Source organism: Mycobacterium neumannii (assembly GCF_048452905.1).
GTDB lineage: Bacteria > Actinomycetota > Actinomycetes > Mycobacteriales > Mycobacteriaceae > Mycobacterium > Mycobacterium neumannii_B.
Genome location: NZ_JBCGVF010000008.1, coordinates 110,469 through 165,714, shown reverse-complemented (window position 1 = coordinate 165,714; position 55,246 = coordinate 110,469). Strand labels below are relative to the sequence as shown.

The window sequence follows — 55,246 nt, the reverse complement described above, 5'->3', positions numbered from 1 at the left end:
GAGGAGAACCCCCAGAGTGAGCCCGACGTGGAGGAGGTGCCCGACGAGCTGACGCCGCAGGTCGACATGATCTTCGAGATCCTCGACGCGTTCGGCATCCCGACCGCGGGCGCCGCCGAGTGTGAGGCTGACGACGTGCTGGGCACGCTGGCCGCGCGCGAGAAGCGCGATCCCGTCGTGGTGGTCAGCGGGGATCGCGATCTGCTGCAGTTGGTGCGCGACGAGCCGGTCCCGGTGCGGGTGCTCTACCTGGGCCGCGGCCTGGCCAAGGCCACCAAATGGGGGCCGAAGGAAGTGGCCGAGACGTACGGGGTGCCGGTGGACCGAGCGGGACCGGCGTATGCCGAACTGGCGCTGCTGCGCGGCGATCCGAGCGACGGCCTGCCCGGCGTGCCCGGCATCGGAGAGAAGACGGCGGCGACGCTGCTCGCACAGCACGGCTCGCTGGAGAACATCCTCGCCGCGGCGAACGACCCGAGGTCGAAGATGAGCAAGGCATACCGGACCAAGCTGCTCAAGGCCGCCGACTACATCGAGGCGGCGGCCCCGGTGGTCAAGGTCGCCACCGACGCCGAACTGGACTGGTCGACGACCAACGACACGCTGCCGCTGGCCGCCGAGCATCCACGCAAGGTCGTCACACTCGCAGAGACCTACGGCGTCACGTCGTCGATCGGGCGGCTGCAGAAGGCCCTCGACGGACTCGACGGCTAGCGGACAGGCTTACTTGGGCCTGCCGACCTCGTAGGTGCCCTCGTCGTCCTGGAAGGTCACCGTCACCTGGCGCTTGGTGCCGTCGATGCTGACCTCACAGTTGAAGGTGCCGCCCTTCTCGACGGTCGGATCCTGGCCGTCGTTGCACTTGACGTCCTTGACGTTGGTGGCGCCGTATCCATTGGCCTCGTCGGTGAGGATCTGCTGCACCCCGGACTGCGCGGCGTCGATGTCGAGCTTCGTGGTGACGAAGAATCCCGGCTTCCAGAAGCCCAGCACCAGAACGACCGCGACGATGACCGCCGCCAGCAGGCCGATCACGCCGCCGATCACGGCCAGCGAGCGCTTCGAACCCTCCTCCGAACCCGGTTGGCCGTACTGCGGGTACTGGCCGAATTGACCGGGCTGCTGGCCGTACTGGCCGGGTTGCTGTCCATATTGGCCGGTCTGGTCACCGAACTGGCCGGGTTGCTGCTGGTAGCCCGGTTGACCTGGTTGCGCGTATGGCTGCCCGTAGTGTGGCTGGCCGTACTGCCCCGGCTGTTGGTACGCCTGCGGGGCGTACTCGCTGGGCTGCTGTCCGTACTGCTCGCCACCCGGGTACTGCTGCGGCGGCTGATACGCCGGCTGCTGGTACTGCGGGTACTGCTGCTGGGCCTGCGACGGGTCGTAGGCAGGCGGCTGCCAACTGGGCGCCGCCTGGGTCGCGTCGCCGCCCTGGGGCTGCCACGGCTGGTTGGCCGATGGATCGCTGGACGGCTGGTCCGAAGGCTGTTCCGGCTGCTGGCCTGGCCACGACTGCGTCGGATCAGATCCCTGCGGTCCGCTCATATCACTCCTTGTTCACCCGCGGCCGAGCCGCGAATACCTCGGCGTCTTGCCCCCGACACATTACCCCGCATCAACAGCGACGACGCCGCGTCGAACGTCGTTTATCGCGCGTTTCGCAGCGCTCCGCAACGCGGCGCTGGGTGCGGCGTTGCGCACCTGGTCGAGCAGGTCGAGGACCTGTCGGCACCAGCGGACGAAATCACCCGCCGACAGCGGTGATCCGCTGCCCGTGGCATCTGAGGCGGCCAGGGCGCTGGTCAAGTCGCCGGTGGTGGCCCACCGGAAAATTGCGGCGACGAACCCGTCGTCGGGTTCGCGGCTGCCGGTGATGCGGTGGCGCTGTTCGTCGGCGCGCAGCTCGGTCCACAGCCGCCGCGTCTGGTTGAGGGCGCGGCGCAGTCTGCCGGTCGGGATGTCGAAGCCCTCGCGAGCGCCCGGCGTGTCGCCGCGCGCTTCGTAGAGCACCGCGGACACCACGCCCGCCAGCTCGGCGGCGTCGAGACCCTCCCAGATGCCGGTGCGCAGCGCCTCGGCCACCAGCAGGTCACTTTCGCTGTAAATGCGGGCCAGCAGGCGGCCGTCGTCGGTCACCTTGGGATCGTCCGCGGCGCCCCTGATGAATCCGCGCTCGGTCAGCAGCACCACGATCCGGTCGAACGTGCGGGCCAGCGAGTTGGTCGCCGCGGCCACCTTCTGCCGGATCTGTTCGTTGTCGCGTTCGATGCGCAGGTACCGCTCGGCCAGCCGGGCCTTCTCCTCCCGGTCGGGACGGTGATGAACCGGGTGCGAGCGCAATTGCTCGCGCAGCGAAACCAATTCGGGGTCGATGTCGCGTTCGGCCCCGGCGCCCCCGCTGCGCTTGCCTTTTCTCGACGGCACGTCGAGGCCCTCGGCCGCCGAGTTGAGCGCCGAGGCGAGGTCGCGCCGGGCTCGCGGATTGCGGTGCTCGACGCGTTTGGGCAACGGCATGGTGCCCAGCGGAGCCGATGTTCCCGCGTAGTCGGCCGACGAGATCCGCCCGGCCCAGCGGTGTTCGGTCAACACCAGCGGGCGGGGATCCTCGTCGTCGCGGGCCGGTTCGAGCACGACGGCCAAGCCTCCGCGGCGACCGTGGGTGATCGTGATGATGTCGCCGCGGCGCAGTGAGGCCAGCGCCTCGTTGGCGGCCCTGCGGCGCTGCAGCCGCGAGGCCCGCGACTGGGCGCGTTCGCGTTCAGAGATCTGCATTCGCAGCCGGACGTAGTCGAGGATCGCGTCGTCGCCCAGTTCGGCGCTGATCTCGGTGAGCATCCGCTCGCCGCGCTCGATACCGCGGCGCAGCCCTACCACCGAGCGGTCGGCCTGGTACTGCGCGAACGAACTCTCCAGCAGTTTGTGCGCCTGCGCCGGGCCCATCTGCCGGACGAGGTTGATGGTCATGTTGTACGACGGCGCAAAGGAACTGCGCAGCGGGAATGTTCGGGTGGACGCCAATCCGGCAACCTCGGCCGGTTCGACATCCGGGGTCCACAGCACCACGGCGTGGCCCTCGACGTCGATGCCCCGGCGGCCCGCCCGCCCGGTCAGCTGCGTGTACTCGCCGGGGGTCAACGGAACGTGTTGTTCGCCATTGAACTTCACCAGCCGCTCCAGCACCACCGTGCGCGCGGGCATGTTGATTCCCAAAGCCAATGTCTCGGTGGCGAATACCGCCTTCACGAGCCCTGCGGAGAACAGCTCCTCCACGGTGTGGCGGAACACCGGCAACATGCCGGCGTGGTGGGCGGCCAGCCCGCGCAGCAGGCCTTCGCGCCACTCGTGGTAGTCGAGGACGATCAGGTCGGACTCGGGCAGATCTCCGCAGCGACGGTCGACGACCTCGGCGATGCGGGCGCGTTCCTCGTCGGTGGTCAGCCGCAGCGACGACCGCAGGCACTGCTTGACCGCGGCGTCGCATCCCGCGCGCGAGAAGATGAAGGTGATTGCGGGCAGCAACTCTTCGCGGTCCAGGGTGGCGATCACCTCGGGCCGCGACGGAGGCCGGTACATGCTCGGCCTGCCCCGGTTGCGGCCGCGACCGCGTGGCTGCCAGTCGGCCAGCCGATCCGCTTCGCGCCGATGTGCGATGTGCCGCAACAACTCTGGATCGACCAGCAGCTCCCGGTTCGGCTTCGTGGTGCCGTGGGCCGCCCGGGTGGCGCGGTAGTCGAACAGGTCGAACAACCGCTTGCCGACCAGGACGTGCTGCCACAGCGGAACCGGACGGTGCTCGTCGACGATGACCGCGGTGTCCCCGCGCACGGTCTGGATCCAGCCGCCGAACTCCTCGGCGTTACTGACCGTCGCCGACAGGCTCACCAGCCGCACCTCGTCGGGCAGGTGCAGGATGACCTCTTCCCACACCGCGCCGCGCATGCGATCCGCCAGGAAGTGCACCTCGTCCATCACGACATACGAAAGACCCTGCAGCGTCGAGGAATTCGCATAGAGCATGTTGCGAAGAACCTCGGTCGTCATGACCACCACGTCGGCGTCACCGTTGACCGACTGATCACCGGTGAGCAGTCCGATCTTCTCCGGCCCGTAACGCAGCACCAGGTCGTTGTGCTTCTGGTTGCTCAGTGCCTTGATCGGCGTCGTGTAGAAGCACTTACCGCCCGCAGCCAGCGCGAGGTGCACGGCGAACTCCCCCACCACCGTCTTGCCCGCGCCGGTGGGTGCGCACACCAGCACACCGTGTCCGTTCTCCAGTGCCTCGCAGGATCGGCGTTGAAAGTCGTCAAGCGCAAACGTCAACTGTTCGGCGAAACGGGCCAGCTCGCAGCCCAATTCACTAGGTGGCATCGTCATCGACCACATGCCGTGCGGATGTCGGCACGCTGCTGGATGCTTCGACGGGCTCGGCGGGGTCGATCGGCGCGGCCGCATCGTCGGAGATATCTTCGAGCGCGGCCCGCCGCGCCTTACGCCGGTCGTGCAGCCGCGCGATCTGAATCGCGAACTCGAGCAGCACGGTCAGGGCGAGCGCCAGTGCCAGCATCGAGAACGGATCCGATCCCGGGGTGAACAGCGCGGCGAACACGAACAGCGCGAAGATCAGGCCGCGGCGCCACGCTTTGAGCCGCTCATAGGTCAGCACTCCGACGGCGTTGAGCATCACGATCAGCAGCGGGAACTCGAAGCTGAAACCGAACACCAGCAGCAGGTTGATCAAGAAGCCGAAGTACTGATCGCCGGACAGCGCGGTGATCTGCACGTCGCTGCCGACGGTCAGCAGGAAGCCCAACGCGGTGGCCAACACCACATAGGCCAGCACCGCGCCCGCCACGAACAGCGTAGCGCCAACGGTGACGAACGCGACCGCGAACCGGCGCTCCTTCTTGTACAGCCCGGGCGTGATGAACGCCCACATCTGATACAGCCACACCGGGCAGGCCAGCACGATGCCCGCGGTCAGCGCGACCTTCAGGCGCAGCATGAACTGGTCGAAGGGTGCGGTGGCGAGCAGGCGGCATTCGTCGTCGGGCGCGATCGTCGCCCGCGACGAGGCGGGCAGATCGCAGTACGGGCCGCGCAGCCAGTCCCCGAGGCTGGGCAGCCCGAACACGCCGTTGCTGTACCAGAGAAAGCCCAGGATCGTGGTGAGGACGACGGCGGCCGCCGAGATCAGCAGCCGGGTGCGCAGCTCATGCAGGTGCTCGACCAGCGACATCGTGCCATCGGGGTTGACCCGCGAGCGTCGTCGGCGAGGATCGAGCTTCTTGAAGAGTCCTGGGGTCTGCACGGCATGCCTACTGACGCGGCAGCGTGGCCGCGGTCAATCGATTCTCGGCGTTCAGGCCGGCCGTTTGTCCGATGGCTGCTCGGGCGCCGGAGCCGCTCCGGCGGCGAAATCCGACTCCGGAGTCGTTCCGGTCTCCGGAGCCGCAGCGTTGTCAACGCGCTCGGAGGCGATCGGAGTGGCCGGCGGCGTGTCCGACTTGGAATCGGCCTGCATCTCCTTGATCTCCGATTTGAAGATCCGCATCGACTTGCCGAGCGAGCGTGCCGCGTCCGGGAGCTTCTTGGCACCGAAGAGCAGCACGAATACGGCGATAACGATCACCCAGTGCCAGGGTTGTAGACCGCCCATTTAGGTCACCTCCAGACGTCGCGGCCAGTCTACCGTCACTCGCCCTCCGCGCCGTAGGCGCGCAGCGCGGCTTGCGCTGATTCCCGCACCCTCTCGGCCAGATGGGCGGGTTCGAGCACCCGCACCGCCGACCCGAATCCGAGCACGAACCGGGCCATCCAGTCGTCGGAGGCGTAGGTCATCGCGGCCTCCCAACCGGCGCCGTCGGGCAGTTCCCGGCTGACCCGCAGCGGGTAGTAGTCGAACATCCACGCCGCCGACCGGTCGATCAGCAGCGTTGCCGACGGGAGCGAGGGGTCCGCGTCGAACAGCGAGGTGTCCGGTTCGGCCTGCACCGCCGGTGGTGGCGGTGACGAGGGCTCGCCCAGCACCTGCGCGTCGACGATGCGGTCGAAGCGGAACAGCCGCACCCCCTCGGCGGTGCGGCACCACGCCTCCAGGTAGCTGTGGTCGCCGACCAGCACCACACGGATCGGGTCGACGATGCGGCTGGTCAACACGTCGTGCGACGCCGAGTAGTACTCGATGGACAAGGCATGTCCGTCGCGCACCGCCTCCCGCACCGCCGCGGCCGCCTCGCTCTCGATCGGCGCCGGCTCCTCGACCGCCGCGCCGTCCTGGCCCACCGTGCCCGCGGCGGACTCGATCTTCGCGATCGCGCTGCGCGCCGCCTCGGGGTCCACCATGCCGGGCACTTCGGCCAGCGCGCGCAGGGCCACCAGTACGCCCGTCGCCTCCGGCGACGTCAGCCGCAGCGGGTGGTCGATACCCGCGGTGAACGTCACTTCGATTGTGTCACCGGAGAACTCGAAGTCGATCAGGTCGCCGGGTCCGTAACCCGGCAGCCCGCACATCCACAGTTGGTTCAGGTCTTCGCGCAACTGCTTGACGCTGACGCCGAGATCGGAGGCCGCCTCGGCGTAGGTGATCTTCGGGTTGGCCTGGAAGTACGGCACCATGTTGAGCAGCCGGACCAGGCGCGTCGATACGGCGGTCACTGTTGTCCCGCCTGCGCCGTCAACCGGGCCACCACGTCGTCGCGCAACGAGTCGGGCTCCAGCGCCACCGCGTCGGGACCGTAGCTGGCGACCTCGCGGGCCAGCCGGTCGAACATTCCGATGTCGATGGTGATGACCTGGCCTGGCCGGCCGTTGTGCGTTTGCGGAGTCGCCGAGGCGGCCCGCCGACGCAACGCGGTCCCTTTGCCGTCGGCAATCCACACCCGCGCCTGGCCACCGGAGGGCCACTCACCAACGGCGCGTTCGACGACTTCGCGTAGGTCGGCGTCCTGTGGTCGCTTGACCGCACCGGGCGGTCCGACCGTGGTCACCTCGGCGCCGATGCGGGAGAGCCGGAACGTGCGTGTGGCGTCGCGGTCGCGGTCGTGTCCCACCAGATACCAGCGGCCCCGGTGCGTGATGACGCCCCAGGGTTCCACCGTGCGGGTGGTGTAGGGGTCGCTGCGCGACGGTCGGTGCGGGAACTGCACGGCCTGTCCGGAGTCGATGGCGGACAACAGGATTCCCAGCACCTCCTCGGAGCCGCGCAACCCGGGCAGGGCCGCGGTCGACGTGATCGCCGGTGCGGCCTCCACGGCGTCGATGTCGATGCCCGCCGCGCGCAGCTTCAGCAACGCGCCCTGGGTGGCGGTGATGAGCTCCGGCGATTCCCACAACTGGGTGGCCACGGCGACGGCGGCCGCCTCGTCGGGGGTCAGTTCGACCGTGGGCAGCGCGTAGGCCTCGCGGTTGATCCGGTAGCCCTCGGTCGGGTCGAACTGCGAAACCCTTCCGGTCTCCAGCGGAATGCCCAAGTCGCGCAACTCGTTCTTGTCGCGCTCGAACATGCGGGAGAAGGCCTCATCGCTGGCGCTGTCGGCGTATCCCGAAACCGTCTGACGGATCCGCTCGGCGGTGATGAAGTTCCGCGTCGACAGCAGCGCGATCACGAGGTTCATCAGCCGCTCGACTTTGGAGATCGCCACTCGACCCAGCTTAGAGCTTGCCGCCCACCGGCCGAGCGCCTACATGGAGGCGATGAGTCGCTTCACGCGCTCGTCGACCGACCGGAACGGGTCCTTGCACAGGACGGTGCGCTGCGCCTGATCGTTGAGCTTGAGGTGCACCCAGTCGACGGTGAAGTCGCGGCCGGCTTCCTGCGCGGCGCTGATGAACTCCCCGCGCAGTTTGGCCCTGGTGGTCTGCGGCGGCGTGTTGACGGCGGCTTCGATGTCCTCGTCGGTGGTGATCCGCGTGGCCAGTCCCTTGCGCTGCAGCAGATCGAACACGCCGCGACCGCGTTTGATGTCGTGATAGGCGAGGTCGAGCTGGCTGATCTTCGGGTCGGACAGCTCCATGTTGTAGCGGTCCTGATAGCGCTGGAACAGCTTTCGTTTGATGACCCAGTCGATCTCGGTGTCGACCTTGGCGAAGTCCTGGCGCTCCACTGCGTCGAGCTGGCGTCCCCACAGGTCGACGACCTGCTGGATCTGTGTGTTGGGCTCTCGACTCTGCAGGTACTCGACGGCGCGGGCGTAGTACTCGCGCTGGATGTCCAGGGCGCTGGCCTGCCTGCCGCCGGCCAGCCGCACCGGGCGCCGGCCGGTCAGGTCGTGGCTGACCTCCCGGATCGCGCGGATCGGGTTGTCCAGCGAGAAGTCGCGGAACGCGATTCCGGCCTCGATCATCTCGAGCACCAGCGACGCCGTGCCCACCTTGAGCATCGTGGTGGCCTCGCACATGTTCGAGTCGCCGACGATGACGTGCAGCCTGCGGTACTTCTCGGCGTCGGCGTGCGGTTCGTCGCGGGTGTTGATGATCGGGCGCGACCGCGTGGTGGCCGAGGACACGCCCTCCCAGATGTGCTCGGCGCGCTGGCTCAGGCAGAACGTCGCCGCCTTGGGGGTCTGCAGCACCTTGCCCGCGCCACAGATCAGCTGGCGGGTGACCAGGAACGGCAGCAGGACGTCGGAGATGCGCGAGAACTCTCCGGCCCGCACGATCAGGTAGTTCTCGTGGCAGCCGTAGGAGTTGCCCGCCGAGTCGGTGTTGTTCTTGAACAGGTAGATGTCGCCGCCGATGCCCTCGTCGGCCAACCGCTGTTCGGCGTCGATAAGCAGATCCTCGAGCACCCGCTCACCCGCCCGGTCGTGGGTGACCAACTGCGTGAGGCTGTCGCACTCGGCGGTCGCGTACTCGGGGTGGCTGCCCACATCGAGGTAGAGCCGGGCGCCGTTCCGGAGGAAGACGTTCGAACTGCGGCCCCACGACACGACTCGCCTGAACAGGTAGCGCGCCACCTCGTCTGGACTGAGCCGGCGATGACCGTGGAACGTGCAGGTGACACCGAATTCGGTCTCGATGCCCATGATTCGTCGCTGCACCTCATCGAGACTACTGGTTGCTCGCCGCCCGCGATGGGCAAGGCGCGCGGAACGTTGCGGTTGACAGTGCCGTTGCCCTCCGTCAAGGTCACCGCATTACGGTCGCGGCCGAGCGCAGCGGGGCGAACGGGGACGCCTCGCCGTGGCGCTCGGTCGGCTCTTCCTCGGGTTGACGAGCTGCCTGGGCAACCCGTTCTGGGTGCTGATCGGCTAATCATTCCCGTCGCCTAAGCCCGGTGGCCTCGCTGGGCATCTGGCTGCTGGGTTTCGGCGGCTCCCCGAACACCGAGTTCGTGCAGCAGACGCCGAGCAATTCAGCTTGGGCGGCACGCCGGACTGGGCGGTGACCGCGATGTTCGTCGTACTGACGGGCACCACCGGCATGTTGACGGGCGTGGCGGCGGCCGCCGGCGAGGAAATCGGCTGGCGCGGCTTCCTGGTGCCGGAGTTGGCACGTGCGCTGCCGGTCACCCGGGTCGCGGTGGTGGTCGCGGCCGTGTTCTGGGTCAAGCGTGGGGCACTGTTGAATTCACTTGAGGCTCAACGAACCTGTCGGCGCACCCAGAATTCGCTCGAATGCCTGCAGGTATGCCGCCAACACCGCTTGGATTCGTGGACCGCCGAGGTCGGCACCTACACCGCCGTCAGCCTCGATCGCGTCGACGAATGCGTCGGCAAGATGTATCCCCATGCCGGTGATGATCACCGCCGCCTCGTGCGGGTAGTCGGTGTCGAAAACGCCCTCCCCGCAGCCTTGCCGGATGATCTGCTCCAGCATGGGCGTGGTGGTCCGCATCGCGTCCCGGGTCACCTTGTGCCGCAACAAGGCGTTGTTCTCGTCCCGTAGTAGCCGCATGAGGGTGGACACCACCGTGACGTTCTCGGCCTTCCAGGTCTCTTCGGCCTGGAAGTAGGCGTGCAGTTTGTCGAGCGCCCCGAGGTCGGCATCGTCGACGACTGCCTGCAACTGCCGCGCGCCGCCCTCTCCCATCTCTTCGACGATGCCCTCCAGCAACGCCTGCTTCGAGGAAAAATAATGGTACAGCGCGCCTTTCGACATCCGCGTCTTCTCGAGCACGTCGTCGATGGTCATCCGCTCGTAACCCTTGGCCTCCATGAGACCCAGAGTCGCGTCGAGGATCTCGCGCCGCTTCGCAGCCCGCTCGTCGGGGTTGACCTGTCGCGCCACTGCCGTCCACCTCCTGCCGTTGACGTCGATCGGCGTCACCGCCTATGCTAATAATAGACCGACAGTCGGTTTATTAATTAGGAGTGGTGGCATGATCCAGTCCCGTCTCGAGGCCAAGCAGCGCACCAGGTTCTTCTGCCGGGTGCTCGGCCCGTATGAAGCCATCGTCACGCTGATCATTGCAATCCGGTTACCGGTCCTTGACCACGTGGCAGGCGACCTGTTCGAGAACGCTGCGCTGCCGTGGATGCTCGGCGCCATGATGCTGGCCATGGGCCTCGTCGTGATCGCGTTCCACCAGTATTGGTACAGCGTCACCGCCGTTCTGGTTTCGCTGTTCGGCTGGTTCGTCGCGCTACGCGGGTTGGGGCTGATGGCCTTCCCGTCGGCGATCCAGGAGGGGGCCACCGACGCCACGTCGAGCCCCGGCCTCCTGTTGGCATTCCGCATCTTCTTCCTCCTGCTGACCGCGATGGGACTGTGGCTGACCTATGTCGGATGGGTCGCGGCGAAGCCTGTGGATAACTCGAGCGGGCCGCCGGCGAAATCTGCCAGCATGAGCCATGGGGGAAATCACTGAAATCGACCTGACGCAGCTGCGCGCGGTCGCCGACCGGGTCATGACCGCCGCCGACCGGATCGCCGAGATGCGTTGGCCCGAATTGAATCCGGGTGAGCTGCCCGGCGCGGCCGTCGCCGACGTCGCCACGTCAGCGCCCGTCGCACCCGGGCTCGCCGAGGTCGTCGCCAACATGCGCGGATGGGCGCTCGCGGCCCGAATCTCTGCGGACGCGTTCGAGCGCGCGGAGCAACGCACCGCCGACCGCGTAGGGCGGTGACGCGGCCGACCATCGGCCAGGCCGAAGCCTGGTCTCCAGGCGCGCTGGTCCGGCTGGCCGACGGGTGGGACCGCAACGCCCGGTCCGTGTGCGTGCACGCCGACTCCCTGGCCGCCGAATTCAGCTTCTGGACCGGTGCTGCCGCGGACACGGCCCGCCACCGCGCGAAAAACATTGTGGCGACGGCCGATACGCTCTCGCGCGCACTCGTGCTCGCCGCCGCGGCGGCCCGCGACGGCGCCGCTCAGATCAGCGCCGCCCGAGCCGACGTGATGGCCGTGGTCACCACCGCGCGCGCCGAAGGTTTTTCTGTCGACGACGCCGGGGCGGTCGCGAAGCACGACCCGCCGTCGCCGCTGCTGGTCGCGCTGTCCGGAGGTGCCCCGCCGGTCGCCATCGAGATGCTCACCGTGCGTGCGGCCGAGCTGACCGGCCAACTCGCCGAGGCGCTGAACCGCCTGGACGCCGCGGACGCCGACGCTGCGGACGACATCGTCGAGGCCTTCGCGTTGCCTGCCGCCGGTCGTCAGCCCGCCGATGCCGACGTCGTCGCCGCATGGCCGGTCACCGGCCAGGACGGGATCGCCGATCAGATCGCGGCCATGACGCCCGAGCAGCAGCAGCGGTTGATCGACGGATTCCCATCACAGGTGGGCAATACCGACGGCGTGCCGTGGGAGATGCGGGTCGAGGCCAACCGCACCAACGTGGCACAGGCCGTGCTGCGCGAGCCCGACCCGCAACGGCTCGCGGTGTATCGGGAGCTGCTCGGAGAGATCGACGACCCCGCAGGCGGACGCGCCCGCCTGGATCGCCAGGTGCTGGCGTTCGACCCCGGCCGTTCGTCGCTGGTGGAACTGCACGGCAACGTCGCGACGGCCTCCAGCGTCGCCGTGCTCGTACCGGGGCTGAATACGACGATCACCGGATCGGCGGCCAACGTCGGGACCGCGCGCCGGTTCGTCTCGGCGACCCGCGGCGACGTCGCCGCCATCACCTATCTCGGCGGGCCGTTTCCGCGCGGCGACAACGTCGTGAGCGGTCTGGCGGCGGCGGCCGACCCGCGTTACGCGCTGGCCATGGCGCCGCGGCTGGTCGCCTTCACCGAAGATGTCGACCGCACGGTGGACTCGACGGGCCGGCGCATCCCGGTCACCGTCGTCGGCCACTCCTACGGCGGGTCGATCGTGGGCACCGCGGAGGCGTTGGGCATGATCTCGGACCGCACGATGTACGTGGCTGCCGCGGGGGCGGGTGTCGGAGTGCACGAGCCCGGTGACTGGCACAACCGGAACCCGCATGTGCTGCGCTTCTCCATGACACCGCCCGGCGACTTCATCGCCGCCGTGCAGGGCATCCCGGGCGGCCCGCACGGCGCCGACCCCGACGAGATGACCGGTGTGATCACGTTGCCCGCCGGCCGGTACGACGACGGGCGGCCGATGGCCGGGCCCAGCGCCCACTCCGACGTGCTCAACGCGCCCTCGGACGCATGGCGCGCGATCCTGGGGGTCATCACCGGCGATATCGGCAGGGATCGCGCAACCTCACAACAACCGGGATGACATCTGGCCAAAATAAGCCGGTGTGGTCGCGCAGCTCGCCCGTCGACGGGTTCCGGCTCGCCTACGACCGGTTCGGCGCCAGGGGCGCGCCGCCGGTGGTTCTGCTGCACGGCTGGCCCGGTAACCGCCACGACTATCGCCGGGTGGTGCCGCTGCTCGGGGATGCCGCCGATGTCGTCGTGCCGGACCTGCGGGGGTTCGGCGGCTCGGACAAACACGCGGTCGCGATCCGGCACTTCTACAGCGCCACCGCGCAGGCGGGCAGCATCATCGGCCTGATCAAGGAGCTCGAGCTGTCCGAGGTGGTGCTCGCCGGCTACGACGTGGGCAGCCGCGTCGCGCAGAGCGTCGCTCGTATGCAGCCGGATCTGGTGCGCTCGCTGGTGCTGTCCCCGCCGCTGCCCGGTGCCGGTGACCGCGTCCTGACCGCGAAGGCGCAGAGCGAGTTCTGGTATCAGTCCTTCCACCAATTGCCGCTGGCGGGTCAGCTGCTCGACGGGAACCCCGATCTGGTTCGCGACTACCTACGGCACTTCTGGACGCATTGGTCCGGGCCGAATTTCACCGCGTCCGATGACGATCTGGAACGGCTGGTGGCCGATTACGGTCTGCCCGGCGCGTTCACCGCGTCGATCGCGTGGTACCGCGCGGGTGCCGGGATGATCGCCCAGTCGCTCACCGAACTGCCACCCGAGCGCGCCATCAAGATCCACGTACCCACCGATGTGGTGTGGCCGCACCATGATCCGCTGTTCCCGGCCGCGTGGTCGGACCGACTCGGGCATTACTTCAGCGACGTGCAGGTGCACTTCGCTTACGACGCGGGACATTTCACGCCGCTGGAATGCCCTGAGCAGTTCGCCGAACTCATCCTCATCCGGGCTCGGCCGACCCCGGCCGCCGGCTGACCTACTCCCCGGCGGGTTCGGAGTCCTGCGGAGTCTCCTCCACCGCCGGCAGCAGCAGCTCCAGGGCGGAGCCGGTGATCCGACGGAACGCGCGCCGAGGCCGATTGGCGTCCAGGATCGCCACTTCGAGGGTCGAGGGTCCCAGCACGCGCTGTTCGGTGCCGCCGTTACCCGCGGCGTGCAGCGCGTCGATCGCGATCTTCACCGCGTCTTCCAGGCTGGCGTTCTCGGTGTAGGAGTCGTTGAGGGCGGCGATGATCGGTTCCGTCGTTCCGCCCATGACCACGAAGTGGGGCTCGTCGGCGATCGACCCGTCATAGGTGATGCGGTACATCTCCGGAGGTTTGGACTCGCCGTAGTGGGCGACCTCTGCGACACACAACTCGACCTCGTAGGGCTTGGCCTGTTCGGTGAAGATGGTGCCCAGCGTCTGGGCGTAGATGTTGGCCAGCTGACGTCCGGTGACGTCGCGGCGCGCGTAGGCATAACCCCTGGTGTCGGCGTACTGAATGCCGCCGCGGCGCAGGTTGTCGAACTCGTTGAACCGCCCGACGGCGGCGAACCCCACCCGGTCGTAGAGCTCGCTCACCTTCTGCAGCGAGCGGGACGGGTTCTCGGCGACGAACAGCACGCCGTCGGCATAGGCCAGCGCCACGACGCTGCGCCCCCTGGCGATACCCTTGCGCGCGAGCTCGGACCGCTCACGCATCGCCTGTTCGGGCGAGATGAAATAGGGAAAGCTCACGAATCTCCCCGCGCATCGGTCGAACGGTGGACAGCGTCCGGGCCGAATGTGTCAGCGCGCGAACGGTTTTCGATCACCAGACGGGCGAACTCGGCGATGCGCTCCTCGGTCACCTCTTCGGCGCCGTCGGCGTCGATGATCACCGCGGTCGGGTAGATACCGCGCACGAGGTCGGGCCCACCGGTCGCCGAATCGTCGTCGGCGGCGTCGTAGAGCGCCTCGATGGCCACCCGCAGCGCCGAATCGCCATCCGTCACTTGTGAATACAGTTTCTTCATCGACGACTTGGCGAAGATGGAGCCCGAGCCCACCGACTGGTAGCCCTCTTCTTCGAAGTTCCAGCCGCCCGCCGCGTCGAAGGACACGATGCGCCCTGCCGCTTGCGGGTTGGGGTCGTCGAGGTCGTAGCCGGCGAGCAGCGGCAACGCGACGAAACCCTGCAGGGCCGCACCGAGGTTGCCGCGCACCATGGTCGCGAGCCGGTTCACCTTGCCGGGGAAGGTCAGTGCGACGCCTTCCAACTTCTCGTAGTGCTCGAGTTCGACGGCGTAGAGGCGGGCGAACTCGACCGCGATGGCCGCGGTCCCGGCGATGCCCGTGGCCGTGTAATCGTCGGTGATGTACACCTTCTGCACGTCGCGGCTGGCGATCATGTGACCCTGGGTGGCGCGGCGGTCACCGGCCATGACCACACCGCCGGGGAACTTCAGCGCGACGATCGTGGTGCCGTGGGGCAGGAAGTCCGAATGGGCGTCGCCTGCGTGGGCGGGTAGAAGTTCGGGCGCCTGGCGGCGCAGGAGTTCAGAGAAGGACGACAGGTCCACGGGAACGGATGGGGCTCCAGGTAGGGGCGAGGGAAAGGCCAGCTTGTCGCGGTGCGGCCAGGTCACTGTCCACCTTTCTGGACGTATGCGCGCACGAAGTCCTCGGCGTTCTCCTCGAGGACGTCGTCGATCTCGTCGAGCAGGTCGTCGGTGTCCTCGGCCAGCTTCTCGCGACGCTCCTGCCCGGCGGCCGTGCTGCCGGTGAGGTCGTCGTCCTCGCCGCCACCACCGCCACGCTTGGTCTGCTCCTGAGCCATCGCTGCCTCCTGCGTAAGTTGTCGGCGGGCTCACTGCTGCCCGCCGTGACTCCACATTACCGGTCGCCGCGCTGATTGCCTGCGATAGCGCGCCTAGTTGGTGAGCTGTTCTACCAGTTCCACGGCGCTGTCCACGGAGTCCAGAAGGGCTCCGACGTGCGCCTTACTGCCCCGCAGCGGCTCCAGGGTGGGAATCCGGACCAGCGAATCACCGCCCAGATCGAATATCACCGAGTCCCAGCTCGCCGCGGCGATGTCGGCCCCGAAGCGGCGCAGGCACTCACCGCGGAAGTACGCGCGCGTGTCGGTCGGCGGGTTGTCGACCGCGTCCAGCACCTGCTGCTCGGTCACCAGCCGCTTCATCGACCCGCGGGCCACCAGCCGGTTGTAGAGGCCCTTGTCCAGCCGCACATCGGAGTACTGCAGGTCGACCAGATGCAGCCGCGGCGCCGACCAGCCCAGGTTCTCGCGATGACGGAAACCCTCGAGCAGGCGCAGCTTGGCCGGCCAGTCCAGGATCTCCGCGCACTCCATCGGATCGCGCTCCAACAGGTCGAGGACTTCGGCCCACATCTTGACGATGTCGGCGGCACGCGGGTCCGGATCGCGGCTGTCCACGAGCTTGGCCACCCGGTCGAGGTACATCCGTTGCAGCGCAAGGCCGGTCACCTCGCGACCGTCGGCCAGCGCGACGGTGGCGCGCAGCGACGGGTCGCGGCTGATCACATGCACCGCGTGCACGGGACGGGCCAGTGCCAGATCGCTGAGATCCATCCCCTCTTCGATCAGGTCCAGCACGAGCGCGGTGGTGCCGAGCTTGAGATACGTCGAGGTCTCCGACAGGTTCGCATCGCCGATGATCACGTGCAGCCTGCGGTACTTGTCGGCGTCGGCGTGCGGCTCGTCGCGGGTGTTGATGATGCCGCGCTTGAGTGTCGTCTCGAGGCCGACCTCCACCTCGATGTAGTCGGAGCGCTGCGACAGCTGGAAGCCCGGCTCGTCGCCGGAGGGACCGATGCCCACGCGCCCCGAACCGGTCACGACCTGGCGCGACACCAGAAACGGCGTCAGTCCGGCGATCACCGCGGAGAACGGGGTCTGCCGGCTCATCAGGTAGTTCTCGTGCGACCCGTAGGAGGCGCCCTTACCGTCGACGTTGTTCTTGTAGAGCTGCAGTTTCACGGCGCCGGGCACGCTGGCGACGTGCCGCGCGGCGGCCTCCATTACGCGCTCGCCCGCCTTGTCCCAGATCACGGCGTCCAGCGGGTCGGTGCACTCGGGTGCGGAGTACTCCGGATGGGCGTGGTCGACGTACAGGCGGGCACCGTTGGTCAGGATCATGTTCGCCGCGCCGACCTCGTCCGCGTCGACGACCGGCGGCGGCCCCGCCGACCGGCTGAGGTCGAAGCCACGGGCGTCGCGCAGCGGCGATTCCACCTCGTAGTCCCAGCGCGTGCGCTTGGCGCGCTGGATCCCGGCCGCCGCGGCGTACGCGAGCACAGCCTGGGTGGAGGTCAGAATCGGATTCGCGGTCGGGTCGGACGGCGACGAGATGCCGTACTCGACCTCGGTCCCGATAATCCGTTGCATGTCGTCAAGCCTAGGTGACGGCGGAAAGTAGCCTGCGACCGTGCCATCCGATCCGGTCGATCCCGCCCCCATCGATGCGGCGCGCCGTCAGGCGGCCGAACGGTGGTTCCTCGTGCACGGCCTGCCTGCGGTGCTGCGGCCCAGCCGTTCGGTGCGCCAGCTGTGGTCGCGGTCGGCCCCCGCCCTCGCCGCATTCGCGGTGCTGATGGCCAACACCATCGCCGTGGTGTCGTTGACGGGTAAGCACGCAATCGACATCGACGGACGGCCGACGCGGGGCGAGTGGTTCGTGCTGGTGCTGCTGATTCTGGTGCTGCCGGTGGCGGCGGCGCTGGGTTGGTGGGTGTCGCGCATCCCACTTCAGCGGGGTCGCCTCGCAGCCGCAGCGGTCGCTGTCGCAGTCGCGGTGCTGGGCGGTGTGTTCGGCGGCCCGAGCCCGTACCTGCCGAGGAACCTGGTGTGGGTGACAGTGGCCATCGCGGCAATCCTGGCGCTCACCGCGTTGGGCGTCGGCTCGATACTGGGCTGGGCCGCCCGCGTGACCCTCGCGCATCTGAGCGCGGCCGGCTCACTACTGTTGCGCGCTCTGCCCGTGCTGCTGTTGACGTTCCTGGTGTTCTTCAACTCGCCGGTGTGGCTGATGGCGGCGACGATCTCACGCACCCGACTCTGGCTGGCGCTGTCGTTCCTCACCGCGATCGCGGCGGCATTCGTCGCGTCGGTGATCGTGGACCGGTTGCGCCCCATGGTCAACGACACCGATCCGGACCCGGGTCACTCCGCAAAGCTGGACGGCACTCCGTTCGCCGACATGCCCGATCCTGCGCAGGTGAAGCCGCTGAGCCGGCCCGAGCGGTGGAACGTGTACTTCGTACTCGCGGTGTCGCAGCTGGCCCACATCTTGGTCGTGGCCACGGTTACGGCGCTGTTGTTCCTGGTGCTGGGCCTCATCCTGCTCTCCCCCGAGCTGCTCGCGGCATGGACCCGCAACGGATCCAGCGACGGGCAATTCCTCGGCATGACGATCCCGGTTCCGGATGCGCTGATCCAAGTGACCCTGTTTCTCGGAGCGTTGACGTTCATGTACGTCAGCGCCCGCGCGGTGGGCGACGACGCCTATCACGACCGGTTCATCGCCCCTCTGCTCGACGATCTGTGGCTCACGCTGGCCGCCCGCAACCGCTACCGGACCGCCGTTCCGGCGCGGTGAGCGCCTGCCGGAGTGAATCTCGCGCACAATATGCCCGTGTCGGACATGCGTCGGGTGCACAACTGGTTCCTGCATCGCGGGCTGCCGCTGGTTCTCACGCGACGGGTTCGCTCCGGGGCGCTGATCGAACGCTCCGCCCCGACGGTCAGCGGTGTCGGAGCGGTGATTTCGCTGACGATGTTGCTGGCCGATCTCACCGGCGATGATCCCGACATCGGCTATGCGATCCGGTTGGGAGTGCTGACCGCGCTGTTGGTGGCGGCTCCGTTCGGGTTACATCTCCTGCACCGCATCGGCACCGCGCACAGCGAGGCCGGACGACGCTCAGCGGCATTGGTGGTGATGGCGGTGTTCGTGCTGGGACTTCCTTTCGCCGACAGCGGTTTTTCGGGTATCGCGGCTTTCGAGGCCGTGGGGTTCGGGGTCGTCGCCGTGGTCGCGATCTGGCTCACCTATCTCGGTATCGGCGCGATAGCGTTGTGGGCGCTGCGATTTGCCTGGGTGCAACTCGGTGCGCTCGGAACACTGATGAGTCGGGCGCTGCCGCTCCTGATGCTCACCGTTGTGGTGTACTTCACCGGTGAGTTGTGGCAGCTGGCCGCTCGGATGCCACGCCAACGGCTCTGGCAGACAATCGGCTTCCTGGCCCTGGTCGCACTGATCTTCGTGGTCACCACGATTCGCGACGAGGTTCGGACGCTGCGTGAAGATCGCGCCGAACAAAACGATCCGGCCAAGCTGCTCGAGGGCACACCGCTGGCCGTCGCGCCCGGCACGCGCCCGGAACGCACGCCGCTGTCGCTGGCCGAACAGGTCAATGTCGTTGCGGTGATGGTGTTTTCCCAGACGATACAGGTGGTGTTCTTCACGACCGGACTGTTCATATTCTTTCTTGCGTTGGGCATCGTCGCCGTCCCTGACGACGTCGCGGTGCTGTGGGCGTCGGAGCAGTCCTGTCCGGTCGGCGAACCACCCTGTCCGGGAACGTGGTTCGGCGTCAACGTGCCGGTGCCGCAGACCATCGTGCACGTATCGCTTTTCGTCGCCGTGCTGTCCGGTCTGTACTTCACCGTCAGCACCAGCGTGGATCCGTTGTATCGCGAGCGCTTCTTCGACCCGCTGATCGCCGACGTCGCGGTCAGCCTGGCCGGCCGCGACGCCTACCGCGCGATGGAGGCCACCAGCGAGTAACTGTTGGCGAGATCGTCCTGCGTCACGCAGGCGTCCTCGGTGGCGGTGTCGACGACGAGCGGCGACGACGGGGTGCGCGCCCGATAGGACCAGCCCCCGGGCAGCGACAGCCTGGCGGCGAGGCCGGGGAGGTCACTCAGCGTGAGCGACGGGTCGACCGTCTGGCTGAACGTCTGCATGACCCAGTGCCTGCCGTCCGGATCGATCAGTTCGTAGATCTCGCGGCCCGCATCGAACGTGAAGACCGCCTTCCGGTCCACCCGGTTCAGCTGATACGGGGCCGGGTTCATCGACGCGAGCTTCACGGTGGCCTGCCGCAGCATCTCGATTCCACCGAAACTTTTGCGCTCCAACGTCTCCCGGTCCTTCTTGCCGATGCTGCTCATCAGCCAGTACCGCGGCCCGTTGAGCAGCGTGGCTACAGCGCCGTTCTCCTGGGCGATCGCCTGCGCGTCGAGCGCGTTCCACAAGTCGGCCGGGCAGTCATTGAGCGGAAACGTGTTGTACACCGTGGCTTCGGCGCCGGACGGCGTGGACTTGACGAGCAGCACTTCGCCGTACCGCTTGCCGAAAACACCATCCGTGACCGACAGCTCGTCCGCTGACATGACGCGACGGTATCCCTCGACGCGCGCGAGCGTGCGCGAATTGCTGCACAACCGCGGCGCGCCGTGTGCAAACACGGCCGCTCGCGGCAAGAAGGGGAGGTGAGCTACAGGTACTGGCCCAGGTTGGACTCGGTGTCGATCGCCCGGCTGGCCGACGAGCTCTTACCGGTGACCAACGTGCGGATGTAGACGATCCGCTCGCCCTTCTTACCCGAGATCCGTGCCCAGTCATCGGGATTGGTGGTGTTGGGCAGGTCCTCGTTCTCGGCGAACTCGTCGACGATCGAGTCCAGCAGATGCTGGATCCGCAGCCCCTTGCTGCCGGTCTCCAGCACCGACTTGATCGCGTACTTCTTGGCCCGGTCGACGACGTTCTGGATCATCGCACCGGAGTTGAAGTCCTTGAAGTACATGACCTCTTTGTCGCCGTTGGCGTAAGTCACCTCAAGGAAGCGGTTGTCGTCGATCTCGGCGTACATCCGGTCGACGACCTTCTCGATCATCGCCTTGATCGTCAGCGAGCGGTCCCCGTCGAACTCCGCGAGGTCGTCCTCGTTGACCGGCAGTTCTTCGGTGAGGTACTTGCTGAAGATGTCTTGGGCCGCTTCGGCATCCGGACGCTCGATCTTGATCTTGACGTCCAGGCGGCCGGGCCGCAGGATCGCCGGATCGATCATGTCCTCGCGGTTGGAGGCACCGATGACGATGACGTTCTCCAAGCCCTCGACGCCGTCGATCTCCGAAAGCAGCTGCGGCACAACCGTCGTCTCCACATCGGAGCTCACACCGGTGCCACGGGTACGGAAGATCGAGTCCATCTCGTCGAAGAACACGATCACCGGGGTGCCTTCGGACGCCTTCTCCCGCGCGCGCTGGAAGATCAGCCGGATGTGACGCTCGGTCTCACCGACGAACTTGTTCAGCAGCTCCGGACCCTTGATGTTGAGGAAGTAGCTCTTCGCCTCGCGGGCGTCGTCGCCACGCACCTCGGCCATCTTCTTGGCCAGCGAGTTGGCCACGGCCTTGGCGATCAGCGTCTTGCCGCAACCGGGCGGACCGTAGAGCAGCACACCCTTGGGCGGGCGCAGCGAGTACTCCCGGTACAGCTCCTTGTGCAGGAACGGCAGTTCGACGGCGTCGCGGATCTGCTCGATCTGGCGGCCCAGGCCGCCGATGTCGTTGTAGCTGACGTCGGGCACCTCTTCGAGCACGAGGTCCTCGACCTCGGCCTTGGGGATGCGCTCGAACGCGTATCCGGCCTTGGTGTCGACCAGCAGCGAGTCCCCCGGACGCAGCTTGCGGGGACGGCTGTCGTCGTTCAGGTCGTCGTCGTAGCGCTCCGGCAGGTCCTCGGCGGCGACAAGCGGCTCGGCAAGCCAGACGATGCGCTCCTCGTCGGCGTGCCCGACCACCAGCGCGCGGTGTCCGTCGGACAGGATCTCGCGCAGTGTGCTGATCTCGCCGACCGCCTCGAAGTTGCCGGCCTCCACGACCGTCAGGGCCTCGTTGAGGCGGACGGTCTGGCCCTGCTTGAGCGACTTGGTGTCGATGTTCGGCGAGCACGTCAGCCGCATCTTGCGCCCGGACGTGAACACGTCGACGGTTTCGTCGTCCTGGACACCAAGCAGTACGCCGTATCCGCTCGGCGGCTGGCCCAGGCGGTCGACCTCTTCGCGCAACGCGAGCAGCTGCTGGCGGGCCTCCTTGAGGGTCTCCATCAGCTTGGTGTTGCGGGCGGCGAGGGAGTCGATGCGCGCCTCGAGCTGATGAACATCTCGGGCGCTGCGCAACCCACTCTGGGGCCCGACCGCGTTCTCCAACTGCTCTCGCAAGACGACAGCCTCCCGGCGGAGCTCCTCGAGCTCGGCCGCGTCCTCACTGGACAGGCCGGATCCTCGGGCGTCAAAACCCTCTGCGAAAGCGTCAGAACGGTCTGATTCACTCATATTGCGCCCCTCCCCGCACCGAAAGTTGGTGCAGTAACAACTTCAAAGCTACCGGCGATTCAGCCTTTGTGTGCGGTGTAGCAATTCGACACACCTGCACCACTGTTAACCTCTCTGATGTGTTGGTCCGATCGAAAGGAAAATCGTGCCCCTGAAAGCCCTCGTTACCGGCGTTGCAGCGGTTGCTGTTGTCGGCGGTGCTGCGGCAGGTGTGACGTCCATTGCATCCTCCAACGTAGCCGCCGCACCGACCGTCACCCCGGTTGTTTGGGACATCCCGATGCCGCAGGCCCCGGCTCCCGAACTCGAAGGCGCGCTTCTGCAGACGCTGCAGGCGCTCGGCACGTCCGGCACGGCCGCCAGCAAAGCGCCGTACATCCAGGGTGGCATCGGGCGCATCGAGAGCCGCGTTGCCGACACCAAGCTCCGTGAGGCGGCCGCCGAAGGCAAGTTCCCGTTGAGCTTCTCGGTGGCGAACATCGACCAGAACGGCCCCGTCGTGTCGGCCGATGTCACCGCGACCGCCGCCACCGGCGGCACGGCCAGCCAGAACATCCAGTTCGTGCCCGGCCCGAGCCCGACCGGCTGGCAGATGGCCAAGCAGTCGCTGATGGCGCTGCTGTCCGCCGTCGGCTAGGAGCCCGGTGCGCCGCACCAACCGTTTCGCAGTCCTGAGCGCCGTCGCGTTTGCGGCGGCGCTCGGGCTTTGCGGATGTGGCGCCGACGAACCGGCAACCGAATCCCCCGCGGCGACCGAGCCGCCGGCCGCGACGTCGCCGACGGTGCAGCCGCCGGACCCGGGGGCGACGAGCGCACCCCTGCCGCCTCCCGAGGCGCTAACCGACGTGCTGGCGCGCATCGCCGACGCCAACGTTCCCGGGGCCGAGAAGCTCCACCTGATCGAGGACGCCACCGCGGCCGACGGTGAATCGATGGACAAGTTCGCCGTCGCGCTGCGAGACGGCGGCTACGCACCGGCGACGTTCGAGGCGAAGGATCTGACGTGGTCCGACGGCGCCGACGGTGTCGTTCAGGCGATCGTCACCGTGCGGACCGCCAACCCGACGGCGGGCGAGTTCACGTTCCCGATGCAGTTCCGCTTCGCCGACAACCATTGGCAGCTGACCCGTTCGACGACCGACGCGCTGTTGCAGCTCGGTCCGGCCCCAACGCCGACACCGACGCCGACGCCGACACCGACGCCGTGAGCCGCCGATGTGGATCGGTTGGCTCGAATTCGACCTGCTGCTCGGCGACGTGCGCTCGCTCAAGCAGAAGCGCTCGGCGATCCGGCCGGTGATCGCCGAACTGCATCGCCGATTCGCCCTCTCGGCCGCCGAAACCGGCGCCCAGGAACTGCACCGGCGGGCCAACGTCGGGGTGGCTCTGGTGGCCGCCGACCGTGGGCATGTCGTCGAGGTGCTCGACGCCGCTGAACGTCTGGTGGCCGCGCGCCCGGAGTTCGAGCTGCTGTCGGCCCGGCGCGGGTTGCGGCGCAGCACCGACGACTGACAATCGCGCCTTGACCCGTTAATCGCCAGGTGCGTGGTATCAACCCCGCAAAGGTCAGGTGCCGAGTTGTCGTTTACGCCGCAGCGGCATCGGCGCCACCGCGCCCGGCGCCAGCTTGCGCGCGCAGACCAAGAACGCCGTATGGCCGCGCATCGTGTGTTGCGGGCGCACCGCCAGACCGACGACGTGCCAGTAGCGCTGCATGCTCTCCCAGGCCCGAGGCTCGGTCCAGCACTGCTGCTCGCGCAGCGCCTCGACCACTCGCGACAACTGCGTGACGGTCGCGACGTAGACCATCAGCACGCCTCCGGCGACCAGTGCACCAGCGACCGTGTCCAAGACCTCCCAGGGAGCGAGCATGTCAAGGACGACGCGGTCGACCTCCGGACCGCTGTAGGTGGTCAGGTCGGCGACCACGAGCTCCCAGTTCGCCGGGGCCTCACCGAAAAAGGTCGCGACATTGCGCTCGGCGTGGTGAGCGTGGTCCTCGCGGACCTCGTAGGAGATCACCCGTCCCTCGGGGCCGACGGCCCGCAGCAGCGAGCACGTCAGCGCGCCGGAGCCGGCACCGGCCTCCAACACCCGGGCGCCGGGGAAGATGTCGCCCTCGTGCACGATCTGGGCGGCGTCCTTGGGGTAGACGACCTGGGCGCCGCGCGGCATCGACATCACGTAGTCGACGAGCAGCGGCCGCAGCACCAGAAACTGGTCGCCGTTGGTGGATTTGACCACACTGCCCTCGGGCAGCCCGATCACGGAGTCGAGGGCGATGACGCCGCGATGGGTGTGGAACTCCCCGCCGGGCGTCAACAGCATCGTGTAGTGACGACCCTTGGCGTCGGTGAGCTGCACCCGATCGCCGACGGCGAACGGACCGGTCCTTGGCACAGTCGTTCAGCCTGCCAGTAGACGCGCCGCCGTGGGTACCGGGGTTGTCGGACACCGGTCTTAGGCTGGCGCTATGAACGACCGGAGCGAGCAGAAGCTGCGGCGCCCGGCGCTGTCGCCCTCACGGGCCGCCGACTTCAAGCAGTGCCCGCTGCTGTACCGCTTCCGCGCGATCGACCGGCTGCCCGAGCCGTCGTCCGCCGCCCAGGTCCGCGGTTCGGTGGTGCACGCGGCGCTCGAGCAGCTGTACGCGCTGCCGGCCGCCCAGCGCCGTCCGGAAACTGCGATGACGCTTGTCGAGCCGGCCTGGGACCGCATCGTCGCCGACCACCCTGACATCGCCGACGAGTTCGCCCCCGAGGTGCGGACCACGCTGCTGATGGAGGCGCGCGACCTGCTGGCCGGCTACTACCGGCTCGAGGATCCCACCCGCTTCGACCCGCAGAGTTGTGAACAGCGCGTCGAGGTCGAACTCGCGGACGGGACGCTGCTGCGCGGCTTCGTCGATCGCATCGACGTCGCCCCGACGGGTGAGCTGCGGGTGGTCGACTACAAGACCGGCAAGGCGCCGCCCGAGGCGCGGGCGCTCGCGGAGTTCAAGGCCATGTTCCAGATGAAGTTCTACGCGGTGGCGCTGCGCTCGCGTGGCGTGCTGCCTGCGCGGCTGCGGCTGCTGTACCTGGCCGACGGTCAGATCCTCGACTACACCCCGGACCTCGACGAACTGATGAGGTTCGAGAAGACCCTGACCGCCATCTGGCGGGCAATCCAGAACGCCGGAGCCACCGGTGATTTCCGCCCGAAGCCGTCGGCGATGTGCGACTGGTGCGCCCACCATGCGCACTGCCCGGTGTTCGGCGGCACCCCGCCGCCGTATCCGGGTTGGCCGGATTCACCCGACGAGGGATCGCCGACCGCCGAGGACATTGTGCTGCGGGCTGCGGAGCCTGCGGCGTGATCGCCCGAAGGCGACCACGAGCGAGGATCGCAGCGCAGCGAGGACCGGAACGAGCGGGAGCCGAGGCATGATCGAGTGCCACTACCGCCGTGTCGGCACCGACGACGAATTCGAGGTCTTCGAGTCCACAGACGGCACCCGCAGCAACTGGAATCCCGCAATCCAGCACGGCTCACCGCCGTTGGCGCTGATGACCAAACGCATCGAGGAGCTGGCCGGCGACTCGGGACTGCGCATCGGACGCTTGACTCTGGACATCCTGGGGGCGATACCGGTCGAGCAGCTGTGGGTCCGGGCTTGGGTCGAACGCCCAGGCGCGCGAATCTCGCTGATGGCCGCCGAGATGCTCCACACCCGGCCCGACGGCACACGGCGCGCGGTGGCCCGCGTGACGGCATGGCTGTTGGCGACCAGCGACACCGCCGACGCGGCTACCGACCGCTATCCCCCACTCATCGAGGGCACCGCCGTGGAGGTGCCGCACGGCTGGGTCGGCGCGAAAGGCTACCTGGAGACGGTGAGCTGGCGTCGCCAACCCGAGACCGGACAGACCGGACACGTGGTGTGGATGAGTCCGCTTGTCGCGCTTGTCGATTCGGAGCCGACAACCGCGCTGCAGCGGCTCACGATGGTCGTGGACAGCGCCAACGGTGCAGGCGCGGCGTTGGACCCGGAGTCGTTCGTGTTCATGAACACGGACACCGCCGTGCATCTTCACCGCCTGCCAACGGGTGACGACTTCGCGGTTCGTGCCCGTGGCTCGATCGGCCCTGACGGCATCGGAGTGACCACGGCCGAACTCTTCGATCGGCAGGGCTTCATCGGCACCTCGGCGCAGACCCTGCTGGTGCAACGCCGCCCGTGACCGTCGACCTCCGGTGGCAGTTCGACCTCGTGTGGGCGTTGGCCGACCTGCACTTGGCCTCACTCACCGATGACGACTTCCTCTGGGAGCCCACGGAGGTGACGTGGACGGTGCGGCCGGATGCGGGCGGTGTGTGGCATGCGGACTGGTCGGACACCGAACCGCGGCCCATCCCCGTACCGACGATCGCGTGGCTTACGTGGCACGTCGACTGGTGGTGGTCGAGCGCGATCAATCACCTGACCGGCGAAGCACCGCGGGAGCCCCGCGACGTCACGTGGCCGGGTGAGGGCGCCGCCGTCGTCGCCCGACTGCGTCACCTCGCCGACCGCTGGCGAAAGGTGTTGGCCGGCGTCGACCCGAACGCCCCCTCGGCGTACCCGTGGGGCGAGGACTCGGGCCACACCGTCGCGCACACCGCGCTGTGGGTGAACGTCGAATTGACCAAGAACACCGCCGAGATCGGCCAGTTGCGCCTGATACGCGCGGCACAGAGGTCGAAGGTCGGGTAGTTCTACCTACCCCCGCCGTCGGCTGCGCCTGCAGGCTGGCGGCATGGACACACCTACCACCTCGCGGACCACCGCCGCCTACTTCCTGCAAGCCGCAATCGCTTTCGGCGTCAGCCTGCTCGGACTGGTCGGCGGGATCTTGTTCCTTCCCCTCGACTCCTGGCAGCGGCTGTTCCTGGGCATGACGGCGCTGTTTCTGGTCACCAGTTCGTTCACCCTGGCCAAGGTGATCCGCGACCAACAAGAAGCCGCCACCATCCGGGTGAGGCTCGACGAGGCCCGGCTCGAGAAACTGATCGCCGAATACAACCCACTCAGCGCGAGCTGAGCAATATGTGCTTGCGTCTATATAGACAAACTGTAATACTAGCCGCATGGACGTCTTCGAAGCGGTCGCCGAGCCGAGTCGTCGCGCACTGCTCGACCAGCTCGTCGACGGTGAACGCACCGCGGGTGAACTGGTCGCGAGCCTGCCGGGGCTGACCCAGCCGACGGTGTCCCGGCATCTGCGGGTGCTGCGGGAAGTCGGACTGGTGGAGGTGCGGCCCGACGCGCAGCGCCGCATCTATGCGCTTCGCGCCGACGGACTGATGGCAATCGACGACTGGATCGCGCGTTACCGCCGCATCTGGACCGACCATCTCGACGCACTGGAGCGTCATCTGGAAGCAAGGCACGGGAGCGGCGATGAATGACCGCAACGGCCGGTTGACCATCGACGGCGAGCGCGCCGTCCTGACGTTCGAACGCCGGCTGCCCTTTCCGATCGAGGCGGTCTGGTCCGCGATCGCCGACCCCGAGGAACGCCGAGAGTGGTTCGGCGCGACGACGATCGAACCGCGGCAAGGCGGGACAATCGAGATGGTGCCCATCGGACCGCCGCTACCTCCGGACCGGATGCGCATGACCGGGCGCATTCTGGTGTGGGATCCGCCGCACGTCCTCGAACACGAGTGGCGTCAGCCCATCGTCGAGGACAGCACCGTGCGCTACGAACTGACTCCAGACGGCACCGGCACCCTGCTGAAGTTCACCCATCGGGGACTAGGCGTGCGTAACGCCGGCGGGTTCCTCGGCGGAACCCACGCCTATCTGGACCGGCTGCAGGCATACCTGGAGCACGCACCGCTGCCGGACTGGCTGCGCAGACGCGCAGAGATCAACAGCACGCAGACAGGATGAGTTGACATGACGCACAATGGATCTGACATCGCCGCACCTGCCGTCGCAGTTGCCTACCACTCTGGATTCGGGCACACCGCGACACTCGCCGAAGCGGTGGCCGCGGGAGCGCGCGAGGCGGGCGCGGTCGTGGCAACGGTCGCCGTCGACCGGATGACCGACGCCGACTGGGACGTTCTGGATTCGGCCGACGGCATCGTGTTCGGGAGCGCGACCTATATGGGCAACGTGTCCGCGGCGTTCCAGGGCTTCGCCGAGTTGACCGGGCGGCGTTGCTTCACCGGCGCGTGGCGCGACAAGGTCGCGGCCGGGTTCACCAATTCCGGCGGTAAGAGCGGCGACAAGTTGAACACGTTGGTGTCGCTGGCGGTGTTCGCCGCGCAGCACCACATGCACTGGGTCAGCCTCGGTCTGCCTCCGGGCTGGAACCATTCGGAGGCGAGCGAGAACGACCTCAACCGGCTCGGCTTCTTCCTCGGCGCCGGCGCGCAGACGGACGTCGACGCCGATCCCGAGGGGGTCCACCAAGCCGACGTCGCCACCCACCGGCACCTCGGTCACCGGTTCGCCTTGGTGACACGGCAATTCATCGTCGGCCGCTCGGTCACTGCAGCTGCGTCATCTCCTGCGGCCTCGTAGGCTACGCCCGGTCACCGCGTGGAAATGCAGTGAAGAACACGTACGAGGGGTCCTGCTCGTCCATGCGCCCCTCGGCCAGCTTGCCGGACACCGGGTTCTTGACATCGGTCGCGAGCGGCGACGAGAACTCGTGTGTCCAGTCGGCCACGCATTTGCGGTGGGCGAACTTCCACCGACCTTCGTGCTTTGAATAGCGGTCGAGATAACGGCCACCGGTGATCAGCACATACCCGACACCAGCACGCTCGGCGCGGTGGTAGGCGACCACGTAGACCTCTCCTTCGGCGGTATCGGGTCCGGTGATCCGGATGAGGTGATTCGTGACGTTGTGCTGGAGCGCTGCCAGTCCCCCGAGTAAGGCTCCGATCGAGTCGATGAACTCCTGGGCGGTGTCTGTGGCGTTGAAGCCGTGCTCGTCGCGGGCGCCTCGTTCGTACAGCGTTGCGGCCAGCGCGACGTCACCGCGATCCATTGCGCGGCAGTACTGAAGAACGAGATCGCGGATCTCGTCCTTGGCGATCAGTGCATCGAGATTCGGCAACGCGGTGGGCATGCGTCGACGATATTCGATCGTCGACACGTTTCGGTCAGTTGATGCGGCCGATGATCACATGGGAGATATCGGAGGCGATCCGTTCGGCATCCGGTAAAGCCATTACCGAGACTTCAGACAGGATCGCTGATTTCACGACTAAAACGAACGCCCAGCCGCCGGTGCTGTTGGTGTACACCGCGGTATCGAGATCGCGATGCGCGACGGTGCCGCTGTAGCCGGGAATGTTCAACCCGACGCACTCGGTCATTGTTGCGACACGACGGTCGAACACGTTGCGTGCCTCGACTTCGCTCGGGTAGACCGCGATGGTTTGCAAGGTGGATGCCACCACGGTCACCGTCGAGGGAGCGACGGCGGGACCCGGCGCCCTCGTGCGCGGCCGACCGCTGACCAACTCACCGTTGTCGGCGATCGATCGAAACCGGATCCAGGTGTCTCCGAACGCGACCCGTTGGTCCGCGAGCGCCTGACAAGGCCCGTCGGGCACATACGTGTCGGCAGCGGGTCGGTCGGTATCGACGTCGCGTGTGAATCCGTCGAATCCGCTGATCTGCTTCACTTCGTCGAGGCTGAGAGGGAGCCGGTCGACGGCGTCATCAGCGCCAGGTTCGGTGTGACGTTGGCACGCGAGCGTACCCAGCGCCATGACGCATCCGACAGCAACCATCTTCGGCATCAAGTCGGCGTTGCCTTTCCGGCAGCGGTTGACGGATATCTGCCCACTGGCCAGGCTACCCAGCCGTCACGTCAGCGGCGTCATCTCCTGCAGCATCGTAGGCACCAGCTCGCTGACCGTCGGATGGATGTGCATCGTGCGCGAGATCGCGGTGTAGGGAACCCCAGCGGTCATGATGTCGAGGATCGAGTGGATAACCTCGTCACCGCCGACGCCGAGGATCGCCGCACCCAGAATCTGCTCGGTCTCGGCGTCGACGACGACTTTCATGAAGCCCTTCGTCTCCCCTTTTTCCACCGCGCGGCCGACCCGTGTCATCGGACGCTTGCCGACCAACGCCTTTCGACCCGACTCGCGCACCTGCGCCTCGGTCAGACCAGCGCGTCCCAGCGGCGGGTCGATGTAAAGCGCATACGTCGTGATGCGGTCGCTGACCCGGCGCGGGTCGTCATCGAGCAGGTTCGCCGCGACGATCTCGAAGTCGTTGTACGACGTGTGCGTGAAAGCCCCCTTGCCGTTGCAGTCGCCCATGGCCCAGATGTGTTCGACGTTGGTGCGCAATTGATCGTCGACGACGATGTAACCGCGCGCGTCGGTTTCGACCCCGGCATTCTCGAGCCCCAGGTCGTCGGTGTTGGGGGTGCGCCCGACCGCGATCAGCAGATGGGTTCCTGCGATGGGTGCCGCACCGTCGCTCGGGATGACCTCGAAACCGCTGTCGGTCTTGGTGAATTGGATCGCGTCGGCGTCGAGGACTATATCGATTTCCTCGGCCTCCAGGATGTCTTTGACCGCGGCCGAGACGTCCTCGTCCTCACGCGAGGTCAGCCGCGGCCCCTTCTCGATCACGGTGACCCCGGCCCCGAAGCGGCGGTACATCTGCGCGAACTCCAGAGCGATATAGCTGCCGCCGATGATGACGAGATGTTCGGGCACCGTGTCGAGTTCGAGAATGCCGACGTTGGTCAGGTAGTCGATATCCGCCAGCCCGGGCATGTCGGGTGCGACGGCGCGACCGCCGACGTTGAGGAAGATCCTGTCCGCGTGCAGCACTCGGTCGTGGACGTGGATCGTGTGCGGATCGGAGAAGCGTGCGTGGCCGCGGATGAACGTGCATCCATCCATGCCTTCGAGCCAGGACTCGACGCCGTCGCGGTCATCGAGCACGATCTTGTCCTTGCGCGCCTTGACCTTTGTCATGTCGACGCCGATATCGCCTGTACTGACACCGTATTCGGCGCCGCGGCGGGCCAGATGGGCGGCGTGCGCGCTGGCGACCAGGGTCTTGGTCGGGATACATCCGTAGTTCACGCACGTCCCGCCGACGAGTTTGCGTTCGATCACCGCGACCTTCTGCCCTGCCTGCGTGAGCCGGCCCGCCAATGGTGGCCCGGCCTGCCCCGCACCGACGATGATCGCGTCGAATCGTTCTGTCACTTCAGCCATTTCAAACGGCATCCGTTCACACCAGGCTGACGAGGAATACGATCAGGAAGCCGCCACCCACCGCGACGATGTCTTCGAGGATCGCGCCAGGGCGGTCCTGGCCGTTGCGCAGGTCGGCGAACCGCTGACGTGCCGCCGCGCCGCCCATCGTGCCGAGCACCGCGCCGATGACACCCGCGCCGAGCGCACTGAACGTGTGAAAGTACGCACTGCCGATCACCGCGCCGGCGAAGGCGCCCGTGATGAGACGCGTCGCGAACTGGGGAGTCGTCTTACGGCTGGGGGTTTTCGGCAGCTGATCGGTGACCAGCTCGACGAGCAGGAAGATGGTCAACACGGTGACGGTGATCGGATGCGCCATCCACTCCGACCATTTCCCGTCCACGTCGATCCACCCCAGCAGCGCGCCCCAGGACACCACCGCCGGTGCGGTGAGTGCGCGCAGGCCGGCGATGACGCCGATCAACAGTGCGAGTACCAGAATCAGGACCTGCGTCATGGCGACCTCCGGCCGGTGTTATGGACCTCCGGACGCTAACACGCAGGCCGGAAGGGTTCGCGCTGAATCACAGGCGACAGAATCGGATGTCAGAAGCCAGGATCGCCTTGGCGCCGATGGCGGCGAGTTCGTCCATGATCTTGTTGACGTCGCGGCGGGGCACCAGAGCGCGCACCGCCACCCACGCCGGGTCGGCGAGCGGAGCGATCGTGGGCGACTCGAGACCGGGGGTCACCGCGACCGCACGGTCGAGAACGCTGCGCGGGCAGTCGTAATCGAGCATCAGGTACTGCTGGCCGCGAACCACACCCTGCACACGGGCCACCAATTGGGCACCGGTGGGGCTGTCCGGCGCACCGTCCCGCTCGATCAGCACCGCTTCGGAGTCACACAGGGAATCGCCGAACGCCACCAGGTTGTGCAGTCCCAGTGTTCGTCCGGAGCCCACCACATCGGCGATCGCGTCGGCGACGCCGAGCTGCACGGAGATCTCCACGGCGCCGTCGAGCCGGATCACCGTCGCCTCGATGCCATGCGCGGCCAGGTCTTTTCGCACCAGGTTCGGGAACGCGGTCGCGATCCGCTTTCCCGCGAGATCCTCGACCCTCCAATCGCGCCCGGCCGGGGCGGCATACCGGAACGACGACGAGCCGAAGCCCAGCGCCAACCGCTCCCGCACCGGCGCATCCGATTCCGCGGCCAGATCGCGGCCGGTGATCCCGAAGTCGAGTTGCCCCGAACCGACATAGATCGCAATGTCCTTGGGGCGCAGGAAGAAGAACTCGACATTGTTGGCCGGGTCGACGACCGTCAGGTCTTTTTGGTCGGTGCGGCGCCGGTAGCCGGCTTCGGACAGGACCTCGCTCGCAGGTTCGGAGAGTGTGCCCTTGTTGGGGACGGCGACGCGAAGAGCAGACATCGGCGATGAGCCTCTCGGGCGAAGAGCAGACATCGGCGATGAGCCTCTCGGGCGAAGAGCAGACATCAGAGCTTCTCGTAGACTTCGTCGAGGGTGAGGCCGCGCGAGAGCATCAGCACCTGCGTCCAGTACAGGAGCTGGCTGATCTCCTCGGCGAGCGCGTCATCGCTCTCGTGTTCAGCCGCCAGCCACACCTCGCCGGCCTCCTCGAGGATCTTCTTGCCGATCCCGTGCACGCCGCCGTCCAGTGCGGCGACGGTGCCGCTACCGGCGGGGCGGGTCCGGGCGCGTTCGCTGAGCTCAGCGAACAGGGCGTCGAAGGTCTTCACGGCACGCGATTGTGTCACGCTCGCACCCGCCGGGTCACGCCGGTTTGCCCGACCCCGGTCACGTACGCGCCATGTGCAGTGCGGCGCGGTGGCTGAACAACAGCGACGCCCCGATCGGGTTTCCCCCGCCGGGGTAGGTCTCTCCCGAGACGGCCGCCATCGTGTTCCCCGCCGCATACAGCCCCGCGATCGGCCGGTCGGAGACGTCCAGGACGCGGGCGTCGGTGTCGGTGCGCAGCCCGCCCTTGGTGCCGAGGTCGGATACGCCGAACGCCGCCGCGCGGTAGGGCGGGGTGTCGATCGGCACCAGCGGCGATGCGCCGCCGGTGAAGGCCCGGTCGAACGATTCGCGGCCGCGACCGAAGTCCTCGTCGACGCCGGACGCCGCGAACTCGTTGAAGCGGCGAACGGTGTCTTCCAACTGCGTTGCCGGAACACCGATCTGATCGGCGAGCCCGGCCAGGGTGTCGGCCTGCACCCACAGACCCTCGGCGAAGTACTGCTCGGTCGGCGAGAAGGAGACGTTGGTGGCCATCACGGGCGGCTGCTCGCCGGTTCGGCTGTCGTAGACCATCCAGTACCGCGACCCGACCGTGCCGTCGCGCATCGCGCGCAGGATCGCGCGGCCCAACCGGTCGTAGGGCGCCGACTCGTTGGCGAAGCGGCGGCCGGAACGGTCGACGAAGATGCCGCCGGTGAAGCACAACGCGAAAGCGGCGCGGCCGTCCGGATGGATCAGCCCCGGCGACCACCACGCCTGGTCCATCAGGTCCACGTCGGCCCCGACAGCGATCGCCGCCCGATGGGCCGATCCGGTGTTGGCCGGGGCGCCCATGGTGTCGCGGGCGCTTCCCGGGACGCCGAATTCGGCCCGCATGTCGGCGTTCTGTTCGAAACCGCCCGTGGCGAGCAGCACGCCGCGCCGCGCGGTGATCGTGCGGCGCTCGCCATTGTGCTCTACGACCGCTCCGACGATGCGACCTGCCTCGACGACCAACTCAACGAGGCTGGTGGACAGATGGGCCGTCACCGCCGGGTTGTCGGCCATCGCCCACAGGAACCGTCCGACCAGCGCCCGCCCGCCGGTGAGCAGGTCGGGCCGCGGCGCCCCGAGGCGCTCATGGTCCAGCGGCCCACGAACCAGGCCCGCGAACCGGCCGAGACGCTCGTCGGGCACCGCCTTGGAGACGATGTGGCGCATGCCGTCCGTGCGGGCGCCTGCCACCGAACTGTAGTAGTCGGGCCACGACAGGATCTTGAACGCGAAGTGCTCGTCGCGTTCAAGGTAGTCGATCAGCGCGGCACCGCCGCGGACGTAGGTCTCCTGAAGAGCCGCGGGTGTGCGGTCGCCGACGACCTCGCGGTAGTAACGCAGCGCGTCGGAGATCGTGTCGTCACATCCGGCGCGGGTGAGCACCGCATTGCACGGGTACCACATGCCGCCGCCCCCGGAATAGGCGAAGGTGCCGCCGAACCGGTCGCTCGCCTCCACGATCGCGACCGAGAGCCCTTCCCGCGCAGCGGTATAGGCTCCGGCCAGTGCCCCGGCAGAGCCGGCGACGAGGACGTCGACCGACTCGTCGATGCCGCTCAGACGGTTTCCTGCTGCGAAGCGACCTCGTTGCCCATGTCCTCGAGGTGTTTGCCCTTGGTCTCGGCGACGAATTTCCACACGAACAGGAACGACAGCACCGCGCAGATGGCGTAGAAGCCGTAGGCGATGCCGAGCGAGAAGTCACCGAGTGCGGGGAACGACGCGGTGATCGCACAGTTGGCGAGCCACTGCGCTGCGGCGGCCAGACCCAGCGCGGCGCCGCGGATGCGGTTCGGGAACATCTCACCGAGCAGCACCCAGACCACCGGACCCCACGACATACCGAACGAGACCACGAAGAGGTTTGCGGCCACCAGCGCAATCGGACCGGCGATTCCGTCCAGGCTCGGCTGGCCGTCGACCACCGGTGCCGTGCCGAAGATGACCGCCATCGTGCCGAGGGTGATGGCCATGCCCGTCGACCCGATCAACAACAACGGCTTGCGTCCGACCTTGTCGATCAGCGCGATGGCGATCAGCGTGGTGACGATGTTGGTCACCGACGTGATCACGGTGATTAGGAACGCCTGCTGCTCCCCGAAGCCGACGGCCTCCCACAGCACGTTCGAGTAGTAGAAGATCACGTTGATGCCGACGAACTGCTGGAACACCGACAGCAGCACACCCACCCAGACGATGCCGTAGAGCCCACCGGTCGGCTTACGCAGATCGCGCCACGACGGCGGCTTCTCCGACTTCAGCGATTCCTTGATGCGCGTGATCGTCAGCTCGAGGTTCTTCTCCCCCAGCAATTTCGTCAGCACCCGCCGCGCCTCCGGAATCCGGTACGTGGCAACGAGATAACGTGGTGATTCGGGGATTGTGAACGCCAGAACGCCGTAGACCACGGCGGGCACCGCCATAACGACTAACATCCAGCGCCAGGCCGCCATCCCCAGCCAGAGTTCCTCGCGCGACCCGCCCGCGAGGCGGGCCAGCAGTGCATCGATCGCCAGCGAGATGAAAATGCCCGAGACGATAGCCAGCTGCTGCAACGAGCCCAACCTGCCGCGGATCCGCGGCGGCGATGTTTCGGCGATATAGGCCGGTGCGATGACCGAAGCCACGCCGACGCCGATGCCACCCACGATGCGGAAGATCGTGAACATCCAGATGTTGGTCGCCAGGCCGGTGCCGAAAGCGCTGATGAAGAACAGCAGCGCGGCGATCTTCATCACTGACAGCCGTCCGATCTTGTCGGCTAGCCGACCGCCGGCAAGCGCACCCACCGCGGCGCCGATCAGGGCCGCCGCAACGGCCACGCCCGTCACCGCCTTGCTGATCTGGAAGTGGTCCTCGACCGCCGCGACCGCGCCGTTGATGACCGCGCTGTCATAGCCGAACAGAAGGCCGCCGAGCGCGGCGACGGACGCGATGAGAACGACGCGGCCGCTGTGCTCGGACTCCTCGTAATCCACAGCTGTCGAGGAGTCACCTGCGGGTCCGTGAGTCATGTGAGACCTTTCCACAGCGGGTGATGGACGTCACATTCAATCACAGGCCGGTGCTCAGGCGGGGCGTTCTCCCGGCCTGGTCACCAGTTCGGAATGGACCTGGTGAAGGTCCGCGGCACGCAACCCGGCGAGTGAGGAAACGTGGTGTCGACGTGGCCCCTTGGGCACCGCTACGTCGTTGGGCACCACCAGCACCGGGCATCCGGCACGTTCGGCGGCCGCCGAGCCGGTGACGGAGTCTTCGACTGCCAGACACGCCACCGGATCGAAACCCAGCAGTGTGGCGGCGCGTTCGTATACGTCGGGTGCGGGTTTGCCGCGGGCAACCTCGTCACCGCAGACGGTCACCGAAAAGTAGTGCGCACCAATGCTGTTCAGTGCCTTGCCGGTCAGTGCACGCAGGGTGTTCGTGACGAGCGCCATCGGGATTTCTTCTGCGGCAAGCTCATCGAGCAATTCTCGGGCACCGTCACACCACGGCAGGCCGCCGTCGAACAGCTCGGCGGTGTAGTCGTGCAGCCATCGGTTCGATTCGGCCATCGCGCGCGGATCCTGCTCGAGGCCGAGGTCGGTGTACACGGTCCGAATGGTGTCCTCGGCCGAGCCGCCGACCAACGCCTCGCGCACCCGTGGGGTCAGTTCACCGCCCAGTTCGGTGTAGAGCGCCGCCAGCGAGATGTCCCACAGCTTTTCGGAATCGACAAGGGTGCCATCCATATCGAAGAGGACGGCGCGCATGTCCGGATTGTGTCACGCCCGCCGCGTACGGTGAAAATCATGAGCATTCTCGTGACCGGCGCCACAGGGAACATCGGCCGACGCATCGTCGACCACCTGATTGACCTCGGTTGCAACGATATCCGTGCGCTGACCAAGAATCCTGCCAAGGCCAATCTGCCCGACGACGTGATGGCTGTTACGGGGTACCTGGGCGATCCCGATACGCTCTCGGCCGCTCTCGATGGAGTGGACAGGATGTATCTCGCACCGCTGCCATCAACGCTCGACACCACGCTCGACCTCGTCAACCAGGCCGATGTCGAGTATGTGGTCGCCCTGTCGGGCGCGGGCGATTGGCAGGAGCACGCCGACAAAATCACGGCATCCGGACTCGTCAACACGCAACTCGGCCCGGGTGAGTTCACCGACAACTTCGCCATCTGGGCCGAACAGATCAAGGTGGCCCGCGTGGTGCGCGATCCGTATCCGTCGGTGGTCGAGTCACCGATCTCGATGGACGACATCGCCCGGGTGGCCGCAAAGCTGCTCGCCGACCCCGACGGGTCGCACTACGGAAAGATGTATCCCATCACCGGCCCCCGGTCGCTGACGCGCACCGATATCGCCCAGCAGATCGGCGTCGGTATCGGTGTCGACGTCACGTTCGAAGAATGCAGCCGTGCCGAGGGCGAAGCGGCGTTGCGCCCGGCCATGGGTGAGTACGCGCGCTGGTATCTCGACGAGATCGAGAAGGGGGTTGACGCACCCCAGTCGGCCAACAATTTCGTCGCCGAACTCACCGGGAAACCGGCCGAATCCGTTGCCCAGTGGGCGGCGCGCAACGCCGAACTGTTCCGTTAGCGCGGCAGGTGGTGAGGTAAATCCGCCTTTCGGCGCAGCCGCCTCCACCTCACCCGAGGTGAGGTTCAGTCCTCCGGGTTGTAGCCGAGGTTGGGCCCGAGCCAGCGCTCGGCCTCCTTCAGCGTCCAACCCTTGCGCTTGGCGTAGTCGGCGACCTGGTCCTGCGCCAGCCGGCCGACCACGAAGTACTGCGACTGCGGGTGCGAGAAGTACCAACCGCTGACCGCGGCCCCCGGCCACATCGCCATCGAATCGGTCAGCTCGATGCCGGTGCGCTTCGTGACGTCCAGCAGGTTGAACAGTGTTGCCTTCTCGGTGTGCTCCGGGCAGGCCGGATAACCGGGCGCCGGACGGATGCCCACGTACTTCTCGCCGATGAGCGCCTCGTTGTCCAGCTGCTCGTCGGGCTGGTATCCCCAGAACTCCTTGCGGACCCGTTGGTGCATCCGCTCGGCGAACGCCTCGGCGAGCCGGTCGGCGACCGACTCCAGCAGGATCGCGCTGTAATCGTCCATCGCCGCCTTGAACTCCATGATCTTGTCCTGGCTGCCGAGCCCCGCGGTGACGGCGAAGCCGCCGACGTAATCGGCCAGACCGGTGTCTTTGGGTGCGACGAAGTCGCCGAGCGACCGGTTCGGGATGCCCTCGCGGTGTTCACCCTGCTGGCGCAGGTTGTGCAGCGTGGTCAGCACCTCGGAACGGGTGTCGTCGGTGTAGAGCTCGATGTCGTCGCCGACCGCGTTCGCCGGGAAGAAGCCGATCACCCCGTTGGCAGTCAGCCACTTCTCCTTGATCAGGGTGTCGAGCATCTCCTGGGCGTCGTCGTAAAGCTTGCGGGCCGCCTCCCCCGTGGCCGGGTTGTTGAGGATGTCGGGAAATCGACCCTTCATCTCCCAGGCGTTGAAGAACGGCTGCCAGTCGATGTACTCGCGCAGCTCGGCGAGGTCGTAGTCACCGAACTCGCGCACCCCGAGCCCCTGAGCGGGCACCGGTGGCGTGTAGCCGTCCCACTCGATCGGCGTCCGGTTCGCGCGGGCCTTCTCCAGCGTCAGCATCGGCCGGTCGTTCTTCTGCGCGTGCCGTTCACGCAGGGATGCGTAGTCCTTCTCGGTGGCCTCGAGCAGACCCGGCCGCTGTTTGTCATCGAGCAGCGCGGCGGCCACCGGAACCGAGCGGGACGCGTCCTTGACCCAGACCACCGGACCGCTGCGGCGCGGCGAGATCTTCACCGCCGTGTGCGCGCGCGAAGTGGTCGCACCGCCGATGAGCAGCGGGATCTCCAGCCCTGCACGTTCCATCTCGACGGCGAAGTTGGACATCTCGTCCAGCGACGGGGTGATCAGGCCGGACAGCCCGACGATGTCGGCGTCGTGCTCCTTCACCGCGTCCAGAATCTTCTGTGCGGGCACCATCACCCCGAGGTCGATCACCTCGAAGTTGTTGCACTGCAAGACAACCCCGACGATGTTCTTGCCGATGTCGTGGACGTCGCCCTTGACGGTCGCCATCACGATCGTGCCGTTGGTGTCCTTGGAACCCGTCGTGCCGGCCTCCTCCTTCTCCGCCTCGATGAACGGCAGTAGGTAGGCGACGGCCTTCTTCATCACCCGGGCAGACTTCACGACCTGGGGCAGGAACATCTTGCCCGAGCCGAACAGGTCGCCGACGACGTTCATACCGTCCATCAGCGGACCCTCGATCACCTCGATCGGTCGCCCGCCGGCGTCGGCGATCTCGACCCGCAGTTCCTCGGTGTCGTCCTCGACGTGGGCGTCGATGCCCTTTACCAGCGCGTGCGTGATCCGCTCGCGGACCGGTAGGGACCGCCACTCCGCTGCCGCCGGGTCGTCGGCCTTGTCCTTGGTGTTGAACCGCTCCGCGATCTCGAGCAGCCGTTCGGCAGCATCCTCGCGACGGTTCAGCACGACATCCTCGATGCGTTCCCGCAGTTCGGAGTCGATCGAGTCATAGGGCACCAGCGCGCCTGCGTTGACGATGCCCATGTCCAGGCCCGCCTTGATGGCGTGGAAGAGGAACACCGCGTGGATCGCCTCGCGGACCGGGTTGTTGCCGCGGAACGAGAACGAGACATTCGAGATGCCGCCGGACAGGTGCACCCCGGGCAGATTCTCCTTGATCCAGGCGCACGCCTCGATGAAGTCGATCCCGTAGGTCGCATGCTCCTCGATGCCGGTGGCCAGCGCGAAGCAGTTCGGATCGAAGATGATGTCCTCGGCGGGGAAGCCGACCTCTTCGGTCAGGACCCGGTAGGCCCGACCGCAGATCTCTTTGCGGCGCTCCAGGTTGTCGGCCTGCCCCTCCTCGTCGAAGGCCATCACGACGACGGCGGCGCCGTACTTGCGGCACAGCCGGGCCTCGCGGATGAACTTCTCCTCGCCCTCCTTCAGGGAGATCGAGTTGACGATCGGCTTGCCCTGCACGTTCTTCAGGCCGGCCTCGATGACCTCCCATTTGGAGGAGTCGATCATCACCGGCACACGGCTGATGTCGGGTTCGGACGCGATCAGCCTGGTGAATCGGTCCATCGCGGCGACGCCGTCGATCATGCCCTCGTCCATGTTGATGTCGATGACCTGCGCACCGACCTCGACCTGCTGCAGGGCCACCGACAGCGCGGTGTCGTAGTCCTCGGCCTTGATGAGGTTGCGGAACCGGGCCGAGCCGGTGATGTTGGTGCGCTCACCGATGTTGACGAACAGGGTGTCGTCGTCGATGTTGAGCGGTTCCAGACCCGACAGCCGGGTCGCCACCGGGATCTCGGGCACCTGGCGCGGCGGCATGCCCTCGACGGCCTCGGCGATCTTGGCGATGTGCGCGGGCGTCGTTCCGCAGCATCCGCCGACCAGGTTGACGAAGCCCGCCTCGGCGAAGTCGGCGACGTAGCCGGCCTGGCGCTCGGGGGTTTCGTCGTACTCGGCAAACGCGTTGGGCAGCCCGGCGTTCGGGTAGCAGGAGACGAACGTGTCCGCGATCCGCGACATCTCGGCGATGTAAGGCCTCATCTCGGGTGCACCGAGCGCGCAGTTGAGGCCGATCGCGAGCGGCTTGGCGTGCCTGACCGAGTTCCAGAACGCCTCGGTGACCTGGCCGGACAGCGTCCGCCCGGAAGCGTCGGTGATGGTGCCCGAGATGACGACGGGCCAGCGGCGGCCGCGCTCCTCGAACAGCGTCTCGATAGCGAACACGGCGGCTTTGGCGTTGAGCGTGTCGAAGATCGTCTCGACCAGGATGATGTCGGCACCACCGTCGACCAGCCCGTTGGCGGCTTCGAGGTAGGCGTCGACCAACCGGTCGTAGGTGACGTTGCGCGCGCCGGGGTCGTTGACGTCCGGCGAGATCGAGGCGGTCCGGGTGGTCGGTCCCAGCGCTCCGGCGACAAAGCGGGGCCGGTCACCGGTGCCGACCTCGTCGCAGGCCTTCCGCGCCAGCGCCGCACCGGCGTAGTTCACCTCGTAGCTGAGCTGTTCCATGCCGTAGTCGGAGAGCGAGATCGCGTTCGCGTTGAAGGTATTGGTCTCGATGATGTCGGCGCCGGCGTCGAGGTACTCGCGGTGGATCGCCTCGATGATCTGCGGCTGGGTCAGGTTGAGCAGGTCGTTGTTGCCCTGCACATCGCTCGGCCAGTCCTTGAACCGCTCGCCGCGGTATCCGGCCTCGTCGGGCCGGTCTCGCTGGATCGCCGTGCCCATCGCGCCGTCGATGACCATGATCCGCTGACCGAGTGTCACGGTCAGTTCGTCGGTGCAGTCGGGGCGGATGTTCGGCGTGAGAGTGTTCGACTCAACGGCAGTCATGCGCGCTCCTTCCCGTGGGGAAGGCGTCCTTGAGTCTGCCGAGCGTGGCGGATAACGGTAAAGACCGGAATCCGTTGCAACGCCTCTCGACAGGCAAAGTCTACGTTGTCATCCAAACGATTCTGGGACGCCCGCCTTGACGTGGCGATCGGTCCGACCCGCACGGCGACGCGCACCCATGAGCGAACGCCGGCGCACCTTGTCGGCACTGTCGTCGACACCATGGTTAACCAGATTGCAGCCGTGCGTATTTCGTCTTGACTGGAAGCCGGGTGCACATCCCACGGCCACCGTTCACGAGGGCGTCGAGCAAATCGGTGGTGTACGCGCGATCCTTCAGATCAGCCACGAATCCAGGGTAGTCGGCGAATCAAGTCAGCACGTGTGGCGATGGCGCTCCTACCCGCCTCAGAGGGCTTACGCTGGCGTTGTGACCTTGTCGGATGCGAGCGGTTTGAGACCGCCCGACCTGCCCGAACTGAACGACACCATCGTCGTCGCAGCGTTCGAGGGCTGGAACGACGCCGGCGATGCGGCCAGCGATGCGGTGGAGCACCTCGACGCGATCTGGGAAGCCGAGACGATCGTCGAGATCGACGACGAGGCCTACTACGACTACCAGGTGAATCGTCCCGTGATCAGGCAGGTTGACGGGGTGACGCGGGAACTGGTGTGGCCGTCGATGCGGATCTCGCATTGCCGTCCGCCGGGTTCCGACCGTGACATCGTGTTGATGCACGGCGTCGAGCCCAACATGCGCTGGCGCACGTTCTGCTCGGAGTTGTTGGCGATCGCCGACAAGCTCAACGTGCAGACCGTCGTCATCCTCGGCGCCCTGCTGGCCGATACGCCCCACACTCGGCCGGTACCGGTGTCGGGCGCGGCGTATTCGTCGGATTCCGCCGAGGTGTTCGGGCTGGAGGAGACGCGATACGAAGGCCCGACCGGCATCGCCGGCGTGTTCCAGGACGCATGCGTGCAGGCGGGAATCCCCGCGGTGACCTTCTGGGCCGCGGTCCCCCACTACGTTTCCCAGCCACCGAACCCGAAGGCGACCGTGGCCCTGCTGCGCCGCGTCGAGGACGTGCTCGACATCGAGGTGCCGCTGGCCGACCTACCGACCGCGGCCGAGGAGTGGGAGCAGGCGGTTTCGGAGATGACCTCCGAGGACGACGAGATCGCCGAGTACGTCCAGTCGCTCGAGGAACGCGGCGACGCCGAGGTCGACATGACCGAGGCGCTCGGCAAGATCGATGGCGACGCGCTGGCCGCCGAGTTCGAGCGCTACCTGCGCCGTCGCGGCCCCGGCTTCAGGGGCTGAGTTCCTGTTCCGCTGCTGCGCGAGCGACCCCTTTTGCACGTAGAAGAGCGGCGTGTCGGGGTACAGACACGGTCGTTCGCGGCAAGGAGGGTTAGCGCTTTTCCAGCGCTTCTGTGCGTGCGCTCATCGAGCGGCCCAGCGCGGCGACCTCGGCGTCCATCTTCGGCAGCAGATCGGGCACCGTCGTGAGCGTGGCCCGTTCCCCCAGCCGCGACGCCAGCAGCGGCTTGAGCCAGCGCATCAGGCCGACGAACCGCGGGCAGTTGATCTGCCGCTTGCGGGCCTCGATGCCAGCGACGAACAGCTCACCGCACTTGTCCACCGAGGTGGTCTTGCCCAGCGGCCCGGGCAGAGAGTCGAGCATCTTGCGCGCGCTCGGCAGGTCCGAGCGACTCTCCCGGACCAGCGGCGTGTCGATCCACAGCATGTGCGCCGACCCGACGTCAACACCGTAGTGCGCGACCTCCAGGCGCAGCGCGTTGGCGAAATGCTCGGCGGCCGCCTTCGAGGCGTCATAAGGAGCCATGCCGGCCGAGGCAGCGTAGGCGGCCGCCGACGACACCACCAGGACGTAGCCGCGCCGGTCGATCACCGAGGGCAGCGCAGCGCGCACGGTGTGGAACACGCCGACGACGTTGACGTCCATGATCGTCTGGAACGCCTGCGGGTCGACCCCGAGCACCGACCCGTAGGTCGCGATGCCGGCGTTGGCCATCACGATGTCGATGCCGCCGAACCGTTCGACCCCCTTGGCGACCGCCGCCTCCATCGCCGCCAGGTCGCGCACGTCGGCGACCGCTGTCACCACCCCGTCCTCGCCGAACCGGGCAGCGACCTGGGCCAACCGGTCGGCGTCGAGGTCGGTCAGCACGAGCTTGGCGCCCTCGTGGTGCAGCCGCCGGGCCACCTCCTCGCCGATCCCGTTCGCCCCGCCGGTGATCAACGCTACCTTGCCGTTCAGTGGACTCATGGCGGCTAAGGTACCGCGCCGGCGGCGGCATTCGACGCACGTTCAGCGCGCCGCGAGGGTGCACAAATGGCTGGGAAACCAACGGCGTGTCGTCGACGCACGCGCACACTCGCCGCAACTGGGTTACAACCGTATGCCCAGTAACGCGTCCACGGCGGTCGCCACCGTGCGGCCCGCCTCGGGGTCGTGGCCGCCGTAGCTCAGCGCGTCGGTTGTCCAACCATCCAGCGCCGCAAGCGCTTTCGGGGTGTCGAGATCGTCGGCGAGGTACCGGCGAACCCGCTGCACCACATCGGTCGCATCCGGCGCGCCGGGCAACGCGACCGCCGCACGCCAACGACCCAGCCGCTCGACCGCCTCGGCGAGCACCGCGTCACTCCAGTACCGGTCGGCACGGTAGTGACCGGCGAACAGCCCCAGCCGGATCGCTGCGGGGTCGACGCCCCCGGCGCGCAGCCGCGAAACCAGCACCAGGTTTCCGCGGCTCTTGCTCATCTTGTGGCCGTCCCAGCCGATCATGCCGGCATGCACGTAGTGACGCGCGAATCTTCGCTCGCCGGTGACGGATTCGGCGTGCGCGGCGGAGAACTCGTGGTGCGGGAAGATCAGGTCGCTGCCGCCACCCTGGATGTCGAGGTCGGTGCCGATGCGGCTCAGGGCGATGGCCGCACATTCGACGTGCCATCCCGGGCGGCCCGGCCCGAACGGCGACGGCCAACTCGGCTCCCCCGGCCGTTGCGCCTGCCACAGCAGCGCGTCGAGTTCATCGCCCTTACCCGGTCGCTCCGGGTCCCCGCCGCGTTCGGCGAACAACCGCGCCATGGTGTCGCGGTCGTAGCCGGACTCGTACCCGAACTGCGCGGTGGCGTCGGCGCGGAAGTACACGTCGGGATACTCGGCGTCGTCGACGACGTAGGCGGCGCCTGAGGCCAGCAGCTTCTCCACCACCTCGATGACCTCGGCGATGGCCTCGGTTGCCGCGACATAGTCGTGCGGCGGAAGCACCCGCAGCGCGGCCATGTCCTCACTGAACAGCCGGGTCTCCCGGTCGGCGAGTTCGCGCCAGTCGATGCCGTCGCGCTGCGCGCGTTCGAACAGCGGGTCGTCGACGTCGGTGATGTTCTGCACGTAGTGCACCCGATGCCCCGCGTCCAGCCAGATGCGGTGCACGAGATCGAACGCTAGGTAGGTGGCGGCGTGGCCGAGGTGAGTCGCGTCGTAAGGCGTGATGCCGCAGACGTACATCGTGGCCGTTTCGCCCGCACTGACGGGACGGACCTGCCGGTCGGCGCTGTCATAGAGACGCAGCTGCTGTCCCCGGCCCGGCAGCGCCGGGACGACGGGAGCCGGCCACGAATTCATAGTCTCGACTCTAGGCATCGATCTCCCCGACATCGCGGGCGGCCGTTTCATTCCCGGTCAGTCCCTCCAGCGGCTCCGATACGCCGACAAGATCTCCTTGAGCAGCGCCTCGCTGAGCTCGGGCCGGCACATCAGCAGGTCGGGCAGGTACGGGTCGCGCCGGTTGTAGACCAGCTCGGAGCCGTCGATGCGCGACGCGTGCAGACCCGCGGCCTGCACCACGCCGGCGGGCGCGGCCGAATCCCACTCCCACTGGCCGCCTGCGTGCAGGTAGGCGTCGACGTCACCGCGCACCACCGCCATCGCCTTGGCGCCCGCGGACCCGATGCGCACCAGCTGGATGTCCATCCGGTCGCGCAGCCACCACAGCACCGGTGGCGGCCGGTTGGAGCTGGCCGTGATCAGGATGGGGCCGTCGGTGCGCGGTGGCGGCGGGGTGACGGTGTCGGTGCGGTAGACCTCGTTGCGCGCGGGTAGCGCGACCGCGGCGTCGGTGATGCGCCCGTTCGGCCCCCCGTCGCGTCGCCACAGCGCGATGTGCACCGCCCAGTCCGTGCGCCGCGGCATCGAGTACTCGTGGGTGCCGTCGACCGGGTCGACGATCCACACCCGGTCGGCGTCGACGCGCGTGAGATCGTCGACCGCTTCTTCGGAGAGCACCTTGTCGTCGGGCCGCTCAACGCGAAGCCGATCGAGGATCAGCCTGTTGGCCAGCTTGTCGCCGGTGTCGCCGAGGTCGTACGGGTCGTAGAAACCCACTTCCTCGCGGACCTTCAGCAGCATCTCGCCCGCCTCGGCGGCCACCTCGGCGGCCAGCGCCGCATCAGTCTGGGTCATCGCTCAGAACGCCGGCCACGGGATCGGGCGATGCCGATCGGGTGTGGGCATCACCGGATCGGTCAGCAGCGCAACGGTTCTGGAGTGCAACGCGGCGATCTCCCGCTTGGTGATGAGGGTGCACAGTTCGTCGGCCAACCCGTTGCGCAGTTGATCGCGCAGCGCCGCCACCGATTCCAGCGTCTGGTCGTCGACGGGTTTACCGGCCCAGCCCCACAACACGGTGCGCAGCTTGTCGTGCGTGTGCAGGGTCACCCCGTGGTCGACGCCGTACACCCGACCGTCGACGCCGGACAGGATGTGGCCGCCCTTGCGGTCGGCGTTGTTGACCAGCACGTCGAAGACCGCCATCCGGCGCAACCGGTCGTCGTCGGCGTGCACCAGGGTGACCTCGTCGCCCGCGTAGTCGTAGGCCTGCAGGATTGGCAGAAAACCCGGCGGAATGCGGCCCGCGGGAAGCAGATCCACTAGATCCGGGCCCACCGGTCGTTCGTCGTCGACCTCGTCGCCCGGCTGGTCCACCCACAGCTGTACCATGCCCTCACCCGCTGGCCCCTCACGAATAATGGTGTAGGGCACGACATTCCATCCCAACGCGGCCGACACTAGATAAGCTCCGCGCTCACGACCGGCCAGTGTGCCGTCCGGGAAGTCCCACAGCGGCGCTTCACCCGCCACCGGCTTGTAGACGCAATGGACTTGGTGCTGGCCGAGGTTCGCCTCGCACAAGAAGGTCGCGTTGCTAGCCGATCGGATGCGCCCGATAACGGTCAGTTCACCGCGCCGCAACACCTCTTCGCGGACCGCATCGGCCCCGCCGTCAGATGTCGATGTCATCGTCGGACTCGGCGAAGGCGCCGCGCCGATAGCCGTTGGTGCGCACGCAGATGTGGCCTTCGGGGTCCAGCGGTTCGTCACACAGTGGACAGGGCGGGCGGCCTGCCGAGATCACCCGGTTGGAGCGCGTGGCGAACTCGCGCGCCGATTCCGGTGTGAGGAACACACGGACCGCGTCGGGGCCCTCCTCAGCGTCGTCGAGCACCACCGACGCGTCGAACTCGGTTTCCGATACCGCCAGCAGTTCGACGACGACCGTCTGGGCTTCGGAGTCCCAGCCCAGTCCCATGGTGCCCACGCGGAACTCCGCGTCGACCGGAGTGATCAGCGGGCTGAGATCCTCGACATCACCGGTGTCGGGTGGAATCGGCGTTCCGAACCGGCGATTGATCTCGAGCAGCAACGCGGCAATCCGTTCGGCGAGCACGGCGACCTGCTGCTTCTCCAGAACCACCGACACGACGCGCTTGTCGTGGACGGCCTGCAAGTAGAACGTACGGTTGCCGGGTTGGCCGACGGTCCCGGCCACGAATCGGTCGGGTGTGCGGAAGACGTGGATTGCGCGGGCCATGGCACTTCCCAAAATACCGGTTGGGGCTTGTCAGCCGTAATTGCGACTAGCCGGTGGACCCGCCGACGACGGCATCCTCCGGCGGCACCTCGCCGTCTTTCGCGTCGCTTTTCGCGGGTTTGGGCAGTAAGCCCGACGTGAGTTGGTCACCAGTGTGGTTGACGTGGATCACGAACGGCCGCACCGCCGTGTAACGGATCACGCTCATCGACGCCGGGTCGGCGGTGATCCGTTGAAAGCTGTCGAGATGGGTGCCGAGCGCGTCGGCGACGATGGCTTTGATCACATCGCCGTGCGTGCAGGCGACCCACAGCACGTCGCCCTCGTGCTCCTCGGCGAGTCGACGGTCGTGCTCGCGCACCGCCGCCACCGCGCGGGCCTGCACGTGGGCCAGGCCCTCCCCGTCGGGGAACACCGCGGCGCTGGGCTGCTGCTGCACCACCGCCCACAGCGGCTCGGAGACCAGGTCGGCGATCTTGCGTCCGGTCCAGGCCCCGTAGTCGACCTCCGAGATCCGGTCGTCGACGATCGGCGTCAGGCGCAGGGCCGCGGCCAGCGGTTCCACGGTGCGTTCGCACCGCAGCAGCGGCGAGCGCACGATCGCGCGGATCGGCAGCGAACCGATGCGGGTTGCCACCGTCTGCGCCTGTTCGCGCCCCTTCTCGTCGAGGTCGACGCCCTCGGACCGGCCCGCCAGCGTGTGCGCGGTGTTGGACGTCGAGCGGCCGTGCCGCAACAAAATCACTGTCATGTCGCTGCCACCACACCCGTTCCCAACAAGATCAGCACCACGGTGCCCAGCATGACGCGATATCCGACGAACCAGTACATGCTGTGCCTGACCAGGAACCGCAGGAACCAGGCCACCGCGGCGAAACCGACCACGAAGGCGATCACCGTGGCCACGAGCAACTGCGGGCCGGTGGCGCTCATCCCCTCCCCGACGGGATGGAACGCGTCGGGCAGGGAGTACAACCCGGAGGCGAACACCGCGGGGATGGCCAGAAGGAAACCGAAGCGGGCCGCCAGCTCGCGGTTGAGACCGAGGAAGAGCCCGGCGCTGATCGTCGCGCCGGAACGGGAGACACCGGGCAGCAGAGCCAGGCACTGCGCGAAGCCGACGATGATGCTGTCCTTCCACGTCAGCTGCTCGACGGTGCGCGCCTGCCGGCCGAAGTACTCGGCGGCGGCGATGACGGCCGAGAACACGATCAGCGCGATCGCGATCGCCCACAGGTTGCGTGCGCCGGTGCGGATCTGGTCCTTGAACAGCAGCCCGAGGACTGCGATGGGTATGGTCCCGACGATCACATACCAACCGAGCCAGTAGTCGGCGTTGCGGTGCGCGGTGACGAACAAGCCGTTGAACCAGGCCTTGACGATGCGCCCGATGTCCTTGGCGAAGTAGAGCAGGACCGCGAACTCGGTGCCCAACTGGGTGACGGCGGTGAACGACGCCCCGGCGTCGTCGGCGAAGAACACGCGCGACGTGATCGCCAGGTGCCCTGAGGAGCTGACGGGCAGGAACTCGGTCAACCCCTGCACTATCGCGAGGACGACGACCTGTACCCACGACATCGCCGGCACGTCCGTCACGACGACGACCGTACCGTGGGCAGGTGTTAGCGGCCGGTCCGCGCCACCGGCTCTGCGGAGGCGACGAGATCACGCACCGCCGCGCCCACGCTGCGCCGGTCGGTGAGGTCGATGTCGGTCAGCGTGCGGCTGGACATCGCGACCACGTCCTCCTCGTGCGGGACGGGTCCCGCCAACCGCGGGCGGTAGAGCTCGACGACCAGCATCTGGCGCTCGACATGGAACGAGAAGCTGCGACCGTCGCCCACCTGGCCGAAGCCGCTGGCATACAGGCCGGTGGTCATGTCCTCGATGACAAACTCCCCGGCGCCTGTCGCACGGTCCGTGGCGAGGGTCATGATCGCACCATACCGTTGACGCGGTCGCTAATTGGGAGGGCACGGCGAGCGGACGAAAGCCGACGTGCAGCGGTCTGCCTAGACTGGCCGTTCAGTCGCTTAACCGTACGCACGACCGAGAGCTACCCCTTGGCGCCCGTTGTAAACACATCGAATCAGCCGATTCGCCGAATCGTGGCGGCGCTGGCTATCGTGCCGGCATTTGTGCTGGTCGGCGGCTGCTCGTCGGAAGGCTCCGACGCTCCTGCCACCATCGCGCCCGCGCAGGCCGCGGAGTCCCCACCGGTGGCCGGCCGGCCCGAAGGCGTCGTGCGGCCGCTGGGCGCCGATGCGCAGGCGGCGATCGTCGACGGGGCCAGCGGCTCACTGGCGGTACTGGCGTCCGAGCCGACGGACCGATCGCAGGTCACGGTGTATTCCGCGGGCGGCGAGGACGCGACGACGGTGTCGTTGTCCAGTCCCGCCACCGCGTTGACCGGCGACGGCGACGGCCATGTCTACGCTTCGACGCGCGGCGGCTACCACCGGATCGACCTCGCCAGCCGCACCCCGACCAAGGTCGAGGTCGAGGGACTGGCGGACACCGATTTCACCGCGATCGCCAGGCGCGCGGACGGCCGGCTGGTGCTCGGAAGCGCCGACGGCGCCGTCTACACGTTGGGCTCAGATACCGCCGTAGCCGCTACGCTGAAAATCTTCGCCCGTGTCGATGCGGTTGTCACACAAGGGAATACGGCCGTGGTGCTGGATCGCGCCCAGACCTCGGTGACGGCGCTCACCGAGAACGGCGATGAGCAGGCACAGGCGCTGCGGGCGGGCGAGGGTGCGACGACGATGGTCGCCGACCCGGCCGGCCGAGTGCTGGTGGCCGACACCCGGGGCGAGGGGCTCCTGGTCTTCGGCACCGATCCGCTGATCCTGCGTCAGCGGTACCCGGTGCGCGACGCCCCGTACGGCCTTGCCGGGTCGTCGACGCTGGCCTGGGTGTCGCAGACAGCGGTGAACGAGGTCGTTGGCTACGATCTGGCCACCGGCATTCCCGTCGAGAAGGTGCGATATCGAACCGTGCAGCAACCGAACTCCCTGGCATTCGACGAATCCTCTGGCACGCTGTATGTGGTGTCCGGATCGGGAGCGGGTGTGCAGGTGATCGTCGACGCGGCGAGAGCGCACGCATGAGCGCACTTCACCGCGGACGGATGCCGGCGGCTTGGGAGGACGCCGTCAAGTCCGACCCCTCAGACGACTACGAGTGGATTCCGCTGCGGCTGCCGCCGGACGTCACGCGAGTCAGCGCCTCGACCCGGTTGTCGATCGAGGCCGAATACCGCGGTTGGGAACTCACCCGCGTCAGGCTCTACACCGACGGTTCGCGTCGAGTCTTGCTGCGCCGCAAGAAGACCCCAGCCGGCCGGATGAATACCCCCGAGCAGCCCGCACAGTGATCCGGTGATATATGGCGCGCTGCGGCGGGCGCTGTTTCTGGTTGCGCCCGAGCGGATCCACACGTGGGTGTTCGCGGTGCTGCGGGCCGTCACCTATCCGCCGTGGACCAGGCGCGCGTTGAGACGGTGGTTGGGACCCCGCGATCCGATACTGGCCAGCACGGTGTTCGGCGTCCGGTTCCCCGGACCGCTGGGGCTGGCCGCCGGGTTCGACAAGAACGGCAGCGGCCTGCACACCTGGGGCGCACTCGGCTTCGGGTACGCCGAGGTGGGCACCGTGACCGCACAAGCCCAGCCGGGAAACCCGAAACCGCGGATGTTCCGGCTGCCCGAAGACCATGCGCTGTTGAACCGGATGGGATTCAACAACCACGGCGCGGGCGAACTCGCCGTGAAGCTGGCCCGGCACCTTCCCGATGTTCCGGTCGGCGTGAACATCGGCAAGACGAAAATCACGCCGCCGGAGGAGGCCGTGCAGGATTATGCGACATCGGCTCGCCTGCTGGGCCCGCTCGCCTCGTTCGTTGTGGTCAATGTCAGCTCACCGAACACGCCGGGGCTGCGCGACCTGCAGGCGGTTTCGTCGTTGCGCCCGATCCTGACCGCGGTGCTCGCGGAGACGTCGACACCGGTGCTGGTGAAGATCGCACCGGACCTGTCCGACGAGGACGTCGACGAAATCGCCGATCTGGCAGTCGATCTCGGCCTGGCAGGCATCGTCGCCACCAACACGACCGTGTCGCGCGACGGATTGGCCACCCCGGGCCTCGACCAACTGGGACCCGGCGGGATCTCCGGGCGTCCGGTGGCCACACGTTCGGTCGAGGTGCTGCGCAGGCTCTATCGCCGCGTCGGGGACAGGCTGGTGCTGATCAGTGTCGGCGGCATCGAAACCGCCGACGACGCCTGGGACCGGATCATCTCCGGAGCCTCACTCCTGCAGGGCTACACCGGATTCGTGTACGGCGGCGGGCTGTGGGCCAAAGGCATCCACGATGGAATCGCCCGCCGCCTTCACGAGGGGGGCTTCGGCTCACTGGCCGAAGCGGTGGGTTCTGCGGCCTAACTCGCGCGCTTGCGCTTGCGGATGAACTCACCCGCCTCGGCTTCGCGCTGACGCTTCTCAGCGCGCCGGTCCTTGAGGGACCGTTCAGCCTTCTTCAGGCTTCTACCGGGTTTCTTGTCAGCCATTGTCGCTCCTTAAGCAGAAGTGGCAATCACTCAACTGAGACCATACGTCAGTTCCTCAGAAAGGCCAGTCGTGCAGGTCATTCCCGTCGTGCAGGAAATCAGAGCGCGCAGAGCGGATTTCGGAGTTCGGCTACTTCTGCTCGTAGGTGCCGTGGATCAGCGCCCGCGCGATCGCGTGCTGAAATAGGTTGAATCCCAGGTACGCCGGGGTCGCATCCTCGGGCAGATCGAGCTTTTCTACGTCGACGGCGTGCACCGCGACAATGTAGCGGTGGGGGCCGTGTCCCGGCGGCGGGGCGGCACCGATGAAGCGCTTGAGGCCGGCGTCGTTGCGCAGCGTGAGCGCATCGCCGGGAAGGCCGCTGCCGTCACCCACGCCCTCGGGCAGTTCGGTGACGGTGGCGGGCAGGTTGGCCACCGCCCAGTGCCAGAAGCCGGACGCGGTCGGGGCGTCGGGGTCATAGACCGTGACCGCGAAGCTGCGGGTCTCCTCGGGGAAGCCCGACCACGTCAGGTGCGGGGAGACGTCGTTGCCTCCGGCGCCCATGATGCCGCTGACCTGGTCGTTGCCCAGCGCGTCGCCGTCATTGAAGGTGTCGGAGGACACCGTGAACGAGGGCAACTCGGGGAGGAACTCGTAGGGGTTGTAGTCAAACGCCATGACTCATCCTTTCTGGGTCAGCAGTGCAACAGGAAGTGTTCGAGGACCTGGGTACCGAACTTCAACGCGTCAACGGGTACCCGTTCGTCGACGCCGTGGAACAACGCGGTGAAGTCGAGGTCTGGAGGCAACTGCAGCGGCGCGAACCCGAAGCAGCGAATCCCTAACTGCGCGAAAGCTTTTGCGTCCGTCCCGCCGGAAAGCATGTACGGCACGATGCGAGCGTCGGGGTCCACGGACAGGATCGCGCCGTTCATCGCGTCGACCAGGTCGCCATCGAAGGTGGTTTCGTAGGACGGCAGTTCGGTGACCCACTCGCGGGTGACGTTCGGGCCGATCAGCTCGTCGACCTCGCGTTCGAAGGCCGTCTGGCGTCCCGGCAGGATCCGGCAGTCCACCACCGCTTCGGCCGAGGCCGGGATGACGTTGGCCTTGTACCCGGCCTTGAGCATCGTCGGATTGGCGGTGTCGCGCAGGGTGGCGCCGACCACTCGGGCGATCGGGCCCAGCTTGGCGATGGCGCCGGCCAGATCCGGCGAGTCGACGTCGAACGAATAGCCGGTCTCCTCAGTGACCGCCTGCAGGAACTGGCTGACGGCGTCGCTCATCACCAGCGGGAACTCGTGGCGGCCCAGCTTGGCCACCGCTTCGGCCACCGCGGTCACGGAGTTGCTGTCGTGGATCATCGAGCCGTGGCCGGCGTGGCTGCGCGCGGTCAGCTTCATCCAGTTCATCGACTTCTCGGCCGTCTCGACCAGGTAGAGGCGCCGCTCGCCGCCGTCCTTGCGCGGCACGGTCAACGAGAAGCCGCCTACCTCGCCGACCGCCTCGGTAACCCCGGCGAACAGGTCGGGCCGGTTTTTGACCAGCCAGTGTGAGCCGAACTTGCCGCCGGCCTCCTCGTCGGACAAGAACGCGAAGATCAGGTCGCGCGGCGGGGTGATGCCTGCGCGTTTGAAGTGCCGCGCGATCGCGATCATCATGCCGCACATGTCCTTCATGTCGACCGCGCCGCGACCCCACACGTAGCCGTTCTCGACCGCGCCGGAGAACGGGTGCACGCTCCAGTCGGACGCCTCGGCGGGCACGACATCGAGGTGGCCGTGCAGCAGCAGCGACCCACGCGAGCTGTCGGAGCCCTCGAGCCGGGCGAACACATTGCCCCTGCCCGGCGCACCGGCCTCCACGTATTCGGTCGTATAGCCGACTTCTTCGAGCTGTTCGGCCACCCAGCGCGCGCATTCGGCCTCACCCATGGTGGTGGCCGGGTCGCCGGTGTTGGACGTGTCGAACCGGATGAGCGCGCTGACGAGGTCGACGACCTCCGCTTCGGCGTTGACGGGACCAGTCACAGTCACCATTCGTACCATTGACCTGGCGACTGGGTTTGGGTCACGCCTCAGTGATCCGATAGCCTTAGCTGCCCACAACGAGTCCGAGTGGCGGAATGGCAGACGCGCTAGCTTGAGGTGCTAGTGCCCTATTAACGGGCGTGGGGGTTCAAGTCCCCCCTCGGACACCAGTGTGATTGAGTCGAGTCATTGGTTACAGATCGCCCCGGCCATCGGCCGGAGTTTTCTGTTGGTTTGCGCCAGTAATTGCGCTGGAGGCGGTGTCGTGGTCGCGGCCGATGCATAGGTCGTGTAGTCGGCTGCCGTGGTTAAGGTGAGCTTGCCGAATTGCTCGAGTGATGTTGATCCCGCGGCCTCTGATGATCCACGCGGATCCCCGGGGCTTCCTCGCGCCGGCGGTCAGGCCGCCCGGCCTCCTGGGGGTGCCGGTCCGCCGGGCTCACCGGATCCGTCGACTGACACTGCGGCGCCGGAATCGGTTTCGACGGCGTTATTGTCGTCGGCAGGCTCGGCAACCGACGCAGTGTCTTCGTGGGCTATTTCGCTGTCGTCGGTGGGTACTGCGGCGCCCGTTTCTGTTTCGGCGACCTGGTTGCCGTCAGCAGGCTCAGCATTCGAGGGCGGGCCTTCATCGGGGATCGTGGTCGGTTCGGTGCGAGGCGTCGAGGGTTGGTCTTCGGGGTCGTCGGGGCGCAGGAGGCGTTCGGGTCGGTGGTAGTAGTTGAGGCGGGCTTGGCCGGTGTCGAGGCCCGGTGGGGGTAGCCATTCGACTTCGCCGCGGTTGTTCATGCGGGTGGTCCAGCCGCCGTCGGTGACGCTGCGGTTGTCGGGTCCGCAGGCCAGACCGAGTTCGTCGATGTTGGTGTTGCCCCCGTCGGTCCAATCAGCTTCGACGTGGTGTGCTTGGCAGCCGTAGGCACCCACGGTGCAGCACGGTTTGGTGCATCCGCCATCGCGAGCGATCAACATGATCCGCTGCGCAGGGGAGGCGATGCGCTTGGTGCGGAACAGATCCAGCGCCGATCCGGTGGCTTGGTCGAACACCGCCAGGTAGTGGTTGGCGTGGCCGGCCAGCCGGATCACCTCACTGATGGGCATGCGGGTGCCCCCGCCGGTGGTGCCCACCCCGGCCCGCGATTCGAGGTCCTGCAACGTGGTGCGGATGATGATCGACACCGGTAGCCCGTTGAGCCGGCCCAACTCACCACTCATCAACGCGATACGCCCCACAGCGATCAGCGCGTCGTGCTGACGCTGGGCCAGGCTGCGGTGGTCGTTGTCGATCTGGGCCTGGGAGGGGGTTCCCGAGGTGCACGGCTGGGCATCGTCGGGATTGCACATGCCCGGGGCGGCGTATTTGGCGAAGATCGCCTCCCACACCGCCCACGCTTCGGGGGTCAGCATCGCGCGCAGCCCCACCATCCCGTCGG

The 55,246-nt window shown here is 67.4% G+C and carries 59 protein-coding genes, 1 tRNA gene and 2 pseudogenes (1 of these 62 running past the window's edge); 24 read left to right on the top strand and 38 right to left on the bottom strand.

The window, feature by feature from the left end:
- A protein-coding gene (locus AAHH99_RS23505; RefSeq protein ID WP_418770869.1) for a 5'-3' exonuclease crosses the window boundary here: on the top strand, positions 1 to 714 show its 3' portion. The gene continues 243 nt to the left of window position 1, outside the view; 714 of the gene's 957 nt are visible here — the last part of the coding sequence; its start codon lies beyond the left edge, outside the window; its stop codon occupies positions 712 to 714.
- 9 nt (positions 715 to 723) lie between these two features.
- Here AAHH99_RS23505 and AAHH99_RS23500 read toward each other — a convergent pair whose 3' ends face one another.
- Genes AAHH99_RS23500 through pafA form a run of 7 tightly spaced genes read right to left on the bottom strand, consistent with a single transcriptional unit; the run spans position 724 to position 9,038 of the window.
- Complete coding sequence (locus tag AAHH99_RS23500; protein WP_418770868.1) at positions 724 to 1,545, bottom strand: DUF4333 domain-containing protein; 822 nt, start codon at positions 1,543 to 1,545, stop codon at positions 724 to 726.
- A gap of 60 nt (positions 1,546 to 1,605) precedes the next feature.
- Complete coding sequence (locus tag AAHH99_RS23495) at positions 1,606 to 4,368, bottom strand: DEAD/DEAH box helicase (protein WP_418771112.1); 2,763 nt, start codon at positions 4,366 to 4,368, stop codon at positions 1,606 to 1,608.
- The gene (gene tatC, locus AAHH99_RS23490) at positions 4,358 to 5,308 is read right to left on the bottom strand and encodes a twin-arginine translocase subunit TatC (protein ID WP_418770867.1); all 951 of its coding nucleotides are present in this window, start codon (positions 5,306 to 5,308) and stop codon (positions 4,358 to 4,360) included. Before tatC ends, AAHH99_RS23495 begins: the two co-directional genes overlap by 11 nt.
- Before the next feature lie 51 nt (positions 5,309 to 5,359).
- Positions 5,360 to 5,656, bottom strand: a complete 297-nt coding sequence (gene tatA, locus AAHH99_RS23485; protein WP_418770866.1) for a Sec-independent protein translocase subunit TatA — start codon at positions 5,654 to 5,656, stop codon at positions 5,360 to 5,362.
- Positions 5,657 to 5,691: 35 nt separating this feature from the next.
- Entirely contained in the window at positions 5,692 to 6,654 is a 963-nt protein-coding gene (locus tag AAHH99_RS23480) for a helix-turn-helix transcriptional regulator (protein WP_418770865.1), read from the bottom strand.
- Positions 6,651 to 7,640, bottom strand: coding sequence for a helix-turn-helix transcriptional regulator (locus AAHH99_RS23475; protein ID WP_418770864.1), 990 nt, complete (start codon positions 7,638 to 7,640; stop codon positions 6,651 to 6,653). Before AAHH99_RS23475 ends, AAHH99_RS23480 begins: the two co-directional genes overlap by 4 nt.
- A 39-nt stretch (positions 7,641 to 7,679) precedes the next feature.
- Positions 7,680 to 9,038, bottom strand: coding sequence for a Pup--protein ligase (gene pafA / locus AAHH99_RS23470; protein ID WP_418770863.1), 1,359 nt, complete (start codon positions 9,036 to 9,038; stop codon positions 7,680 to 7,682).
- Between the two features lie 352 nt (positions 9,039 to 9,390).
- On the opposite strand from pafA, the pseudogene AAHH99_RS23465 reads away from it, so the two are divergent.
- Positions 9,391 to 9,531 (top strand): annotated as a pseudogene (locus tag AAHH99_RS23465) (type II CAAX prenyl endopeptidase Rce1 family protein); the annotation flags it as partial.
- Positions 9,532 to 9,567: 36 nt separating this feature from the next.
- Here AAHH99_RS23465 and AAHH99_RS23460 read toward each other — a convergent pair.
- Positions 9,568 to 10,266, bottom strand: coding sequence for a TetR/AcrR family transcriptional regulator (locus AAHH99_RS23460; RefSeq protein ID WP_418770862.1), 699 nt, complete (start codon positions 10,264 to 10,266; stop codon positions 9,568 to 9,570).
- 52 nt (positions 10,267 to 10,318) lie between these two features.
- On the opposite strand from AAHH99_RS23460, the gene AAHH99_RS23455 reads away from it, so the two are divergent.
- Genes AAHH99_RS23455 through AAHH99_RS23440 form a run of 4 tightly spaced genes read left to right on the top strand, consistent with a single transcriptional unit; the run spans position 10,319 to position 13,539 of the window.
- A complete protein-coding gene (locus tag AAHH99_RS23455; protein WP_418770861.1) occupies positions 10,319 to 10,807 on the top strand; it encodes a hypothetical protein in 489 nt (162 codons plus the stop codon).
- The gene (locus AAHH99_RS23450) at positions 10,791 to 11,066 is read left to right on the top strand and encodes a DUF7162 family protein (protein WP_418770860.1); all 276 of its coding nucleotides are present in this window, start codon (positions 10,791 to 10,793) and stop codon (positions 11,064 to 11,066) included. Before AAHH99_RS23455 ends, AAHH99_RS23450 begins: the two co-directional genes overlap by 17 nt.
- On the top strand, positions 11,063 to 12,631 hold the full coding sequence (locus tag AAHH99_RS23445; RefSeq protein ID WP_418770859.1) for an alpha/beta hydrolase: 1,569 nt from the start codon (positions 11,063 to 11,065) through the stop codon (positions 12,629 to 12,631). Before AAHH99_RS23450 ends, AAHH99_RS23445 begins: the two co-directional genes overlap by 4 nt.
- Positions 12,628 to 13,539 (top strand): alpha/beta fold hydrolase, encoded by a 912-nt coding sequence (locus tag AAHH99_RS23440; protein WP_418770858.1) that lies wholly within the window; start codon positions 12,628 to 12,630, stop codon positions 13,537 to 13,539. The genes AAHH99_RS23445 and AAHH99_RS23440 overlap by 4 nt, the downstream gene beginning before the upstream one ends.
- A gap of 1 nt (position 13,540) precedes the next feature.
- Here AAHH99_RS23440 and prcA read toward each other — a convergent pair whose 3' ends face one another.
- The 4 genes from prcA to dop form a co-directional block, all read right to left on the bottom strand.
- A complete protein-coding gene (gene prcA / locus AAHH99_RS23435) occupies positions 13,541 to 14,284 on the bottom strand; it encodes a proteasome subunit alpha (RefSeq protein WP_418770857.1) in 744 nt (247 codons plus the stop codon).
- Complete coding sequence (prcB, locus tag AAHH99_RS23430) at positions 14,281 to 15,174, bottom strand: proteasome subunit beta (protein WP_418770856.1); 894 nt, start codon at positions 15,172 to 15,174, stop codon at positions 14,281 to 14,283. Before prcB ends, prcA begins: the two co-directional genes overlap by 4 nt.
- Positions 15,171 to 15,365 carry a ubiquitin-like protein Pup gene (locus AAHH99_RS23425; RefSeq protein ID WP_064393943.1) on the bottom strand — a complete coding sequence of 65 codons (195 nt, stop codon included), beginning with the start codon at positions 15,363 to 15,365 and terminating at the stop codon, positions 15,171 to 15,173. The genes prcB and AAHH99_RS23425 overlap by 4 nt, the downstream gene beginning before the upstream one ends.
- 93 nt (positions 15,366 to 15,458) lie before the next feature.
- The gene (gene dop, locus AAHH99_RS23420; RefSeq protein ID WP_064350045.1) at positions 15,459 to 16,955 is read right to left on the bottom strand and encodes a pup deamidase/depupylase; all 1,497 of its coding nucleotides are present in this window, start codon (positions 16,953 to 16,955) and stop codon (positions 15,459 to 15,461) included.
- Between the two features lie 40 nt (positions 16,956 to 16,995).
- On the opposite strand from dop, the gene AAHH99_RS23415 reads away from it, so the two are divergent.
- Together AAHH99_RS23415 and AAHH99_RS23410 are read left to right on the top strand one after the other, a co-directional pair.
- Complete coding sequence (locus AAHH99_RS23415; protein ID WP_418770855.1) at positions 16,996 to 18,165, top strand: hypothetical protein; 1,170 nt, start codon at positions 16,996 to 16,998, stop codon at positions 18,163 to 18,165.
- Between the two features lie 30 nt (positions 18,166 to 18,195).
- Positions 18,196 to 19,356, top strand: a complete 1,161-nt coding sequence (locus tag AAHH99_RS23410) for a hypothetical protein (protein WP_418770854.1) — start codon at positions 18,196 to 18,198, stop codon at positions 19,354 to 19,356.
- Here the strand turns inward: AAHH99_RS23410 and AAHH99_RS23405 are convergent.
- A complete protein-coding gene (locus tag AAHH99_RS23405) occupies positions 19,326 to 19,964 on the bottom strand; it encodes a hypothetical protein (RefSeq protein ID WP_418770853.1) in 639 nt (212 codons plus the stop codon). The genes AAHH99_RS23410 and AAHH99_RS23405 overlap by 31 nt on opposite strands.
- Positions 19,965 to 20,068: 104 nt before the next feature.
- Positions 20,069 to 21,910 (bottom strand): proteasome ATPase, encoded by a 1,842-nt coding sequence (arc, locus tag AAHH99_RS23400; protein WP_418770852.1) that lies wholly within the window; start codon positions 21,908 to 21,910, stop codon positions 20,069 to 20,071.
- Positions 21,911 to 22,055: 145 nt separating this feature from the next.
- Here arc and AAHH99_RS23395 point away from each other — a divergent pair, with 145 nt between their 5' ends.
- The 3 genes from AAHH99_RS23395 to AAHH99_RS23385 are packed head-to-tail and all read left to right on the top strand — an operon-like array spanning position 22,056 to position 23,422.
- Positions 22,056 to 22,547, top strand: a complete 492-nt coding sequence (locus AAHH99_RS23395; RefSeq protein ID WP_418770851.1) for a hypothetical protein — start codon at positions 22,056 to 22,058, stop codon at positions 22,545 to 22,547.
- A 7-nt stretch (positions 22,548 to 22,554) separates the two neighbouring features.
- The gene (locus AAHH99_RS23390) at positions 22,555 to 23,118 is read left to right on the top strand and encodes a hypothetical protein (protein ID WP_418770850.1); all 564 of its coding nucleotides are present in this window, start codon (positions 22,555 to 22,557) and stop codon (positions 23,116 to 23,118) included.
- 7 nt (positions 23,119 to 23,125) lie between these two features.
- A complete protein-coding gene (locus AAHH99_RS23385; protein WP_064393948.1) occupies positions 23,126 to 23,422 on the top strand; it encodes a DUF503 domain-containing protein in 297 nt (98 codons plus the stop codon).
- A 54-nt stretch (positions 23,423 to 23,476) separates the two neighbouring features.
- Here the strand turns inward: AAHH99_RS23385 and AAHH99_RS23380 are convergent, their stop codons facing one another.
- Complete coding sequence (locus tag AAHH99_RS23380) at positions 23,477 to 24,310, bottom strand: tRNA (adenine-N1)-methyltransferase (protein WP_418770849.1); 834 nt, start codon at positions 24,308 to 24,310, stop codon at positions 23,477 to 23,479.
- Positions 24,311 to 24,383: 73 nt separating this feature from the next.
- Here AAHH99_RS23380 and AAHH99_RS23375 point away from each other — a divergent pair, with 73 nt between their 5' ends.
- From AAHH99_RS23375 to AAHH99_RS23345, 7 genes are all read left to right on the top strand, one after another.
- On the top strand, positions 24,384 to 25,268 hold the full coding sequence (locus AAHH99_RS23375; protein ID WP_418770848.1) for a RecB family exonuclease: 885 nt from the start codon (positions 24,384 to 24,386) through the stop codon (positions 25,266 to 25,268).
- 67 nt (positions 25,269 to 25,335) lie between these two features.
- Complete coding sequence (locus AAHH99_RS23370) at positions 25,336 to 26,133, top strand: thioesterase family protein (protein ID WP_418770847.1); 798 nt, start codon at positions 25,336 to 25,338, stop codon at positions 26,131 to 26,133.
- Entirely contained in the window at positions 26,130 to 26,645 is a 516-nt protein-coding gene (locus AAHH99_RS23365) for a DinB family protein (RefSeq protein ID WP_418770846.1), read from the top strand. Before AAHH99_RS23370 ends, AAHH99_RS23365 begins: the two co-directional genes overlap by 4 nt.
- Before the next feature lie 43 nt (positions 26,646 to 26,688).
- On the top strand, positions 26,689 to 26,973 hold the full coding sequence (locus tag AAHH99_RS23360; RefSeq protein WP_418770845.1) for a YiaA/YiaB family inner membrane protein: 285 nt from the start codon (positions 26,689 to 26,691) through the stop codon (positions 26,971 to 26,973).
- Between the two features lie 46 nt (positions 26,974 to 27,019).
- The gene (locus AAHH99_RS23355) at positions 27,020 to 27,340 is read left to right on the top strand and encodes an ArsR/SmtB family transcription factor (protein ID WP_418770844.1); all 321 of its coding nucleotides are present in this window, start codon (positions 27,020 to 27,022) and stop codon (positions 27,338 to 27,340) included.
- A complete protein-coding gene (locus AAHH99_RS23350) occupies positions 27,333 to 27,827 on the top strand; it encodes an SRPBCC family protein (RefSeq protein ID WP_418770843.1) in 495 nt (164 codons plus the stop codon). Before AAHH99_RS23355 ends, AAHH99_RS23350 begins: the two co-directional genes overlap by 8 nt.
- A gap of 6 nt (positions 27,828 to 27,833) precedes the next feature.
- The gene (locus AAHH99_RS23345; protein ID WP_418770842.1) at positions 27,834 to 28,466 is read left to right on the top strand and encodes a flavodoxin family protein; all 633 of its coding nucleotides are present in this window, start codon (positions 27,834 to 27,836) and stop codon (positions 28,464 to 28,466) included.
- A 1-nt stretch (position 28,467) separates the two neighbouring features.
- Here the strand turns inward: AAHH99_RS23345 and AAHH99_RS23340 are convergent, their stop codons facing one another.
- From AAHH99_RS23340 to AAHH99_RS23300, 9 genes are all read right to left on the bottom strand, one after another.
- Positions 28,468 to 29,019: a nuclear transport factor 2 family protein gene (locus AAHH99_RS23340; RefSeq protein WP_418770841.1), complete on the bottom strand. Its 552-nt coding sequence runs from the start codon at positions 29,017 to 29,019 to the stop codon at positions 28,468 to 28,470.
- A gap of 34 nt (positions 29,020 to 29,053) precedes the next feature.
- Positions 29,054 to 29,668, bottom strand: a complete 615-nt coding sequence (locus tag AAHH99_RS23335) for a sensor domain-containing protein (RefSeq protein ID WP_418770840.1) — start codon at positions 29,666 to 29,668, stop codon at positions 29,054 to 29,056.
- Between the two features lie 96 nt (positions 29,669 to 29,764).
- Positions 29,765 to 31,135 (bottom strand): FAD-containing oxidoreductase, encoded by a 1,371-nt coding sequence (locus AAHH99_RS23330; protein ID WP_418770839.1) that lies wholly within the window; start codon positions 31,133 to 31,135, stop codon positions 29,765 to 29,767.
- Between the two features lie 25 nt (positions 31,136 to 31,160).
- Complete coding sequence (locus tag AAHH99_RS23325; protein ID WP_066842662.1) at positions 31,161 to 31,643, bottom strand: DUF4126 family protein; 483 nt, start codon at positions 31,641 to 31,643, stop codon at positions 31,161 to 31,163.
- A gap of 67 nt (positions 31,644 to 31,710) precedes the next feature.
- The gene (gene hisG / locus AAHH99_RS23320; protein WP_418770838.1) at positions 31,711 to 32,562 is read right to left on the bottom strand and encodes an ATP phosphoribosyltransferase; all 852 of its coding nucleotides are present in this window, start codon (positions 32,560 to 32,562) and stop codon (positions 31,711 to 31,713) included.
- A 65-nt stretch (positions 32,563 to 32,627) separates the two neighbouring features.
- A complete protein-coding gene (locus tag AAHH99_RS23315; RefSeq protein WP_418770837.1) occupies positions 32,628 to 32,909 on the bottom strand; it encodes a phosphoribosyl-ATP diphosphatase in 282 nt (93 codons plus the stop codon).
- A gap of 40 nt (positions 32,910 to 32,949) precedes the next feature.
- A complete protein-coding gene (locus AAHH99_RS23310) occupies positions 32,950 to 34,485 on the bottom strand; it encodes an FAD-binding protein (protein ID WP_418771111.1) in 1,536 nt (511 codons plus the stop codon).
- On the bottom strand, positions 34,482 to 35,939 hold the full coding sequence (locus AAHH99_RS23305) for a sugar porter family MFS transporter (RefSeq protein WP_418770836.1): 1,458 nt from the start codon (positions 35,937 to 35,939) through the stop codon (positions 34,482 to 34,484). Before AAHH99_RS23305 ends, AAHH99_RS23310 begins: the two co-directional genes overlap by 4 nt.
- 54 nt (positions 35,940 to 35,993) lie before the next feature.
- The gene (locus tag AAHH99_RS23300; protein ID WP_418770835.1) at positions 35,994 to 36,677 is read right to left on the bottom strand and encodes an HAD family hydrolase; all 684 of its coding nucleotides are present in this window, start codon (positions 36,675 to 36,677) and stop codon (positions 35,994 to 35,996) included.
- A 39-nt stretch (positions 36,678 to 36,716) separates the two neighbouring features.
- On the opposite strand from AAHH99_RS23300, the gene AAHH99_RS23295 reads away from it, so the two are divergent.
- On the top strand, positions 36,717 to 37,520 hold the full coding sequence (locus tag AAHH99_RS23295; RefSeq protein ID WP_418770834.1) for an SDR family oxidoreductase: 804 nt from the start codon (positions 36,717 to 36,719) through the stop codon (positions 37,518 to 37,520).
- A 65-nt stretch (positions 37,521 to 37,585) separates the two neighbouring features.
- On the opposite strand, the gene metH is transcribed toward AAHH99_RS23295, so the two are convergent.
- Positions 37,586 to 41,335, bottom strand: coding sequence for a methionine synthase (gene metH, locus AAHH99_RS23290; protein WP_418770833.1), 3,750 nt, complete (start codon positions 41,333 to 41,335; stop codon positions 37,586 to 37,588).
- A 226-nt stretch (positions 41,336 to 41,561) separates the two neighbouring features.
- Positions 41,562 to 41,684: a hypothetical protein gene (locus AAHH99_RS23285; protein ID WP_418770832.1), complete on the bottom strand. Its 123-nt coding sequence runs from the start codon at positions 41,682 to 41,684 to the stop codon at positions 41,562 to 41,564.
- A gap of 105 nt (positions 41,685 to 41,789) precedes the next feature.
- On the opposite strand from AAHH99_RS23285, the gene AAHH99_RS23280 reads away from it, so the two are divergent.
- The gene (locus tag AAHH99_RS23280; RefSeq protein WP_418771110.1) at positions 41,790 to 42,656 is read left to right on the top strand and encodes a PAC2 family protein; all 867 of its coding nucleotides are present in this window, start codon (positions 41,790 to 41,792) and stop codon (positions 42,654 to 42,656) included.
- A gap of 91 nt (positions 42,657 to 42,747) precedes the next feature.
- On the opposite strand, the gene AAHH99_RS23275 is transcribed toward AAHH99_RS23280, so the two are convergent.
- The 8 genes from AAHH99_RS23275 to AAHH99_RS23240 form a co-directional block, all read right to left on the bottom strand.
- Positions 42,748 to 43,626, bottom strand: coding sequence for an SDR family oxidoreductase (locus tag AAHH99_RS23275; protein WP_418770831.1), 879 nt, complete (start codon positions 43,624 to 43,626; stop codon positions 42,748 to 42,750).
- Positions 43,627 to 43,749: 123 nt separating this feature from the next.
- Entirely contained in the window at positions 43,750 to 44,988 is a 1,239-nt protein-coding gene (gene mshC / locus AAHH99_RS23270) for a cysteine--1-D-myo-inosityl 2-amino-2-deoxy-alpha-D-glucopyranoside ligase (protein WP_418770830.1), read from the bottom strand.
- Between the two features lie 57 nt (positions 44,989 to 45,045).
- Positions 45,046 to 45,825, bottom strand: coding sequence for a 3'(2'),5'-bisphosphate nucleotidase CysQ (locus AAHH99_RS23265; protein ID WP_418770829.1), 780 nt, complete (start codon positions 45,823 to 45,825; stop codon positions 45,046 to 45,048).
- Positions 45,826 to 45,828: 3 nt separating this feature from the next.
- Positions 45,829 to 46,662: an SCO1664 family protein gene (locus tag AAHH99_RS23260; protein ID WP_418770828.1), complete on the bottom strand. Its 834-nt coding sequence runs from the start codon at positions 46,660 to 46,662 to the stop codon at positions 45,829 to 45,831.
- On the bottom strand, positions 46,646 to 47,233 hold the full coding sequence (locus tag AAHH99_RS23255) for a DUF3090 domain-containing protein (RefSeq protein WP_064393970.1): 588 nt from the start codon (positions 47,231 to 47,233) through the stop codon (positions 46,646 to 46,648). Before AAHH99_RS23255 ends, AAHH99_RS23260 begins: the two co-directional genes overlap by 17 nt.
- Positions 47,234 to 47,279: 46 nt before the next feature.
- Positions 47,280 to 47,984: a histidine phosphatase family protein gene (locus AAHH99_RS23250; RefSeq protein WP_418770827.1), complete on the bottom strand. Its 705-nt coding sequence runs from the start codon at positions 47,982 to 47,984 to the stop codon at positions 47,280 to 47,282.
- On the bottom strand, positions 47,981 to 48,811 hold the full coding sequence (locus tag AAHH99_RS23245; RefSeq protein WP_418771109.1) for an undecaprenyl-diphosphate phosphatase: 831 nt from the start codon (positions 48,809 to 48,811) through the stop codon (positions 47,981 to 47,983). Before AAHH99_RS23245 ends, AAHH99_RS23250 begins: the two co-directional genes overlap by 4 nt.
- A gap of 44 nt (positions 48,812 to 48,855) precedes the next feature.
- Positions 48,856 to 49,167, bottom strand: coding sequence for a hypothetical protein (locus AAHH99_RS23240; RefSeq protein ID WP_418770826.1), 312 nt, complete (start codon positions 49,165 to 49,167; stop codon positions 48,856 to 48,858).
- 189 nt (positions 49,168 to 49,356) lie between these two features.
- Between AAHH99_RS23240 and AAHH99_RS23235 the strand changes: the two genes are divergently transcribed.
- The 3 genes from AAHH99_RS23235 to AAHH99_RS23225 are packed head-to-tail and all read left to right on the top strand — an operon-like array spanning position 49,357 to position 51,678.
- Positions 49,357 to 50,346 (top strand): hypothetical protein, encoded by a 990-nt coding sequence (locus AAHH99_RS23235; RefSeq protein WP_418771108.1) that lies wholly within the window; start codon positions 49,357 to 49,359, stop codon positions 50,344 to 50,346.
- Positions 50,343 to 50,612 carry a DUF5703 family protein gene (locus AAHH99_RS23230; protein ID WP_418770825.1) on the top strand — a complete coding sequence of 90 codons (270 nt, stop codon included), beginning with the start codon at positions 50,343 to 50,345 and terminating at the stop codon, positions 50,610 to 50,612. The genes AAHH99_RS23235 and AAHH99_RS23230 overlap by 4 nt, the downstream gene beginning before the upstream one ends.
- Positions 50,613 to 50,619: 7 nt before the next feature.
- Positions 50,620 to 51,678: a quinone-dependent dihydroorotate dehydrogenase gene (locus AAHH99_RS23225; RefSeq protein WP_418771107.1), complete on the top strand. Its 1,059-nt coding sequence runs from the start codon at positions 50,620 to 50,622 to the stop codon at positions 51,676 to 51,678.
- Here AAHH99_RS23225 and AAHH99_RS23220 read toward each other — a convergent pair.
- From AAHH99_RS23220 to AAHH99_RS23210, 3 genes are all read right to left on the bottom strand, one after another.
- On the bottom strand, positions 51,675 to 51,803 hold the full coding sequence (locus AAHH99_RS23220; protein ID WP_255361514.1) for a hypothetical protein: 129 nt from the start codon (positions 51,801 to 51,803) through the stop codon (positions 51,675 to 51,677). The genes AAHH99_RS23225 and AAHH99_RS23220 overlap by 4 nt on opposite strands.
- A 130-nt stretch (positions 51,804 to 51,933) precedes the next feature.
- Entirely contained in the window at positions 51,934 to 52,464 is a 531-nt protein-coding gene (locus AAHH99_RS23215) for a YbhB/YbcL family Raf kinase inhibitor-like protein (protein WP_094293515.1), read from the bottom strand.
- A gap of 17 nt (positions 52,465 to 52,481) precedes the next feature.
- Complete coding sequence (locus AAHH99_RS23210; protein ID WP_418770824.1) at positions 52,482 to 53,825, bottom strand: M20/M25/M40 family metallo-hydrolase; 1,344 nt, start codon at positions 53,823 to 53,825, stop codon at positions 52,482 to 52,484.
- Between the two features lie 72 nt (positions 53,826 to 53,897).
- On the opposite strand from AAHH99_RS23210, the gene AAHH99_RS23205 reads away from it, so the two are divergent.
- Positions 53,898 to 53,986, top strand: a tRNA-Leu gene (locus tag AAHH99_RS23205).
- A gap of 229 nt (positions 53,987 to 54,215) precedes the next feature.
- On the opposite strand, the pseudogene AAHH99_RS23200 reads toward AAHH99_RS23205, so the two are convergent.
- A pseudogene (locus tag AAHH99_RS23200) lies at positions 54,216 to 55,246 on the bottom strand (DUF222 domain-containing protein); the annotation flags it as partial.

Excerpts from the sequence above, each read along its gene's own strand:
- AAHH99_RS23335 (WP_418770840.1), bottom strand. The coding sequence starts at position 29,668 with ATGGCGCTGGGTACGCTCGCGTGCCAACGTCACACCGAACCTGGCGCT.
- AAHH99_RS23455 (WP_418770861.1), top strand. The coding sequence starts at position 10,319 with ATGATCCAGTCCCGTCTCGAGGCCAAGCAGCGCACCAGGTTCTTCTGC.
- mshC (WP_418770830.1), bottom strand. The coding sequence starts at position 44,988 with ATGAATTCGTGGCCGGCTCCCGTCGTCCCGGCGCTGCCGGGCCGGGGA.
- AAHH99_RS23250 (WP_418770827.1), bottom strand. The coding sequence starts at position 47,984 with ATGACAGTGATTTTGTTGCGGCACGGCCGCTCGACGTCCAACACCGCG.
- AAHH99_RS23340 (WP_418770841.1), bottom strand. The coding sequence starts at position 29,019 with ATGCCCACCGCGTTGCCGAATCTCGATGCACTGATCGCCAAGGACGAG.
- AAHH99_RS23300 (WP_418770835.1), bottom strand. The coding sequence starts at position 36,677 with ATGCGCGCCGTCCTCTTCGATATGGATGGCACCCTTGTCGATTCCGAA.
- AAHH99_RS23405 (WP_418770853.1), bottom strand. The coding sequence starts at position 19,964 with ATGTCAGCGGACGAGCTGTCGGTCACGGATGGTGTTTTCGGCAAGCGG.
- AAHH99_RS23295 (WP_418770834.1), top strand. The coding sequence starts at position 36,717 with ATGAGCATTCTCGTGACCGGCGCCACAGGGAACATCGGCCGACGCATC.
- AAHH99_RS23370 (WP_418770847.1), top strand. The coding sequence starts at position 25,336 with ATGATCGAGTGCCACTACCGCCGTGTCGGCACCGACGACGAATTCGAG.
- AAHH99_RS23495 (WP_418771112.1), bottom strand. The coding sequence starts at position 4,368 with ATGCCACCTAGTGAATTGGGCTGCGAGCTGGCCCGTTTCGCCGAACAG.
- AAHH99_RS23345 (WP_418770842.1), top strand. The coding sequence starts at position 27,834 with ATGACGCACAATGGATCTGACATCGCCGCACCTGCCGTCGCAGTTGCC.
- AAHH99_RS23385 (WP_064393948.1), top strand. The coding sequence starts at position 23,126 with ATGTGGATCGGTTGGCTCGAATTCGACCTGCTGCTCGGCGACGTGCGC.
- AAHH99_RS23325 (WP_066842662.1), bottom strand. The coding sequence starts at position 31,643 with ATGACGCAGGTCCTGATTCTGGTACTCGCACTGTTGATCGGCGTCATC.
- AAHH99_RS23245 (WP_418771109.1), bottom strand. The coding sequence starts at position 48,811 with ATGTCGTGGGTACAGGTCGTCGTCCTCGCGATAGTGCAGGGGTTGACC.
- AAHH99_RS23260 (WP_418770828.1), bottom strand. The coding sequence starts at position 46,662 with ATGACATCGACATCTGACGGCGGGGCCGATGCGGTCCGCGAAGAGGTG.
- arc (WP_418770852.1), bottom strand. The coding sequence starts at position 21,910 with ATGAGTGAATCAGACCGTTCTGACGCTTTCGCAGAGGGTTTTGACGCC.
- AAHH99_RS23210 (WP_418770824.1), bottom strand. The coding sequence starts at position 53,825 with ATGGTGACTGTGACTGGTCCCGTCAACGCCGAAGCGGAGGTCGTCGAC.
- AAHH99_RS23230 (WP_418770825.1), top strand. The coding sequence starts at position 50,343 with ATGAGCGCACTTCACCGCGGACGGATGCCGGCGGCTTGGGAGGACGCC.
- AAHH99_RS23350 (WP_418770843.1), top strand. The coding sequence starts at position 27,333 with ATGAATGACCGCAACGGCCGGTTGACCATCGACGGCGAGCGCGCCGTC.
- metH (WP_418770833.1), bottom strand. The coding sequence starts at position 41,335 with ATGACTGCCGTTGAGTCGAACACTCTCACGCCGAACATCCGCCCCGAC.
- AAHH99_RS23355 (WP_418770844.1), top strand. The coding sequence starts at position 27,020 with ATGGACGTCTTCGAAGCGGTCGCCGAGCCGAGTCGTCGCGCACTGCTC.
- AAHH99_RS23275 (WP_418770831.1), bottom strand. The coding sequence starts at position 43,626 with ATGAGTCCACTGAACGGCAAGGTAGCGTTGATCACCGGCGGGGCGAAC.
- AAHH99_RS23410 (WP_418770854.1), top strand. The coding sequence starts at position 18,196 with ATGCCCGTGTCGGACATGCGTCGGGTGCACAACTGGTTCCTGCATCGC.
- AAHH99_RS23240 (WP_418770826.1), bottom strand. The coding sequence starts at position 49,167 with ATGACCCTCGCCACGGACCGTGCGACAGGCGCCGGGGAGTTTGTCATC.
- tatA (WP_418770866.1), bottom strand. The coding sequence starts at position 5,656 with ATGGGCGGTCTACAACCCTGGCACTGGGTGATCGTTATCGCCGTATTC.
- AAHH99_RS23220 (WP_255361514.1), bottom strand. The coding sequence starts at position 51,803 with ATGGCTGACAAGAAACCCGGTAGAAGCCTGAAGAAGGCTGAACGGTCC.
- hisG (WP_418770838.1), bottom strand. The coding sequence starts at position 32,562 with ATGTCTGCTCTTCGCGTCGCCGTCCCCAACAAGGGCACACTCTCCGAA.
- AAHH99_RS23450 (WP_418770860.1), top strand. The coding sequence starts at position 10,791 with ATGGGGGAAATCACTGAAATCGACCTGACGCAGCTGCGCGCGGTCGCC.
- dop (WP_064350045.1), bottom strand. The coding sequence starts at position 16,955 with ATGCAACGGATTATCGGGACCGAGGTCGAGTACGGCATCTCGTCGCCG.
- AAHH99_RS23440 (WP_418770858.1), top strand. The coding sequence starts at position 12,628 with ATGACATCTGGCCAAAATAAGCCGGTGTGGTCGCGCAGCTCGCCCGTC.
- AAHH99_RS23375 (WP_418770848.1), top strand. The coding sequence starts at position 24,384 with ATGAACGACCGGAGCGAGCAGAAGCTGCGGCGCCCGGCGCTGTCGCCC.
- AAHH99_RS23500 (WP_418770868.1), bottom strand. The coding sequence starts at position 1,545 with ATGAGCGGACCGCAGGGATCTGATCCGACGCAGTCGTGGCCAGGCCAG.
- AAHH99_RS23425 (WP_064393943.1), bottom strand. The coding sequence starts at position 15,365 with ATGGCTCAGGAGCAGACCAAGCGTGGCGGTGGTGGCGGCGAGGACGAC.
- AAHH99_RS23305 (WP_418770836.1), bottom strand. The coding sequence starts at position 35,939 with ATGACTCACGGACCCGCAGGTGACTCCTCGACAGCTGTGGATTACGAG.
- AAHH99_RS23360 (WP_418770845.1), top strand. The coding sequence starts at position 26,689 with ATGGACACACCTACCACCTCGCGGACCACCGCCGCCTACTTCCTGCAA.
- AAHH99_RS23255 (WP_064393970.1), bottom strand. The coding sequence starts at position 47,233 with ATGGCCCGCGCAATCCACGTCTTCCGCACACCCGACCGATTCGTGGCC.
- AAHH99_RS23265 (WP_418770829.1), bottom strand. The coding sequence starts at position 45,825 with ATGACCCAGACTGATGCGGCGCTGGCCGCCGAGGTGGCCGCCGAGGCG.
- AAHH99_RS23215 (WP_094293515.1), bottom strand. The coding sequence starts at position 52,464 with ATGGCGTTTGACTACAACCCCTACGAGTTCCTCCCCGAGTTGCCCTCG.